Source organism: Streptomyces venezuelae, assembly GCF_008642375.1.
Classification (GTDB): domain Bacteria; phylum Actinomycetota; class Actinomycetes; order Streptomycetales; family Streptomycetaceae; genus Streptomyces; species Streptomyces venezuelae_G.
Genome location: NZ_CP029194.1, coordinates 2,902,752 through 2,957,673, shown reverse-complemented (window position 1 = coordinate 2,957,673; position 54,922 = coordinate 2,902,752). Strand labels below are relative to the sequence as shown.

At 71.3% G+C, this 54,922-nt stretch carries 54 protein-coding genes, 2 tRNA genes and 1 riboswitch (2 of these 57 only partly in view); of the genes, 30 read left to right on the top strand and 26 right to left on the bottom strand.

Annotation, left to right across the window (positions count from 1 at the left end):
• Positions 1-478 carry the 5' end (the start) of a TOMM precursor leader peptide-binding protein gene (locus tag DEJ46_RS13080; protein ID WP_150266276.1) on the bottom strand. Its footprint begins 773 nt before the window's first position, so only the first 478 of its 1,251 coding nucleotides appear in the window; it begins with the start codon at positions 476-478; the stop codon falls past the left edge of the window.
• A 214-nt stretch (positions 479-692) separates the two neighbouring features.
• On the opposite strand from DEJ46_RS13080, the gene DEJ46_RS13075 reads away from it, so the two are divergent.
• From DEJ46_RS13075 to DEJ46_RS13060, 4 genes are all read left to right on the top strand, one after another.
• A complete protein-coding gene (locus tag DEJ46_RS13075; RefSeq protein ID WP_150266274.1) occupies positions 693-1,268 on the top strand; it encodes a M48 family metallopeptidase in 576 nt (191 codons plus the stop codon).
• A gap of 131 nt (positions 1,269-1,399) precedes the next feature.
• Positions 1,400-3,052: a TerD family protein gene (locus tag DEJ46_RS13070; protein ID WP_150266272.1), complete on the top strand. Its 1,653-nt coding sequence runs from the start codon at positions 1,400-1,402 to the stop codon at positions 3,050-3,052.
• 14 nt (positions 3,053-3,066) lie between these two features.
• Positions 3,067-3,747: an AIM24 family protein gene (locus tag DEJ46_RS13065; protein ID WP_150266270.1), complete on the top strand. Its 681-nt coding sequence runs from the start codon at positions 3,067-3,069 to the stop codon at positions 3,745-3,747.
• Between the two features lie 19 nt (positions 3,748-3,766).
• Positions 3,767-4,522, top strand: a complete 756-nt coding sequence (locus DEJ46_RS13060; protein WP_150266268.1) for an AIM24 family protein — start codon at positions 3,767-3,769, stop codon at positions 4,520-4,522.
• Between the two features lie 54 nt (positions 4,523-4,576).
• Here the strand turns inward: DEJ46_RS13060 and DEJ46_RS13055 are convergent, their stop codons facing one another.
• Both DEJ46_RS13055 and DEJ46_RS13050 read right to left on the bottom strand, forming a co-directional pair.
• Positions 4,577-5,101: an NUDIX hydrolase gene (locus tag DEJ46_RS13055; protein WP_150266266.1), complete on the bottom strand. Its 525-nt coding sequence runs from the start codon at positions 5,099-5,101 to the stop codon at positions 4,577-4,579.
• A complete protein-coding gene (locus DEJ46_RS13050; RefSeq protein ID WP_150266264.1) occupies positions 5,098-6,516 on the bottom strand; it encodes a zinc-dependent metalloprotease in 1,419 nt (472 codons plus the stop codon). Before DEJ46_RS13050 ends, DEJ46_RS13055 begins: the two co-directional genes overlap by 4 nt.
• A gap of 214 nt (positions 6,517-6,730) precedes the next feature.
• Here DEJ46_RS13050 and DEJ46_RS13045 point away from each other — a divergent pair, with 214 nt between their 5' ends.
• The 4 genes from DEJ46_RS13045 (at position 6,731) to DEJ46_RS13030 (ending at position 9,969) form a co-directional block, all read left to right on the top strand.
• The gene (locus DEJ46_RS13045; protein WP_150266262.1) at positions 6,731-7,840 is read left to right on the top strand and encodes an SDR family oxidoreductase; all 1,110 of its coding nucleotides are present in this window, start codon (positions 6,731-6,733) and stop codon (positions 7,838-7,840) included.
• 129 nt (positions 7,841-7,969) lie between these two features.
• On the top strand, positions 7,970-8,431 hold the full coding sequence (locus DEJ46_RS13040) for a molybdenum cofactor biosynthesis protein MoaE (protein WP_150266260.1): 462 nt from the start codon (positions 7,970-7,972) through the stop codon (positions 8,429-8,431).
• A gap of 149 nt (positions 8,432-8,580) precedes the next feature.
• Entirely contained in the window at positions 8,581-8,808 is a 228-nt protein-coding gene (locus DEJ46_RS39855; RefSeq protein WP_150266258.1) for a hypothetical protein, read from the top strand.
• 72 nt (positions 8,809-8,880) lie between these two features.
• Entirely contained in the window at positions 8,881-9,969 is a 1,089-nt protein-coding gene (locus DEJ46_RS13030) for a PDZ domain-containing protein (RefSeq protein WP_150266257.1), read from the top strand.
• Between the two features lie 88 nt (positions 9,970-10,057).
• Here DEJ46_RS13030 and DEJ46_RS13025 read toward each other — a convergent pair whose 3' ends face one another.
• Positions 10,058-10,609: a PPA1309 family protein gene (locus DEJ46_RS13025; RefSeq protein WP_150266255.1), complete on the bottom strand. Its 552-nt coding sequence runs from the start codon at positions 10,607-10,609 to the stop codon at positions 10,058-10,060.
• A 135-nt stretch (positions 10,610-10,744) separates the two neighbouring features.
• Here DEJ46_RS13025 and DEJ46_RS13020 point away from each other — a divergent pair, with 135 nt between their 5' ends.
• From DEJ46_RS13020 to DEJ46_RS13005, 4 genes are all read left to right on the top strand, one after another.
• Complete coding sequence (locus DEJ46_RS13020; RefSeq protein ID WP_150274377.1) at positions 10,745-13,636, top strand: UPF0182 family protein; 2,892 nt, start codon at positions 10,745-10,747, stop codon at positions 13,634-13,636.
• Between the two features lie 45 nt (positions 13,637-13,681).
• A tRNA-Met gene (locus tag DEJ46_RS13015) sits at positions 13,682-13,755 on the top strand.
• Positions 13,756-13,957: 202 nt separating this feature from the next.
• Positions 13,958-15,943: a tetratricopeptide repeat protein gene (locus DEJ46_RS13010; RefSeq protein WP_150266253.1), complete on the top strand. Its 1,986-nt coding sequence runs from the start codon at positions 13,958-13,960 to the stop codon at positions 15,941-15,943.
• A 58-nt stretch (positions 15,944-16,001) separates the two neighbouring features.
• A tRNA-Met gene (locus tag DEJ46_RS13005) sits at positions 16,002-16,075 on the top strand.
• A 149-nt stretch (positions 16,076-16,224) separates the two neighbouring features.
• Here the strand turns inward: DEJ46_RS13005 and DEJ46_RS13000 are convergent.
• A complete protein-coding gene (locus DEJ46_RS13000) occupies positions 16,225-16,644 on the bottom strand; it encodes a Fur family transcriptional regulator (RefSeq protein ID WP_150266252.1) in 420 nt (139 codons plus the stop codon).
• Positions 16,645-16,794: 150 nt separating this feature from the next.
• Between DEJ46_RS13000 and DEJ46_RS12995 the strand changes: the two genes are divergently transcribed.
• Positions 16,795-18,264 (top strand): catalase, encoded by a 1,470-nt coding sequence (locus DEJ46_RS12995; RefSeq protein WP_150266250.1) that lies wholly within the window; start codon positions 16,795-16,797, stop codon positions 18,262-18,264.
• 62 nt (positions 18,265-18,326) lie between these two features.
• Here the strand turns inward: DEJ46_RS12995 and DEJ46_RS12990 are convergent, their stop codons facing one another.
• Positions 18,327-18,719: a cyclic nucleotide-binding/CBS domain-containing protein gene (locus tag DEJ46_RS12990; protein ID WP_055641419.1), complete on the bottom strand. Its 393-nt coding sequence runs from the start codon at positions 18,717-18,719 to the stop codon at positions 18,327-18,329.
• Between the two features lie 168 nt (positions 18,720-18,887).
• A complete protein-coding gene (gene hisN / locus DEJ46_RS12985) occupies positions 18,888-19,697 on the bottom strand; it encodes a histidinol-phosphatase (RefSeq protein WP_150266248.1) in 810 nt (269 codons plus the stop codon).
• 156 nt (positions 19,698-19,853) lie between these two features.
• On the opposite strand from hisN, the gene DEJ46_RS12980 reads away from it, so the two are divergent.
• The gene (locus tag DEJ46_RS12980; protein WP_150266247.1) at positions 19,854-20,489 is read left to right on the top strand and encodes a TetR/AcrR family transcriptional regulator; all 636 of its coding nucleotides are present in this window, start codon (positions 19,854-19,856) and stop codon (positions 20,487-20,489) included.
• On the opposite strand, the gene DEJ46_RS12975 is transcribed toward DEJ46_RS12980, so the two are convergent.
• From DEJ46_RS12975 to DEJ46_RS12960, 4 genes are all read right to left on the bottom strand, one after another.
• A complete protein-coding gene (locus DEJ46_RS12975) occupies positions 20,381-20,704 on the bottom strand; it encodes a DMT family transporter (protein ID WP_150266245.1) in 324 nt (107 codons plus the stop codon). The two genes, DEJ46_RS12980 and DEJ46_RS12975, sit on opposite strands and share 109 nt — an antisense overlap.
• Before the next feature lie 92 nt (positions 20,705-20,796).
• Positions 20,797-21,810, bottom strand: coding sequence for a ribosome small subunit-dependent GTPase A (rsgA, locus tag DEJ46_RS12970; protein WP_150266243.1), 1,014 nt, complete (start codon positions 21,808-21,810; stop codon positions 20,797-20,799).
• Between the two features lie 3 nt (positions 21,811-21,813).
• Complete coding sequence (aroA, locus tag DEJ46_RS12965) at positions 21,814-23,145, bottom strand: 3-phosphoshikimate 1-carboxyvinyltransferase (protein WP_150266241.1); 1,332 nt, start codon at positions 23,143-23,145, stop codon at positions 21,814-21,816.
• Between the two features lie 20 nt (positions 23,146-23,165).
• Positions 23,166-23,849: a M50 family metallopeptidase gene (locus tag DEJ46_RS12960; RefSeq protein WP_150266239.1), complete on the bottom strand. Its 684-nt coding sequence runs from the start codon at positions 23,847-23,849 to the stop codon at positions 23,166-23,168.
• 49 nt (positions 23,850-23,898) lie between these two features.
• Between DEJ46_RS12960 and DEJ46_RS12955 the strand changes: the two genes are divergently transcribed.
• From DEJ46_RS12955 to def, 8 genes are all read left to right on the top strand, one after another.
• Positions 23,899-24,714, top strand: a complete 816-nt coding sequence (locus DEJ46_RS12955; protein ID WP_150266237.1) for an SOS response-associated peptidase — start codon at positions 23,899-23,901, stop codon at positions 24,712-24,714.
• A 61-nt stretch (positions 24,715-24,775) separates the two neighbouring features.
• Positions 24,776-25,408 carry an alpha/beta family hydrolase gene (locus tag DEJ46_RS12950; RefSeq protein WP_411757820.1) on the top strand — a complete coding sequence of 211 codons (633 nt, stop codon included), beginning with the start codon at positions 24,776-24,778 and terminating at the stop codon, positions 25,406-25,408.
• Between the two features lie 252 nt (positions 25,409-25,660).
• The gene (locus tag DEJ46_RS12945) at positions 25,661-26,317 is read left to right on the top strand and encodes a sigma-70 family RNA polymerase sigma factor (RefSeq protein WP_055641410.1); all 657 of its coding nucleotides are present in this window, start codon (positions 25,661-25,663) and stop codon (positions 26,315-26,317) included.
• The gene (rsrA, locus tag DEJ46_RS12940; protein ID WP_150266234.1) at positions 26,314-26,655 is read left to right on the top strand and encodes a mycothiol system anti-sigma-R factor; all 342 of its coding nucleotides are present in this window, start codon (positions 26,314-26,316) and stop codon (positions 26,653-26,655) included. The genes DEJ46_RS12945 and rsrA overlap by 4 nt, the downstream gene beginning before the upstream one ends.
• Before the next feature lie 138 nt (positions 26,656-26,793).
• Complete coding sequence (locus tag DEJ46_RS12935; RefSeq protein ID WP_150274373.1) at positions 26,794-28,239, top strand: HD-GYP domain-containing protein; 1,446 nt, start codon at positions 26,794-26,796, stop codon at positions 28,237-28,239.
• Positions 28,236-29,492: an HD-GYP domain-containing protein gene (locus tag DEJ46_RS12930; protein WP_150266232.1), complete on the top strand. Its 1,257-nt coding sequence runs from the start codon at positions 28,236-28,238 to the stop codon at positions 29,490-29,492. Before DEJ46_RS12935 ends, DEJ46_RS12930 begins: the two co-directional genes overlap by 4 nt.
• An 80-nt stretch (positions 29,493-29,572) precedes the next feature.
• A complete protein-coding gene (locus DEJ46_RS12925; RefSeq protein WP_150266230.1) occupies positions 29,573-30,553 on the top strand; it encodes a tetratricopeptide repeat protein in 981 nt (326 codons plus the stop codon).
• A 60-nt stretch (positions 30,554-30,613) separates the two neighbouring features.
• Positions 30,614-31,252: a peptide deformylase gene (gene def / locus DEJ46_RS12920; RefSeq protein WP_150266228.1), complete on the top strand. Its 639-nt coding sequence runs from the start codon at positions 30,614-30,616 to the stop codon at positions 31,250-31,252.
• 81 nt (positions 31,253-31,333) lie between these two features.
• Here def and DEJ46_RS12915 read toward each other — a convergent pair whose 3' ends face one another.
• From DEJ46_RS12915 to DEJ46_RS12890, 6 genes are all read right to left on the bottom strand, one after another.
• Positions 31,334-32,350 (bottom strand): ribonucleotide-diphosphate reductase subunit beta, encoded by a 1,017-nt coding sequence (locus DEJ46_RS12915; protein ID WP_055641405.1) that lies wholly within the window; start codon positions 32,348-32,350, stop codon positions 31,334-31,336.
• Entirely contained in the window at positions 32,350-34,716 is a 2,367-nt protein-coding gene (locus DEJ46_RS12910) for a ribonucleoside-diphosphate reductase subunit alpha (RefSeq protein WP_150266226.1), read from the bottom strand. Before DEJ46_RS12910 ends, DEJ46_RS12915 begins: the two co-directional genes overlap by 1 nt.
• A gap of 131 nt (positions 34,717-34,847) precedes the next feature.
• Positions 34,848-35,006, bottom strand: a riboswitch (cobalamin riboswitch).
• A gap of 48 nt (positions 35,007-35,054) precedes the next feature.
• Positions 35,055-35,555 carry a GNAT family N-acetyltransferase gene (locus tag DEJ46_RS12905; RefSeq protein ID WP_150266224.1) on the bottom strand — a complete coding sequence of 167 codons (501 nt, stop codon included), beginning with the start codon at positions 35,553-35,555 and terminating at the stop codon, positions 35,055-35,057.
• Positions 35,556-35,671: 116 nt separating this feature from the next.
• Positions 35,672-37,297: a monocarboxylate uptake permease MctP gene (gene mctP / locus DEJ46_RS12900; RefSeq protein ID WP_150266222.1), complete on the bottom strand. Its 1,626-nt coding sequence runs from the start codon at positions 37,295-37,297 to the stop codon at positions 35,672-35,674.
• Positions 37,294-37,569, bottom strand: a complete 276-nt coding sequence (locus tag DEJ46_RS12895; RefSeq protein ID WP_150274371.1) for a DUF3311 domain-containing protein — start codon at positions 37,567-37,569, stop codon at positions 37,294-37,296. The genes mctP and DEJ46_RS12895 overlap by 4 nt, the downstream gene beginning before the upstream one ends.
• Positions 37,570-37,741: 172 nt before the next feature.
• Entirely contained in the window at positions 37,742-38,506 is a 765-nt protein-coding gene (locus DEJ46_RS12890) for a GntR family transcriptional regulator (RefSeq protein WP_150274369.1), read from the bottom strand.
• A gap of 285 nt (positions 38,507-38,791) precedes the next feature.
• On the opposite strand from DEJ46_RS12890, the gene DEJ46_RS12885 reads away from it, so the two are divergent.
• The 4 genes from DEJ46_RS12885 to DEJ46_RS12870 all read left to right on the top strand — a co-directional run bounded on the left by DEJ46_RS12885 (position 38,792) and on the right by DEJ46_RS12870 (position 43,663).
• The gene (locus DEJ46_RS12885; RefSeq protein ID WP_150266219.1) at positions 38,792-40,087 is read left to right on the top strand and encodes an extracellular solute-binding protein; all 1,296 of its coding nucleotides are present in this window, start codon (positions 38,792-38,794) and stop codon (positions 40,085-40,087) included.
• Positions 40,088-40,245: 158 nt separating this feature from the next.
• The gene (locus DEJ46_RS12880) at positions 40,246-41,268 is read left to right on the top strand and encodes a carbohydrate ABC transporter permease (RefSeq protein ID WP_150266217.1); all 1,023 of its coding nucleotides are present in this window, start codon (positions 40,246-40,248) and stop codon (positions 41,266-41,268) included.
• Positions 41,265-42,131 carry a carbohydrate ABC transporter permease gene (locus tag DEJ46_RS12875; protein WP_411757747.1) on the top strand — a complete coding sequence of 289 codons (867 nt, stop codon included), beginning with the start codon at positions 41,265-41,267 and terminating at the stop codon, positions 42,129-42,131. The genes DEJ46_RS12880 and DEJ46_RS12875 overlap by 4 nt, the downstream gene beginning before the upstream one ends.
• An 8-nt stretch (positions 42,132-42,139) precedes the next feature.
• Positions 42,140-43,663, top strand: coding sequence for a glycoside hydrolase family 3 protein (locus DEJ46_RS12870; protein ID WP_150266215.1), 1,524 nt, complete (start codon positions 42,140-42,142; stop codon positions 43,661-43,663).
• 79 nt (positions 43,664-43,742) lie between these two features.
• Here the strand turns inward: DEJ46_RS12870 and nagB are convergent, their stop codons facing one another.
• A complete protein-coding gene (gene nagB / locus DEJ46_RS12865) occupies positions 43,743-44,528 on the bottom strand; it encodes a glucosamine-6-phosphate deaminase (RefSeq protein WP_150274365.1) in 786 nt (261 codons plus the stop codon).
• 184 nt (positions 44,529-44,712) lie between these two features.
• Entirely contained in the window at positions 44,713-45,474 is a 762-nt protein-coding gene (locus tag DEJ46_RS12860) for an SDR family oxidoreductase (protein WP_150266213.1), read from the bottom strand.
• A gap of 84 nt (positions 45,475-45,558) precedes the next feature.
• Between DEJ46_RS12860 and DEJ46_RS12855 the strand changes: the two genes are divergently transcribed.
• Together DEJ46_RS12855 and DEJ46_RS12850 are read left to right on the top strand one after the other, a co-directional pair.
• Positions 45,559-46,254: a TetR/AcrR family transcriptional regulator gene (locus DEJ46_RS12855; RefSeq protein WP_150266211.1), complete on the top strand. Its 696-nt coding sequence runs from the start codon at positions 45,559-45,561 to the stop codon at positions 46,252-46,254.
• A gap of 293 nt (positions 46,255-46,547) precedes the next feature.
• Positions 46,548-48,014 (top strand): sensor histidine kinase, encoded by a 1,467-nt coding sequence (locus DEJ46_RS12850; RefSeq protein WP_150266209.1) that lies wholly within the window; start codon positions 46,548-46,550, stop codon positions 48,012-48,014.
• 152 nt (positions 48,015-48,166) lie between these two features.
• Here the strand turns inward: DEJ46_RS12850 and DEJ46_RS12845 are convergent, their stop codons facing one another.
• Positions 48,167-48,424, bottom strand: coding sequence for a WhiB family transcriptional regulator (locus DEJ46_RS12845; protein ID WP_003953983.1), 258 nt, complete (start codon positions 48,422-48,424; stop codon positions 48,167-48,169).
• Between the two features lie 319 nt (positions 48,425-48,743).
• A complete protein-coding gene (locus tag DEJ46_RS12840; RefSeq protein WP_150266207.1) occupies positions 48,744-49,712 on the bottom strand; it encodes a diacylglycerol/lipid kinase family protein in 969 nt (322 codons plus the stop codon).
• Between the two features lie 122 nt (positions 49,713-49,834).
• Between DEJ46_RS12840 and DEJ46_RS12835 the strand changes: the two genes are divergently transcribed.
• Entirely contained in the window at positions 49,835-50,260 is a 426-nt protein-coding gene (locus tag DEJ46_RS12835; RefSeq protein WP_150266205.1) for a hypothetical protein, read from the top strand.
• A 5-nt stretch (positions 50,261-50,265) separates the two neighbouring features.
• On the opposite strand, the gene DEJ46_RS12830 is transcribed toward DEJ46_RS12835, so the two are convergent.
• From DEJ46_RS12830 to DEJ46_RS12820, 3 genes are all read right to left on the bottom strand, one after another.
• The gene (locus DEJ46_RS12830) at positions 50,266-51,321 is read right to left on the bottom strand and encodes an RNA polymerase sigma factor SigF (RefSeq protein WP_150266203.1); all 1,056 of its coding nucleotides are present in this window, start codon (positions 51,319-51,321) and stop codon (positions 50,266-50,268) included.
• The gene (locus DEJ46_RS12825) at positions 51,318-51,731 is read right to left on the bottom strand and encodes an anti-sigma regulatory factor (protein WP_024761155.1); all 414 of its coding nucleotides are present in this window, start codon (positions 51,729-51,731) and stop codon (positions 51,318-51,320) included. Before DEJ46_RS12825 ends, DEJ46_RS12830 begins: the two co-directional genes overlap by 4 nt.
• A 271-nt stretch (positions 51,732-52,002) precedes the next feature.
• Complete coding sequence (locus tag DEJ46_RS12820) at positions 52,003-52,263, bottom strand: UBP-type zinc finger domain-containing protein (protein WP_150266202.1); 261 nt, start codon at positions 52,261-52,263, stop codon at positions 52,003-52,005.
• Positions 52,264-52,302: 39 nt separating this feature from the next.
• On the opposite strand from DEJ46_RS12820, the gene DEJ46_RS12815 reads away from it, so the two are divergent.
• A complete protein-coding gene (locus tag DEJ46_RS12815; RefSeq protein ID WP_150266200.1) occupies positions 52,303-53,901 on the top strand; it encodes a Na+/H+ antiporter in 1,599 nt (532 codons plus the stop codon).
• On the opposite strand, the gene DEJ46_RS12810 is transcribed toward DEJ46_RS12815, so the two are convergent.
• Together DEJ46_RS12810 and DEJ46_RS12805 are read right to left on the bottom strand one after the other, a co-directional pair.
• On the bottom strand, positions 53,898-54,812 hold the full coding sequence (locus DEJ46_RS12810; protein WP_150266198.1) for a 1-aminocyclopropane-1-carboxylate deaminase/D-cysteine desulfhydrase: 915 nt from the start codon (positions 54,810-54,812) through the stop codon (positions 53,898-53,900). The two genes, DEJ46_RS12815 and DEJ46_RS12810, sit on opposite strands and share 4 nt — an antisense overlap.
• 24 nt (positions 54,813-54,836) lie before the next feature.
• Positions 54,837-54,922 carry the final stretch of an N-acetylmuramoyl-L-alanine amidase gene (locus DEJ46_RS12805; RefSeq protein ID WP_150266196.1) on the bottom strand. Its footprint extends 505 nt past the window's final position, so only the last 86 of its 591 coding nucleotides appear in the window; its start codon lies off the right edge, out of view — the gene reads right to left on this strand; the stop codon is at positions 54,837-54,839.

Below are 54,922 nucleotides of genomic sequence, written 5' to 3'. Positions count from 1 at the left end.
GCAGGGCTCGCCGGGCGGCCAGTGCCCGCACCGCCCGGTCGGGCTCGCGGTGGACGACGGAGAGCGAGGCCAGGTCGGCACGGAGCGGATCGGGCGCCGTGTCCCGCGCCCCGGCACGCAAACCGGCACCCGAGCGGGAACCGCCACCCGCAACCGAACCGCCACCCGCAACCGAACCGGCACCCGCCCCAGGGGCCGCCCCGGCCTTCCCGGGCCGTCCGGCCGAGGCGTCCGCGAGGAGACCGGCCGCCGCCAACCGGCCGAGGAGCGCCTCCAGATGCCCGTCCGGCAGACCGAGCGCCCGCGCCTCGGCCCGCAGCAGCTCCGTCCCCCGGGTGCCGTCGAGCAGCGCGAGGAGCTCACCCGTCCCCGTGTCGACCGGGCTCAGCACCACCGCGTGCGCAGGGGTGATCCCGAACTGGACGCACCGCAGACTCCGCCAGGCGCGCCGCAGCGCCGGTTTCACCATCGGATGCATTTCCCCGCCCCCTCCCGCCCGTGACCGCATTCAAGATCGACAACGGCTCTTCCGTCGTCCTGAAGCGAGAATGCCCCGCCGTCGCGAACGCCGCCGAAAGTTGTCCACAGGCCGTGGCATTAGTCATTCAAATGGTGCGCGGTGGGGTCGGAACCTTCCCGAAACCCCTCCGGAGGGAGGACTTCCCCCACGGTCAGCGGGTAACGTCGGGGCCGTGCCCGCCGACCCACAGCGCAGCGTGACCAGCAAGCCGCCCCGCGGCTCGGGGACGAGTGCGGTCGAGGTCCGCAGAAGCGCGCGACGGAGCAGAACGGTCTCGGCCTACCGCGAGGGCGACCGGACCATCGTGCTCATCCCCGCCCGCATGTCGGAGGCGGAGGAGCAGCGCTGGGTCACCGTCATGCTGGACAAACTCGCCGCCCAGGAGAGCCGGAGCGTCCTCGGCGACCGCGAGCTCACCGAGCGGGCGCTGCGCCTGTCCGAGCAGTACTACGGCGGCCGGGCCCGCCCCGGCTCCGTCCGCTGGGTCACCAACCAGAACACCCGCTGGGGCTCCTGCACCCCCTCCGAGGGCAGCATCCGCCTCTCCCACCGGCTCCAGGGCATGCCCGAGTACGTCGTCGACTACGTCCTCCTGCACGAGCTGGCCCACCTCCTCGTCCCGGGCCACGGCCCCGGCTTCTGGCGGCTGCTGGAGGCGTACCCCCGCACCGAGCGGGCCCGCGGGTACCTGGAGGGCGTGGTCGCCGCCGACCGCCTCCCGCACCTCCCGGGTGCTCGCGAGGAGTGACGCCGCCGGTACCGGCAGCGCGCGTCTTTCCCGATTCCGTACCGAAAACGACCTGGCCTGTCTCAATGTCGCCGCCAGCCGTTAGCCTGGCGCGAGCATTCGCCATTCGGGATGGGGGACGGTCGTTACGCATGGCCAGGGAATTCCAACGCGGCCACAAGGCCAAGATCAGTGATCTGACCGCGGGAACCGATCTGTACGTGGGCGTGCAGATCGCGGCTCCCGGACTCACCTTCGACATCAGCTGCTTCGGACTCGACGCGGACGAGCGGCTCTCCGACGACCGCTACTTCGTCTTCTTCAACCAGCCGAAGTCGCCGGAGGAGTCCATCCAGCTGCTCGGGGCCCAGTCCGGTGACACCGAGTCGTTCCGCGTCACCCTCGACCGCATCCCCGCGAACATCCACAAGCTGTCGTTCACCGCGACGATCGACGGCGCCGGCCAGATGTCCCAGGTCGGCCCCGGCCACCTGCGGATCGTGGCGGGCGGCGAGGAGGTCGCCCGGTACTCCTTCACCGGCGCGGAGTTCTCCACCGAGCGCGCGGTGATGCTCGGCGACTTCTACCTCAAGGACGTCTGGCGGTTCGCCGCCGTCGGCCAGGGCTTCGACGGAGGCCTTGAGGCGCTCCTGCGGAACTTCGGCGGCGAGGTCGCCGAGGAGGAGCCCGCGGCGCCGCAGGCCCCGGCCCCGGCACCCGGCTTCGCCCCGCCGCAGCAGGCGGCGGCGCCCCCGGCCTTCGGCGCGCCCGCCCCGGCCGCGCCCCAGCCGCCCGCCCCGGCGCCCGCGTTCGGTGCCCCGCCGGCCCCGCCCGCGCCCGCCGCGCCCGCGCAGCCGGTCCACACGGCGCCGACGATGGTGGCGCCCATGGCGCCCGCCCAGGTCCCGCCGCCCGCGCCGGCCCCCGCTCCGTACGGACAGCCGCCGCAGCCCCCGCAGTACGGCCAGGTCCCGGGCCAGCCCCCGGGGCAGTACCCCGGCCAGGCCCCCGGACAGTTCCCCGGCGGCCCGGGCCAGCCGCCGCAGCAGCCTCCGTACGGACAGGCGGCCCCCGCCCCGTACGGGCAGCAGCCGCAGTTCGGGCAGCAGCCCGCGGGCGTCCCGCAGGGCGTCCCCGCCGCCGGCGCGGGGCTCGCCGCCGCGCTCGCGCCGTACAAGGAGACCGCCACCGGCGCCCGGTGGACCCCGCAGAACCAGCAGCTCATGCGGGTCGACCTGGCCATGGGCGGCGTCCCCGTCCTCGCCCGGCAGGGCTCCATGGTCATGTACCAGGGCAAGGTCGACTTCTCCCACAAGGGCGCGGGCTTCGCCGGCCGGATCGTCGGCAACGCCACCGGCCAGGAGATGCAGCTGATGCGGTGCACCGGCCGCGGCCAGGTGTTCCTCGCCGAGGAAGGCGCCCATCTCCACCCGATCGAGCTCCAGGGCGACGGCATCTGCGTCTCCGCGGAGAACGTCCTCGCGTTCGACGAGTCCCTCCAGTACGAGGTCCGCCGCATCGAGGGCCACGGCATCCCCGGCGGAGCCCTGTTCACCATGCAGTTCCAGGGCACCGGCACCGTCGTCGTGAAGACCCGCGGCATCCCCGTGGTCCTGCCGGTCACGCCGACCACCTTCGCCGACTGCAATGCCGTCGTCGCCTGGTCGTCCGCGTCCCAGGTCATCCTCTCCAGCCAGGTGCGGCTCCGCCGCAACGCCTACCCGGGCCACAGCGGAGAGACCGTGAACCTCCAGTTCCGGGGCGCCCCCGGCAACTTCATCGTCGTCCAGCCCTACGAGGTCTGAGGGAGCCCGAAGTCATGAACCAGCAACTCGCGGGCTACGCCCCGACCCCCGTCGCGGCCCGGATGGAGAACCACGGCCGGACCATGCTGAAGGTCGCCATGGCCTCCGGCCAGGACCTGTACGCCCGGACCGGCTCGATGGTCGCCTACGAGGGCTTCATCACCTACGAGCCCAACCCGCCCGCCGTCCGCCAGGTCGCCAAGGACTGGGCCACGGGCGAGGGCGCGCCGATCATGAAGGCCTCCGGCGACGGACTGCTCTACCTCGCCGACTACGGCGCCGACGTCGTCGTGATCAACCTCCAGAACGACTCCCTGTCCGTCAACGGCACCAACCTCCTCGCCTTCGACGCGCACCTCCAGTGGGGCGTCGAGCGGGTCAAGGGACTCGCCAAGTTCGCCGGCCAGGGCCTGTTCAACGTGGAGATCGCCGGCACCGGCTGGGTCGCGCTCACCTCGCGCGGCACGCCGATCGTCGTCGACTGCGGCCGTGGCGAGGACGAGACCTATGTCGACCCCGACGCGCTCGTCGCCTGGTCGCCGTCGCTCAAGGTCAAGGGCAAGCGCAGCTTCAAGGCCTCCTCCCTCATCGGGCGGGGCAGCGGCGAGGCCATGCAGATGGCCTTCTCCGGCCAGGGCATCGTCGTCGTACAACCGAGCGAGGACAGCACCGACCGCCTGCGGATCCGGGGCTGAGGGGGAGCGAGAACACACCATGCAGAGCCCGCTTTTCAACCACGCCGAACAGCAGAGCCAGGAGCGGTACGTCATCCAGAACCCGCAGCTCCTGCGGGTCAGCCTGACCGGGCAGGACGACATCCTCGCCCGCAAGGGCGCCATGGTCGCGTACCAGGGGCTCGTCGACTTCGACGGCGAGTACCAGACCCCGAACCAGCGCCGGGCCCGCGCCCGCACCGGCGAGGGTCTCGACCTCATGCGCTGCTCCGGACAGGGCACGGTCTACTTCGCCAACCTCGCGCAGAACGTGCACGTCGTGGAGGTCGACCAGGAAGGCCTGACCGTCGACAGCTCCTACGTCCTGGCCCTCGACTCGACCCTCCACACCGAGGTCATCGCCGTCGACAGCCAGTACGGCATCTCCGGCTCCGGCAAGTACCAGCTCAACATCTCCGGCCGCGGCAAGGTCGCCCTCATGACCTCCGGCCAGCCGCTGATGATGCAGGTCACGCCCGAGAAGTACGTCAACGTCGACGCGGACGCGATCGTCGCCTGGTCCACCGGGCTGCGCGTCCAGATGCAGGCCCAGACGACCAACTCCAGCGTCCGCCGCCGCCGCGGCGACACGGGCGAGGGCTGGGAGCTGAGCTTCCTCGGCCAGGGCTTCGCGCTCGTCCAGCCCAGCGAGGTCATGCCCCCGCAGCACGCGGCCATCGGCCAGGGCATCGCCGCCCAGTTCGGCGCCGGCCAGCAGGGCGCCCACGCGCAGAACCAGAACAACGCCTGGAACTGAGCACGGCACACACGTTAGGGGCGGCCTCCCATGGAGGCCGCCCCTTACGCGTACTCAGGCGAGCCGCGACAGCGTGCCCTTCAGCAGCTCGACCACCGACGTGTCCGCCACGCCCGCCACGTCCTCGTACGCGAACCAGCGCAGGTCCAGCGACTCCTCGCTGATCTCCGCCTCCGCGCCGGCCGGGGCCAGCGCCGCGTACTGCACGTCCAGGTGCCAGTGGCACGGCGCCGGGATCGGATGCCGGTCGAGCCGCACGGGACCGCCCGGCAGCAGGGTCAGCCCCGCGATCCCGGACTCCTCCGTCGCCTCCCGCAGCGCCGCGGCCTCGACCGTCGCGTCGCCCTCCTCGCAGTGGCCGCCCATCTGCAGCCACATGCCCAGCTTCTTGTGCAGCGTCAGCAGCACCCGCTCCCGCGCAGGGTCGATCACCAGCGCGCTGGACGTCAGATGCCCGGCCCCGCAGGGCTTGTACATGCCGTCCGGGTGCTCCGCGAGATGGCCCAGATAGACATCACGCAGCTCCGGCTGGTCCTCGTACCCGCTCAGCACGAGGACCGCGTCGTCGTACAGGCTCACTTCTTGTCGTCGCCCTCGTCCTCGGTGCGGCCCTGCGCCGCCTCGCCCAGCATCTTGTCCAGCTCCGAGAAGTCGAGGTGCTCCCGGTGGACGAAGCCGTCCGGGTCGTCCAGGTCCGTCGCCGTCGGCAGCATGTCCGGGTGCTCCCACAGACCGTCCCGGCCGTCGACCCCGCGCGCGTCCGTGAGGGAGGCCCACAGGCGCGCCGCGTCCCGCAGGCGCCGCGGGCGCAGCTCGAGACCGATCAGCGTCGCGAAGGTCTGCTCGGCCGGACCGCCCGAGGCCCGGCGCCGGCGCAGCGTCTCGCGCAGCGCGTCGGCCGAGGTCAGCCGCGACTTCGCGGCCTCGTGGACCACCGCGTCCACCCAGCCCTCGACCAGCGCGAGCGCCGTCTCGAGCCGGGCCAGGGCCGCCTTCTGCTCCGGGGTGTCCTGCGGCTGGAACATGCCCTGCTGGAGGGCCTCCTGCAGCTGCTCCGGGTGCGTCGGGTCGAGCTGGCCGACCGCCTCCTCCAGCTTCGAGGTGTCGACCTTGATCCCGCGCGCGTACCCCTCGACCGCGCCGAACAGATGCGCCCGCAGCCACGGCACGTGTGCGAAGAGCCGCTGGTGGGCCGCCTCACGCAGGGCCAGGTAGAGCCGCACCTCGTCCGAGGGCACGCCCAGGTCCTTGCCGAAGGCCTCGATGTTCAGCGGGAGCAGCGCCGCCCGCCCGGCCGGGCCGAGCGGCAGACCGACATCGGTCGAGCCGACGACCTCACCGGCGAGCGCGCCGACGGCCTGCCCGATCTGCTGGCCGAACATGGCGCCGCCCATGGAGCGCATCATGCCGATCAGCGGGCCGGCCATGGCCTGCATCTCCTCCGGCAGGACGTCGCCCATCGCCGCGCCGACCCGCTCGGCGACCGGGTCCACGAGCTGCTGCCACGCCGGCAGCGTCGCCTCGACCCACTCCGCGCGGCTCCACGCCACGGCCGTGCTCGCGCCCGAGGGCAGCGAGGTCACGCCGTCCAGCCACAGGTCGGCGAGGCGCACGGCCTCCTCCACCGCGGACTTGTCCGCGGGGCCCACGCTGGCGTCCTTGGTGCCGTCGGACGTGCCCTGGGCGACCACCTGGCGGGCGATCTGCTTGGCCATGTCCCAGTTCACGGGACCGCCCTCGTAGCTCAGCATCTGCCCGAGCTGCTGGAAGGCCGCGCCCAGATCGTTGGGGTTCAGCGAGCCGAACATCGCAGCGAAGGGGTTGTCCGCACCGCCCTGACCGCCCATGCCGGGCAGCCCGCCGAAACCGAACGGGTTCGCCCCGAACGGGTTGCCGGACCCCTGGCCACCTCCGGCAGGGTCCTTCTTCTTGCCCTCGTCGCCGTTCTCCGGCTCCTCCGGCGGAAGGCCGAATCCGAATGGGGTGTCACTCACAGGTTTCCTCGGCTCGTAGGGCCGCCGGCCTCCTGCCGACGGCGACTGCCCGACCAGGGCCTGTCCAGACAGGCCCCGCACACCACCAGCGTAGACATCCGGGCCGGAAATGGGCTCGGTGCTCCGCCGGGCCGTGCCCTGCGGCAGGATGGACGCCACCTGGTCCGTACGCGTCATGCGTGTACGTACTGAAGACAACCGCTGGAGACGCCCGGTGAGTTCCCCAGATCCTCAGGTTCGCGCAGCGCGAAACCACTCAACCCGGTCCGCCGCGCGCGGACCCGTCGTCGCGGTCACCGGTGCCGCTTCCGGCGTAGGCGACCTGCTGACCAGGCGCCTCGCCGAGTCCGACGAGATCAAGCAGGTCGTCGCGATCGACGAGCGCCGGGGCGAGGTCGCCGAGGCGAAGTGGCACATCCTCGACGTGCGCGATCCGGCCATCGCCGAGAAACTGCGCGGCGCGGACGTCGTCGTGCACCTCGCCGTCGATCTCGACCTGGAGACCGACCCCGCCGCCCGAACGGCCTACAACGTGCGCGGCACGCAGACCGTCCTGACCGCCGCCGCGGCGGCCGGCGTGCACCGCGTGGTGCTCTGCACCTCCGCGATGGTCTACGGCGCCCTGCCCGACAACGACATCCCGCTCTCCGAGGACGCCGAGCTCAGGGCGACGGCCGAGGCCACCGGCGTCGGCGACATGCTGGAGATCGAGCGCCTGGGCCGCCGGGCTCCCCGAGCGCACCCCGGCCTCAACGTCACCGTCGTCCGCCCGGCCGTCCTCGTCGGCGGTACGGACACGGCGCTGACCCGCTACTTCGAGTCGCCCCGGCTGCTCGTCGTCGCCGGCTCCCGGCCCACCTGGCAGTTCTGCCATGTCGACGACCTGGTGAGCGCGCTGGAGTACGCGGCCCTGGAGAAGGTCGACGGAGAGTTCGCGGTCGGCTGCGAGGGCTGGCTGGAGCAGGAGGAGGTCGAGGAGCTCTCAGGGATCCGCCGCATGGAGCTCCCCTCCGCCGTCGCCCTCGGGGCGGCGGCCCGCCTCCACCGGATCGGGCTCACCCCGTCCCCGGCGGGTGACCTCGCCTACACCATGCACCCCTGGGTGGTCAGCGTCGGACGGCTGCACGACGCCGGCTGGCGGCCGAAGTGGACGAACGAGGAGGTCCTCACCGCGCTCCTTGAGGAGGTCGAGGGCCGCCACACGGTCGCCGGCCGCCGCCTGGGCCGCAAGGACGCGACGGCGGCGGGCGCGGCCGGCGCGACGGTGGCGCTGCTCGGCACGGCGGCACTCGTCCGGCAGATGCGGAAGCGGCGCGGGATCTGACCCCCGCCGGGGCCGGCCCCGGCGGGCGGTCCGTGGAACCCGGTCTGTAGAACCCTCCTACGGAGGGTTCCGACCACCGGTCGAAACCGCAATTCCGGGATGTCGGCGGCGTACGGCACCATGGAGCGCATGGCACGCACCCACGACCACCCGGGCGAGCAGGCCGCCGCCGACCCGATCAAGCTCCTCGCGATCCGGGAGACCACGCTCTCCGTGGACGAGGTCTTCCAGGCCGTCGGCGACGACGCCTCCGGAGGCACGACGCTCTTCGTCGGCACCGTGCGCAACCACGACGGAGGCGCGGACGTCGACGCCCTCGGCTACTCCTGCCACCCCACCGCCGAGGCGGAGATGCGCCGCGTCGCCGAGAAGGTCGTCGCCGACTACCCCGTCCGCGCGCTGGCCGCGGTCCACCGCGTCGGCGACCTCCGGATCGGCGACATCGCGGTCGTCGTCGCCGTCTCCTGCCCCCACCGCGGCGAGGCCTTCGAGGCCTGCCGCAAGCTGATCGACGACCTCAAGCACGAGGTGCCGATCTGGAAGCACCAGACCTTCTCCGACGGCACCGAGGAGTGGGTCGGGGCCTGCTGAGGCCCGGCAGGGAGCGGTCGCGGCCCGCAAGGCGACGCGCCGACAGCGCGTAGCCGAACGCCCGATTTGCGTAACCGGCCCCCAGGCAGCAGCGTTGATGCCACAGATGAACAGTCTGCTGATCAACTCACTGGGGATGGGAGGCCGGGATGGCAGCGCTGGCCTGGTTGCTGATTCCGCTTTTCGCAGTCGTCGGCGCGGCGATATGGGGAAGCTGGGCTTCGAGGAACAAGACGATAGGTGACGTGGCCGAGCTCGCGGGCTACGCACGATTCCGGGACGCGATGGAGCGGTCCCACACCACGACCGCCGGCTCCGTCGTCCAGGAGCGCGAGACGGCCACGACGGTGGCTCCCGTGTCCACACCGTCCAGCTGACGCGGCCCGCCGGCCGCCCCGTACGGACCGCCCCACGGGTGCGCGCACAGGCGAGTCCCGTACTGTCGTTCCATGCCACGCCGCACCGCGACGATGCTCGCCTCCACCCTGGTGTTGATCTGTCTGCTCATCGCAGGCGTCCTGATCCCGGTGCCGTACGCGGAGATGAGCCCCGGTCCCACGGTCAACACCCTGGGAGAGGCCAGGGGAGAGCCCGTCCTCTCGATCTCCGGACGCAAGACCTACCCGACCGACGGCCACCTCAACATGACGACGGTCCGTGTCACCAGCGCGGACTACAAGATGAACGCCGTCGAGGCCGTCTACGGCTGGCTCGCCCATGACAACGTGGTGGTGCCGCACGACACGCTCTACCCGGACGGAAAGACCGAGGAGCAGTCGAGCCAGGAGAACGCCGAGGAGTTCAGCCAGTCCCAGGAGAGCGCCAAGGTGGCGGCCCTCGGGGAGCTGGGCATCCCGGTCACCAGCCGCGTCATCGTCGCCACCGTCGTCAAGGACTCCCCGGCGGAGGGCAAGCTGCACGCCGGTGACGTCATCAGGGCCGTCGACGGTGTGAAGGTCACCGAGCCCGGCGATGTCGCCGAGCAGGTCACCAAGCGCAAGCCCGGCCAGGACGTCGAGTTCACGGTCGTCCCCGCCAAGGAGGCCGCCGAGGCCGAGAAGGCCCGCAAGGAGCCCACCGTCACCCGGAAGGTGGTCATCAGGACCGCCACCTCGAAGGAGGGCGACCGGGCCGTCGTCGGCATCCAGGCCGGAACCGACCACGTCTTCCCGTTCACCATCGACATCAACCTCGCCGACGTCGGCGGCCCCAGCGCCGGCCTGATGTTCGCCCTCGGCATCGTCGACAAGCTCACCCCCGAGAGCCTCACCGACGGCAAGTTCATCGCCGGCACGGGCACCATCGACGACAAGGGCAAGGTCGGCCCCATCGGCGGCATCGACATGAAGCTCGTCGGCGCGCGCAAGGCGGGCGCGGAGTACTTCCTCACCCCCGCCGACAACTGCGCGTCCGCCGTCTCCGACACGCCCGACGGTCTGACCCTGATCAAGGTGGACACCATCGACGACGCCACCAAGTCGCTGGAGAAGCTCCGCAAGGGCGACACGGCGAACCTGCCGCGCTGCACCACGGGCTGACCCGGCCACCACGGACGAGGGGCGCCCGGTCGGCCGACCGGGCGCCCCCTCTTCGTACCGCCGCCGTGGACCGGTGCGGCTCCCGGGGCTACGACTCGAAGGTCGCCGACAGCGCCTCGGCGAGCCCCGGCACCAGGTCGGGGCCGGTCAGGACCTCGGTCGTCGAGTCCTTCTCGCGCAGCCGGATCGCCGCCTCACGGGCGCCGCCGCGCAGCACCGCCACGGTCATCCGGACCTCCTGGCGGTCCGGGTGCGCGGCGACCCACTTGGCGAGCTGCTTCTCGCTCAGCCCCTGCGGCACCTGGGACTCCGCCGACGGCGGCAGCATCAGCCGCTCCACGGTCAGGGCGCAGCCCGCCACGGAGGAGGGCCAGGCGATCGTGCCGAGGAACTCGTCGAGCGGCTTCCCGCGCGGCAGCTTGTCCTGCTCGATGGGAGTGAAGGCGGTGGCGTCGTCGCCCAGGCCGAGCTGGGAGGCGAGCGCGGGCTCCTTGGCGCGGAGCCGTGCGGTGTCGACGAGGGCGAACAGACGGGCCGGCTGGTCCCAGCCGAGACCCGACGCGTACTCGTCGATCTCGAGTACTGCGCGGGTGAGGGGGCTCGCGGCCATCGCCGGGCCTGAGGGGGAAACGTTGGACATGACCAATATCCTGCCTCGTCTTGCCCCGAAGACGGGAACTAGGTAAAGCCTCAGTAAGTTGCACCATTGGGCTCTACGATCGCGGGGCCTGCTTTCAGACGCATCAACATCGAGGGGCGCACGTTGGCTTTCCAGATGCCGGACCGCGGCGGCAGCCCGTCCGGACCGAGGGTGAGAGTCGGCCGGCCGTCCCGGCGGGCCCGCACCCTGCTCATGACACTCGGGGTGCTGGCCGTCCTGGCCATGGCGTTCGTGATGTTCGCCGGGTTCTGGACGGACTGGCTCTGGTACCGATCCGTCAAGTACTCGTCCGTGTTCACGACCACTCTGTGGACCAAGATCGGCCTCTTCGCCGTCTTCGGTCTCCTCATGGGGCTCGCCGTCGGCCTCAACATCTGGCTGGCGTACCGGCTGCGTCCGCCGCTCAGCGCGATGTCGCTGGAGCAGCAGAGCCTCGACCGGTACCGGATGGGGGTCGCGCCCTTCAAGAAGTGGGTGCTGCTCGCGGTGACGGTCCTGGTGGGGCTGATCGCCGGCGCCTCCGCCTCCGGCCAGTGGCGCACCTGGCTCATGTGGGTCAACGGCGTGAAGTTCGGCCAGAAGGACCCGCAGTTCGGTCTCGACGTGGCGTTCTACGCCTTCGACCTGCCCTGGTACCGCTTCCTCCTGGCCTTCGGCTTCGCCGCCGCCGTCCTGTCGCTGATCGCCGCAGCGCTCACGCACTACCTGTACGGCGGACTGCGGATCACCAGCCCGGGCGCCCGCGCGACCGCCGCCGCCACGGGGCACCTCTCGGTGCTGCTCGGCGTCTTCGTCTCGCTCAAGGCCATCGCGTACTGGCTCGACCGGTACGGCCTGGCGGTGAAGTCCAGCGACTTCAAGGCCACCGGCAACTGGACGGGCCTGCGGTACGTCGACGCCAACGCGTACCTGCCGGCGAAGACCATCCTGTTCTGCATCGCCGCGATCTGCGCCGTGCTGTTCTTCGCGACGCTCTGGCGCCGCACCTGGCAGCTGCCGGTGATCGGCTTCGGTCTGATGGTGCTCTCGGCGGTCCTGATCGGCGGCCTGTACCCGGCCATCGTGCAGAAGTTCCAGGTCCAGCCGAACGAGCAGGCCAAGGAAGCGCCGTACATCCAGAAGAACATCGACGCGACCCGCAAGGCGTACGCGATCGACTCGACGAAGCCCGAGAACTACTCGGGCAAGTCGACGGTCAAGGCCAAGGACCAGCTCCGCACGGACGCCGACTCGGCGGCCAGCTACCGCGTCCTCGACCCGAACATCGTCTCGCCGACGTTCCAGCAGCTGGAGCAGAAGCGGAAGTACTACCAGTTCCCGACGACCCTGGACGTGGACCGCTACAAGGGCAAGGACACGGTCATCGGCCTGCGGGAGCTCAACATCAAGGGCATCCCGAAGCGGAACTGGATCAACGACCACTTCACCTACACCCACGGCTACGGCGCGATCATGGCCATGGGCACGCAGACGGACGCCAACGGCTCCCCGGTCTTCACCGAGTCCGGGCTGCCGACGACCGGTGACGTCGGCACGTACCAGCAGCGGATCTACTACGGCGAGAAGACCGACCAGTACTCGATCGTGGGCGGCCCGCAGAAGGAGCTGGACTACGAGGAGAACGGCGAGAAGACCACCAGCTACAAGGAGAAGAGCGGCGTAAGCCTCTCCGGCGCGTTCAACCGTGCCGCCTACGCGGTGGCCTTCAGCGAGCCGCAGATCCTCTACTCGGGGGCCATCGGCGAGGGCTCGCGGATCCTCTACAACCGCACCCCCAAGGAGCGCGTCGAGGCCGTCGCGCCCTGGCTGACCATCGACGGCGACGCCTACCCGGCGGTCGTCGACGGGCGGATCCAGTGGATCGTCGACGCCTACACGACGACCAACGGCTACCCGTACGCCTCGCGGACCACGCTCGGCGACACCACGGCCGACTCCCTGACCGTCGGCAACCAGCAGCGCACGGTCGTCGCCCAGCAGAACCAGGTCAACTACATCCGCAACTCGGTGAAGGCCACCGTCGACGCCTACGACGGCACGGTGAACCTCTACCAGTGGGACACGCAGGACCCGGTCCTCAAGACCTGGATGAAGGCCTTCCCGGGCACGGTCAAGGCGAAGTCCGCGATCGACGGCGACCTGATGGAGCACCTGCGCTACCCGCAGGACATGTTCAAGGTCCAGCGCGAGCTGCTGACCCGCTACCACGTCACCGACCCCGCGCAGTTCTACAGCGGCTCGGACGCCTGGCAGGTGCCGGACGACCCGACCAACAAGGACGGCAACGCGGTCCCGCCGTACTACCTGAGCATGAAGATGCCCGGGGACACGGCGCAGCGCTTCTCGCTGACGACGACGTTCACGCCGAACGGGCGGCCCAACCTGGGCGGCTTCATGGCGGTCGACGCCGACGCCACGAGCAAGGAGTACGGCCGGCTGAGACTGCTGCGGGTCACCGAGGACGTGCCGGGCCCGGCCCAGGTGCAGAGCAAGCTCAACGGTCTCCCGGACGTCGCCCAGTTCGTCCGGGACATGAAGGGCGCCGACTCCGACATCCAGTACGGCAACCTGCTGACCGTGCCGCTCGACGGCGGGTTCCTGTACGTGGAGCCGGTGTACGCCCAGGGACGGAACGCCCTGTACCCGCTCCTGAAGAAGGTCGCGGTGTCCTATGTGGACGCGGACCAGCCGGACGGTGACACGACCAAGGACACCACCGTGTTCGAGGACAACCTCACCAACGCGCTGAACGCGGTCTTCGGGGTGGACGCACCGACCCCGCCGACGACCCCGCCGCCGGGCACCACGCCCCCGCCGCCGACGTCCAACGACGCCGCGCTGAAGGCGGCCATCGCCGACGCCCAGAAGGCGTACGACGCGGGCGAGGCGGCGCTGCAGAAGGGCGACTGGACGGCGTACGGCAAGGCGCAGGAGGACCTCCAGGATGCCCTCCAGCGCGCGGCGGACGCCGGAGCGAAGCTCAAGAGCACGGGTACAGGCGGCTGACCTGAGGTTTTCCGTCCCCGCGTCGTGATACTGTGGTTTCACCGACGCGGGGTGGAGCAGCTCGGTAGCTCGCTGGGCTCATAACCCAGAGGTCGCAGGTTCAAATCCTGTCCCCGCTACTCAGAACGAGGGCCCGGATCCATAAGGATCCGGGCCTTCGTCGTGTGTCGACGTGACGGAGGGCACCGAAGGGCGGTACGGAGGGGGCGAGTTGGTGTGAGGCGTGTTTGACTTGTCTCTCTGTGGGCATGTCGACAAAACGCTGAGTGACCTCACTGGCTGCGGTATACCAGGTGTGCTCGGGTTGCGGGTGGTGCGACGATGGTATTTATGGGGGACAGGGCAACTCTGTTGGAGACAGGGCGGTTTGTGCAGCGGCACGCCAGAAACGCCGCGGACGAGATCATCGAGGCAGTGGGGGCCGTCGATGCGGCCGTCGACACCACCGCCGAGACCGACACCGACACCGAGAACGAGACGGAAACCGAGAGCGAGGCGCGTCACCGGCGCGCGGCCGAGCGCGGAGACCTCGCCTCGGTGAGCGCGCTCGGCGCGCTGCTGCTGCGCCGTGGTGACCTCGACGGCGCCGAGCCCTTCCTGCGCGGCGCCACCGCCGAGGGGGACCGGGCCGCCGCGAACAACCTGGGCGTCCTGCTCCACCAGCGGGGATACGCCGACGAGGCCGCCGGCTGGTGGCGGGTCGCCGCCGTCGCCGGCTCCGCGCCCGCCGCCCACGCCCTCGGCCGCCACCACCGCGAGCGCGGGGACGAGCCGGCCGCCGAGTACTGGCTGCGCCAGGCCGCCGAGCAGGGCCACGCCCTCGGCGCCTACGCCCTCGCCGACCTCCTGGAGCACCGCAGCGACGTCGGCGCCGAGCGCTGGCTGCGCGCCGCCGCCGAGCAGGGCCACCGCGAGGCCGCCTACCGCCTGGCCCTGGCCCTGGAGCGCCGCGTCACCGAACCGGCCCGCGGCCCGCACGAGGGCGGGCGCGGACCCCACGACACCGGCTCCCGGCTCCGCGTGCCCGCCGGCCCGGGCGCGGCCCCTCCGGCCGGCGCGGCACCCGGCGGTGTCGCCGACCCCGCCCCGCCGAAGAGCGAGCTCACCGAGGCCGAGCAGTGGTTCCGGCAGGCCGCCGCCCGCGGGCACCGGCGCGCCGCCCTGCACCTCGGCGCGATCCTGGAGAAGCGCGGCGACCTCAAGGAGGCCGGCCGCTGGTACCTCAGCTCCGCCAAGGAGGGTGAGGCCAAGGCCGCCTGCGCCCTCGGCTTCCTCCTCCGTGACGCGGGCGACCAGGAGAGCGCCGCCGTGTGGTGGCTGCGCGCCGCCCAGGACGGCGACGGCAACGCCGCCAACGCCCTCGGGGCGCTGCACGCGGCCCGGGGCGAGCAGCAGACCGCCGAGCGCTGGTACCGCGCCGCCATGGACGCGGGCGACGTGAACGGGGCGTACAACCTCGGGCTGCTCTGTGCCGCCCAGGACCGGATCCCGCAGGCCGAGCAGTGGTACCGCCGCGCCGCCTACGCGGGCCACCGCGAGGCCGCCAACGCGCTCGCCGTGCTGCTCCTCCAGGCCGGCGACGCGAACGGCGCCGAGCCGTGGTTCTCCAAGGCGGCCGAGGCCGGCAGTGTGGACGCCGCCTTCAACCTGGGCATTCTCCACGCGGGCCGCGACGACGACCGTACGGCCCTCGTCTGGTACGAGCGGGCCGCCGCCGCCGGGCACACCGAGGCCGCCCTCCAGGTCGGCATCGCCGCCCTGCGCGACGGCGACGAGCGGACCGCCGAGCGGCACCTGCGGTGCGCGGCCGGCGGCGGCAGCGCCGAGGCCGCCTTCCGGCTGGCCACGGTCCTCGACGCGCGCCGCCCCGAGCCCGGCCCCGCCGTGCTCGGTGCGCCCCGGGAGGAGAAGACCGAGTGCGAGGAGTGGTACGAGCGGGCCGCCCAGCAGGGGCACCGGCGTGCGCAGGTGCGCGTCGGGATGCTCGCGGCGGGCCGCGGCGACCTCGCCGAGGCCGACCGCTGGTACCGCGAGGCGGCCGAGGCGGGCAGCCGCAACGGCGCCTTCAACCTCGGGCTGCTCCTCGCCCGCGAGGGCAGCGAGCGCGAGGCCGCCCTCTGGTGGACCCGGGCCGCCCGGGCCGGCCACGGCCGCGCCGCGCTCCGGCTCGCGCTGCTCGCGGCGCGCCGGGGCGAGCTCACCGAGGGGCGGCACTGGTGCGCCCGTGCGGTGGAGCTGGGACCGGCGGAGGTCGCCGAGCGCGCGGCCCGGCTGAGCGAGGCGCTGCACCAGGAGCTCACCGCGTAGGGCCCGCTTAACGGATTTGCGCTGGTCGAGGGGCGTCCCGTAGAGTCGTGTTTACCGACGCGGGGTGGAGCAGCTCGGTAGCTCGCTGGGCTCATAACCCAGAGGTCGCAGGTTCAAATCCTGTCCCCGCTACTCAGTAGCAACGAAGGCCCGGATCCGGTTTCGATCGGATCCGGGCCTTCGTCGTCTGCGCATCGCGTACGCGCCGTATGTGCGTGGTATGCGCGCCGGAACAGGAAAATGCCCCCGCCGTGGCGGGGGCATGTCGCGTCGGGCCGTCGTCAGGCCGTCGTGGCGCAGCTCGGGCAGATGCCTCGGTACGTGACCTCGACGTTCGAGATCGTGAAGCCGAAGCGCTCCGTGTCCGGCAGGTCCGCCATCGGGTCGCCCGCCGGGTGGACGTCACGGATGGCGCCGCAGCGGCCGCAGACCAGGTGCTGGTGCGGGCGGTGGGCGTTGGGGTCGTACCGCTTGGCGCGGCCGTCCGTGGCGACCTCGATGACCTCGCCGAGGGTGACCATCTCGCCCAGCGTGTTGTACACGGTCGCGCGCGAGATCTCGGGCAGCCGCGTCACGGCACGGGCGTGGACCTCGTCGGCGGTCAGGTGCACATGATCCCCGTCGAGCACTTCGGCCACGACGCGCCGCTGCGCGGTCATCCGCCAGCCGCGGCCGCGCAGTCGTTCCAACAGGTCACTCATGGGCTCAGCGTAACAGTCGGGGGAACCGGTTCCCGAACTGGTGTGACTTTGGAAGCTCACTTGACTTAGACAATGTCCATTGTAGGATCGAACCCGGCATTGGCCGAGGTCCGTCATCGGGCCGCGGCCGAGGGACAGGACACGCAGGACATGACGCAGGAGGCGCACGTGACGCAGGGACCGCTCACCACGGAGGCCGGCGCGCCGGTCGCCGACAACCAGAACAGCGAGACGGCGGGCGTCGGCGGACCGGTCCTCGTGCAGGACCAGCTCCTCCTGGAGAAGCTCGCCCACTTCAACCGGGAGCGCATCCCGGAGCGCGTGGTCCACGCGCGCGGTGCGGGTGCCTACGGCACCTTCACCCTCACCCGTGACGTCTCGCAGTGGACGCGTGCCGCGTTCCTCTCCGAGGTCGGCAAGGAGACCGAGACGTTCCTGCGCTTCTCCACCGTCGCGGGCAACCTCGGCGCGGCCGACGCGGTCCGCGACCCCCGCGGCTGGGCGCTGAAGTTCTACACCGAAGAGGGCAACTACGACCTCGTCGGCAACAACACCCCGGTGTTCTTCATCAAGGACGCCATCAAGTTCCCCGACTTCATCCACACCCAGAAGCGCGACCCGTACACGGGCTCGCAGGAGGCGGACAACGTCTGGGACTTCTGGAGCCTCTCCCCGGAGTCGACCCACCAGGTCACCTGGCTCTTCGGCGACCGCGGCATCCCCGCCTCGTACCGCCACATGAACGGCTACGGCTCGCACACCTTCCAGTGGAACAACGAGGCCGGCGAGGTCTTCTGGGTCAAGTACCACTTCAAGACCGACCAGGGGATCAAGAACCTCACCCAGGCCGAGGCCAACCGCCTCGCCGGCGAGGACCCGGACTCGCACCAGCGCGACCTGCGCGAGTCCATCGAGCGCGGCGACTTCCCGACCTGGACCGTGCAGGTCCAGATCATGCCCGCGGCCGAGGCGGCCGAGTACCGCTTCAACCCGTTCGACCTCACCAAGGTGTGGCCGCACGAGGACTACCCGCCGATCGAGATCGGCAAGCTGGAGCTCAACCGCAACCCGGAGAACGTCTTCGCCGAGGTCGAGCAGTCGATCTTCAGCCCGGCGCACTTCGTGCCCGGCATCGGCCCGTCCCCGGACAAGATGCTCCAGGGTCGCCTCTTCGCCTATGGCGACGCCCACCGCTACCGCGTCGGCATCAACGCCGACCACCTGCCGGTGAACCGTCCGCACGCCACCGAGGCGCGGACCAACTCCCGTGACGGCCACCTCTACGACGGCCGCCACAAGGGCTCGAAGAACTACGAGCCGAACAGCTTCGGCGGCCCGCAGCAGACGGACCGGCCGCTGTGGCAGCCGCTCCCCGTCACCGGCCTCACCGGTGACCACGCGGCCCCCTCGCACTCCGAGGACAGCGACTTCGTCCAGGCGGGCGACCTCTACCGCCTGATGTCGGAGGACGAGAAGGGCCGTCTCGTCGAGAACCTGGCGGGCTTTATCGCCAAGGTCTCCCGGGACGACATCGCCGAGCGGGCGATCGACAACTTCCGCAAGGCGGACGGTGACTTCGGCAAGCGGCTCGACGCCGCGGTCCAGGCCCTGCGTGGCTGAGGGCGCTTGCCGTAGGTAAGGACCGGGCCGGACTCCGTACAGGAGTCCGGCCCGGTCTCGTCTCATCGGCCGGCGACGCTGTGCACCGGGATCCAGCAGCGGATGATGTCGCGTACGGAGACGATGCCGACGGGTCCCCGGTCGTCGAGGACGACGAGGTGGCGGAAGCCGCCGTGCGTCATCGCCTCGGCCGCCTCCGCCAGGGTCCAGGTGGGCGCGGCGAAGACGACGTCGTGGGTGGTGTGGGAGCCCGCGGTCTCCACGTCGGGGTCCTGGTCCCGGGCGAGGGAGTTGAGGATGTCGCGCTCGGTGAGGATGCCGAGGCCGCCGGCGTCGGAATCGAGGACGACGGCCGCGCCGACGCGGCGCGCCGACATCAGCCGGGCCGCCTGTCGGAGGGTGTGTGCGGGGCCGATGGTGAGGACCACGGTGCTCATGGCGTCACGGACGAGCATGGACGGAGCCACCTCCTTCGTGAACCGTTCCCGCCTTCAACGAGAACCGATTCACAAGTTCACAAGTGGGGGGACTCTCAGAGTGACATCGGGGGAGGGACCCGACAAGGGGGCGCGCGAGGCGCCCCCGGGGAGTGACGGCGGCGCCCGGCCCAAGGGCGCCCGGGCCTAGGCCTCCGGGCTCTCCTGGTTCAGGTAGCTCAGCAGTTCGCCGTGGAGCAGGCCGTTGGACGCGGCCGCGTTGCCGCTGTGCGGGCCGTGCCGGCCGTCGAGGCCGGTGTACGTGCCGCCCGCCTCCTGGACGACGATCGCCACCGCCGCCATGTCCCACAGCGACAGCTCCGGCTCGGCGCAGATGTCCACGGAACCCTCGGCGACCATCATGTACGGCCAGAAGTCGCCGTACGCGCGGGTCCGCCAGCACGCGCGCGTGAGGTCGAGGAAGCCGTCGAGCCGCCCCTGCTCCTCCCAGCCGCTCAGCGAGGAGTACGCGAAGGAGGCGTCCTCCAGCGAGGACACCTGCGAGACCCCGAGCCGGGTCGCCGAGGCCAGGCTGCGGCCCGTGTACGCGCCCAGGCCCTTCGCCGCCCACCAGCGGCGGCCGAGCGCCGGGGCCGACACCACGCCCACCACCGGCTGGAAACCGGTCTCGCCGGCCTCCATCAGCGCGATCAGGGTCGCCCAGACAGGCACCCCGCGCACGTAGTTCTTGGTGCCGTCGATCGGGTCGATCACCCAGCGGCGCGGGCCCGAGCCCTCCACGCCGTACTCCTCGCCCAGGATCGCGTCACGCGGCCTGGCGCGCTGGAGCTGGCCGCGGATCAACTCCTCCGCGGCCTTGTCGGCCTCGCTCACCGGGGTCATGTCCGGCTTCGTCTCGACCTTGAGGTCGAGCGCCTGGAATCGGTCCATGGTGGCCGCGTCGGCGGCATCCGCGAGGACGTGGGCGAGACGCAGATCATCGTGGTAATCGGCCATGGTCGGCACTCTATCCCCGCGTGATCCCCGCGCGGAGAACCGTCCACCGGAGCTCCCCGAACCGCCCGAAGTCCCGCGAAACCCCTCGAAGTCCCTTGACAGGGTGCGGGCACCTGTCGACGCTGAGCGCAGAACCGTTCCCTCCAGGAGGTGGCGATGGCGCATGCCCGCGAGGCCCTGCTCGACGCCGCGCTCGCCGCGCTCACGCACCGGTCCTGGTCCGCCGTACGGATGGCCGACCTCGCCGTCGACGCCCGGGTCTCCCGGCAGACCCTCTACAACGAGTTCGGCAGCAAGGAGGGCCTCGCCCGCGCGCTCGTCCGGCGCGAGGCCGACGCCTACCTCCAAGGGGTACGGCGGCTGCTCGCCGAACCGGCCCCGCCCGAGCGGAACCTGGTCGCCGTCGCCGAGTGGACCGTCGTCCGGGCGGCCGCCCGCCCGATACTGCGGGCCCTGCTCACCGGCGCCTGGAACGAACGGCTGCCCGTGCCCAGGCCCGCCCGGCCGGGCGCCCGCCCCGCCCCCGTACCCGCCCAGCGGCGTGCCGACGAAGGGCCGCCCGCGCCGGGCGAGCTGGTCGCGGCGACCGCCGCCTGCGCCGGCGAGGAATGGGCGGCCGGCTGCGAGCTCGCCGTCCGGCTCGCCCTCAGCCACGTCGTCGCGCCAGCCCCGCCGGTGCTAGCTCAGTGCGAGGAGCCGGAGAGCTGGAGTCCGATGACGCCCACGACGACCAGGCTGATCGAGACGATCTTGAGGGTGGAGACGACGTCCCCGAGGAAGATCATTCCGTAGATCGCCGTCCCGGCCGCGCCGATCCCCGTCCACACCGCGTACGCCGGACCCACGTCCAGCTTCCGCAGCGCGAGGGTGAGCAGTCCGAAGCTGCCCAGGGCGAAGGCCGCGAAGGCGATCGTCGGCCAGAGCCGGGTGAACCCGTGCGAGAGCTTCAGGCAGACCGCGAAACCGGTCTCCAGGAGACCGGCCACCACCACCAGCAGCCACGCCATCGTCAGTGCCTCCCACGCCCTCGGTGACTGCTTCGTCGCACTTGGTGCGATTATGCACTTACCGGTAGCAGTCGTCCGCAAACGCCGACGGGTCAGTCACCCTCGCGTCGCTCGCGCGTCGCGAGCAGCCGTCGCAGCGAGTAGAGCCGCGCGGGGTCCGCGTGACCCTCCGCGACGAAGGCGTCGAGCGCGCAGTCCTGCTCGTCGTGGCTGCACGCGCGCGGGCAGTTCTCCGTCCCCGGCACGAGATCGGGGAAGGCGAGGATCACCCGGGACGGGTCCACGTGGTGCAGCCCGAAGGAACGCACGCCGGGCGTGTCGATGACCCAGCCGCCCTGCTTGTCGTCGAGCGGCAGGGCGAGCGCCGAGGTCGTCGTGTGCCTGCCGCGGCCCGTGACCGCGTTGACCACACCCGTGGTCCGCCGCCGGTCGGGCGGGACCAGGGCGTTGACCAGCGTCGTCTTGCCGACGCCCGAGTGCCCGACGAAGGCGGTGGTGCGGCCCTTGAGGTGCTCGTGGACCCGGTCGGCGGCGACGCCGTCCACGAACTCGTCGCGGGTGGTGACCACGTAGGGGACGCCGAGCGCCCCGTACATCTCCAGGAGGGCGTCCGGCGACGCCAGGTCCGACTTGGTCAGCACGAGCAGCGGGGAGAGCCCGCCGTCGTAGGCGGCGACCAGACAGCGGTCGATCAGTCGCGGGCGCGGCTCGGGGTCGGCGAGCGCGGTGACGATCGCGAGCTGGTCCGCGTTGGCGACGACCACCCGCTCGTACGGGTCGTCGTCGTCCGCCGTGCGCCGGAGCACCGAGCTGCGCTCGCCGATCCGGACGATCCGGGCCAGCGTGTCCTTCTCGCCGGACAGGTCACCCACGATCTGGACCCGGTCGCCGACCACGGCGGCCTTGCGGCCCAGCTCGCGCGCCTTCATCGCGGTGATGATCCGGTCGTCGACCAGACACGTCAGCCGGCCCCGGTCGACGGTGAGGACCATGCCCTCCACCGCGTCCTCGTGCTTGGGGCGGATGGACGTACGGGGGCGGGTGCCCTTGCGGTTGGGCCGCTGGCGGATGTCGTCCTCGTCGGTGTGCTTGCCGTAACGCCGCATGACTCAGACCCCGAGCATTTCGGTCCACATCCCCGGGAAGTCCGGCAAGGTCTTCGCCGTCGTCGCCACGTCCTCGATCTCCACGCCCTCGACCGCGAGGCCGATGATCGCGCCCGCCGTCGCCATGCGGTGGTCGTGGTACGTGTGGAAGACGCCGCCGTGCAGAGGACGCGGGTTGATGCGCAGACCGTCCTCGGTCTCCGTCACGTCGCCGCCCAGCCCGTTGATCTCCTTGGTGAGGGCCGCCAGGCGGTCCGTCTCGTGGAGCCGCAGATGGGCCACACCACGCAGCGTCGAGGGGGAGTCGGCGAGCGCCGCGACCGCCGCGATGCCGGGCGTCAGCTCGCCGACCTCGCTCAGGTCCACGTCGATGCCGTGGATCCGGCCCGTACCGGTGAAGGTCAGGCCCTTGTCGGTGAGCTCGCAGGAGCCGCCCATCTCGGTGAAGATCCGGCGCAGCTCGTCGCCCGGCTGGGTGGTTCGCTCCGGCCAGTCGGGGACCGTCACCCGGCCTCCGGTCACCAGTGCCGCCGCAAGGAACGGCTGTGCGTTCGACAGGTCGGGCTCGACGACGAGGTCCCGGCCGCGCAGCGCGGAGGGCGCCACCCGCCACACGTTCGGCTCGCCGCCGTGCTCCGGCTCGTCGACCTGGGCGCCGACCGCGCGCAGCATGTCGACCGTCATCCGGATGTGCGGCAGCGAGGGCAGCTTCGCGCCCACGTGCCGGACCTCGACGCCCTGGTTGAAGCGGGGCGCGGAGAGCAGCAGGGCGCTGACGAACTGGGACGACGAGGAGGCGTCGATCTCGACCGTGCCGCCGTCCAGGCCCCCGGCGCCGTGCACGGTCATGGGCAGCGCGCCCCGGCCGTCGTCGTCGATCCGGGCGCCGAGCGCGCGCAGCGCGTCGATCACACCGTGCAGCGGACGCTCGTGGGAGCGGGGGTCGCCGTCGAAGCGGACGGGTCCGTCGGCGAGCGCCGCGACGGGGGGCAGGAAGCGCATGACCGTGCCCGCGTTGCCGACGTCGACCGTGGCCGGGCCGCGCAGCGGGGCCGGGATGATCCGCCAGGCCTCGCCGGTGCCGTCGGGCCCGACGCCCTCCTCGATCTTCACGCCGAGGGTACGCAGCGCCTCGGCCATCAGGAGGGAGTCGCGGGAGCGCAGCGGGCGGCGCAGCCAGCCGGGCTCGGCGGCCAGCGCGGCGAGGACCAGACCGCGGTTGGTGACCGACTTCGATCCGGGCACGGTGACGGTCGCGTCGACGGCGCCGCGGGCGTACGGGGCGGGCCAGAGGTCGGTGGACGGGTCGGGGCGCACGGAAGCTGCTGCGGTCATGGAATCACTGTACGGGTGAGTCAGAAGCCCAGGAGCCAGCGCCCGCCGCCGATCAGGGAGCAGATCGAGACGGCGTGGAAGAAGAACAGCCACACCCCCGGGTGCACGTGGGTGAGGCGCGCGAGCTGGTCCGCGTCCGAGTCGGGGGCGCCGCCGTGGCGCCGCTTCGACTGGAGCTCGAAGGCCGGCCGGACCCCGCCGAGGAGCAGGAACCACACCACCGCGTAGGCGAAGAGCGACTGGATGTCGGGGCCGGTCAGCCAGGAGACCAGGAGGAAGGCGGCGCCCGTCAGGAGGACGGTGAGGATCCCGTACGCGTTGCGGACCATGACCAGCATGGCGAGCAGGAGGCCGGTCGCGATCCAGAGCAGCAGGGTGACCAGGCCCGCGCCGAGCAGGGCGGCGCCGCCGAGGCCGAGCAGCGGGGCGGCGGTGTACCCGGCGGCCAGGGTGAGGACCACGCCTATGCCGGTCGGGCGGCCCCGGGTCACGGTCAGGCCGCTGGTGTCCGAGTGCAGCCGGATCGCTTCGAGGCGGCGGCCGGTCGCGAGGGCGACGAGCCCGTGACCGCCCTCGTGGGCGATGGTGATCGCGTTCCGGGCGAGGAGCCAGACGCGGCGGGGCACGGTGACGGCGAGGGCGGCGACCGCGGTGGCGATTACCAGCCACTCGGCCGGGGCGGCCTGGGGGCTGAAGAGGTCCATCGTTCGGGCCGCTCCTCGGGAGGTCGGGGATCGTGGCAGTGTGGCACGTATGTGCGGACGGTATGCAGCGAGTCGGCGGCCCGAGGATCTCGTCGAGACCTTCGGGGTCGAGAAGTGGGAGCCGGAGGAGACTCTGGCCCCCGACTGGAACGTGGCCCCCACCAAAGAGGTCTGGGCCGTTCTGGAGCGTCCTCTGAAAGACGCCGAATCGCGGCGGCCGGTTCGCCAGCTGCGCGCGCTGAAGTGGGGCCTCGTCCCGTCCTGGGCGAAGACGCCCGAGGGCGCCGCCCGGATGATCAACGCGCGCGCGGAGACCCTGCACGAGAAGCCCTCCTTCAAGCGCGCGTTCGCGGCCCGCCGCTGCATCCTCCCCGCCGACGGCTACTACGAATGGGTGACCGGCGCGGGGGAGCGGGACCTGGAGGTCGAGGGGAAGCGGAAACGGCCGCGGAAGCAGCCGTACTTCGTGACCCCGGCGGACGGCTCGGTCTTCGCGATGGCCGGGCTCTACGAGTTCTGGCGCGACCGCACCCTGTCCGACGACCACCCCTCCGCGTGGTGGGTGACCTGCTCGGTCGTCACCACCGAGGCGGAGACGGGCCCGCTGGGTGTGGCACCCGCCGAGGGCCCGCGCTCGCTCGCCGACATCCACCCCCGGATGCCGCTGATGCTGACGGAGGACCGGTGGGACGCCTGGCTCGACCCGGCGCGCACCGGCGAGGACGAGCTGCGCGGGCTGCTCACCGCGCCGCCGGAGGGGCTGATGCGGGCCTACCCGGTGTCGACGGCGGTCAGCAACGTCCGCAACAACGGCCCCGAACTGCTGACGGAGCTGGAGGGCCCGGAGGAGGGCACGCTCTTCTGAGCCGGAGGGAGGCGCGCCCTTCCGGGGAAGCCCGCGGGGGATGATGGAGGGCGTGACCGACCTGACACAGTACGAGACGGTTTCCACCGACGCCGGTGAGGCGCGCATCACCTGGCACGCCGCTGCGGAGCCATGGGCCGTCCTCGCCCTCGGCCACGGCGCCGGCGGCGGGATCGAGGCCCGCGACCTCCAGGCCCTGGCCCGCGCCCTGCCCGCCCACGGCGTGACCACGGCCCTCGTCGAGCAGCCCTGGCGGGTCGCCGGCAAGAAGGTCGCGCCCGCGCCGAAGACCCTCGACACCGGTTGGCGCGGCCTCTGGCCGGCCCTCGCGAAGCCCGGACCGCCCGTGATCGCGGGCGGCCGCAGCGCCGGCGCCCGGGTCGCCTGCCGGACCGGACGGGAGCTGGGCGCACGCGCGGTCCTCGCGCTGAGCTTCCCCCTCCACCCGCCGGGGAAGCCCGAGCGCTCCCGCGCCGACGAGCTCCTCGGCACGGACCTGCCCACCCTCGTCGTACAGGGCGGCAACGATCCCTTCGGGCACCCCGAGGAGTTCCCGGAGGGCCCGCACACCCTCGTCGAGGTGCCGTACGGCGACCACGGTTTCGCCGTGCCCAAGCGCGCGCCGCTCACCCAGGACGAAGCCCTCCGCACGCTCGTGGACGGCGTCACCGAGTGGCTCGTCACACTGCGCTGACATCCGTGCCCGTACCGGGAATGTCCGGCCGGGCACCTCTGTTGTGGAGAGCGTCGGTGTGAGAGCAAGGAAGAGGGAGTCCGTCGCATGGGTTCGACCATCTGCCCCGAGCGCGCGCAGGCCGCTGACCTCGACTGGACAGTGCTGCCCGCTCCCAAGGTCGCCCCTATTCGGGCGGCGGGCGGAGCGGTTCCTCGTCTATCCTCCGAAACGAGTGGGTCCACCTTCGGGCTCGCCACCACGCTGGAGGAGGTGGGTCCGGTCACTGGGACCGACACAGGGACCGACGACGGCCCCGAGGAGACGACCGCCGAGCGCAACGCGCGCTTCGAGCGTGACGCCCTCGGATTCCTCGACCAGATGTACTCCGCCGCGCTGCGCATGACGCGCAACCCCGCGGACGCGGAGGACCTGGTGCAGGAGACCTACGCCAAGGCGTACGGATCCTTCCACCAGTTCCGCGAGGGCACGAACCTCAAGGCGTGGCTGTACCGGATCCTCACGAACACCTTCATCAACTCGTACCGCAAGAAGCAGCGTGAGCCCCAGCGCAGCGCCGCCGAGGAGATCGAGGACTGGCAGCTCGCCCGCGCCGAGTCGCACATGTCGACCGGTCTGCGCTCCGCAGAGTCGCAGGCGCTCGACCACCTGCCCGACTCCGACGTGAAGGAAGCGCTGCAGGCGATCCCCGAGGAGTTCCGCATCGCCGTCTATCTGGCGGATGTCGAGGGCTTTGCGTACAAGGAGATCGCGGACATCATGGGGACACCCATCGGTACGGTGATGTCCCGACTGCACCGGGGCCGCCGCCAGCTGCGCGGCATGCTCGAGGACTACGCCCGCGACCGCGGGCTGGTACCCGCGGGCGCCGGAGAGTCGTCGAACGATCTGAAAGGCTCGGGCTCATGAGCTGCGGAGAGCCGCACGAGACGGATTGCTCAGAGGTCCTGGATCATCTCTACGAGTTCCTCGACAAAGAGATGCCCGACAGTGACTGCACCAAGTTCGAGGTGCACTTCGAGGAGTGCTCCCCGTGCCTGGAGAAGTACGGCCTGGAGCAGGCGGTGAAGAAGCTCGTCAAGCGCTGCTGCGGCAGTGACGACGTCCCCACCGACCTGCGGTCCAAGGTCATGGGCCGGATCGACCTGATCCGCTCGGGTCAGCTGGTGCCCGAGCAGGACATCACCGCGGTCGCCCCGGCGACGCACACGCCCACACCGACGGCCACTCCTGCTCCGCAGGAGTAGGCGAGCGGTCCGGGGACCGAGGCCGCCGCGAAGCGATCGCGGCGGCCCCACGCATATATCAGCTTGTATCACCCGATGGTGCGAATCGGCCGCAGCGCGACGACTCCGACCGCCCGACTCGCTAGCGTGACGGGTGTGATGGGCGAGAGGGGCATTCCGAGGGCGGCCGCCGTGTACATCGGCTGCGCCCTGCTCGCCGCCGCGGCCTGCCTCCTGCCCGCGGTGCGTCCCGGCGCGGCCACCCCCTGGGGCACCGTCGCACTCCTCGCCGCCCTGTACGCGCTCTGCGAGCTGCCGGCCCGCTGCCCGTTCCTCGGCCGAGCCCTCGGCGGCTCCGTCCCCATGGGCACCGGCTCCTTCTTCCCCGTCCTGCTCGCCTCCGCGCTGCTCCTGCCGCCCGCCGCCGCCGCGCTCACCGCGCTGCCCGGCAGCCTCCTCGCCCGCGTCGAGGAACCGCCCGCCGGACCGCGCCGCGCCTGGCGGGCCGCCGCCACGGCCCTCGCCGTCTGGGCCGCCGCCCTCGCCGCCGGCGCCCTGGGCGGCTCCACCGCCCTCGGAAACGGCCCGGACGCACCCGACTTCCCGTACGCCCTGCTGCCCGCGGGCGCCGCCGCGCTCACCTTCTGCCTGGTCCTGACCGCCCTCGACGGCGGCATCCGGGCCACCGCCGAAGGGCTCCCGGCCGGCGCGGCCTGGCGCGGACTCCTGGGGCGGGCCCTCGCCCCGCACGCCGTGCACGGCCTCGCCGGGCTGATGATGGCCGTGCTCTGGCGCAGCTCGTACGGACCGGCCGCCGCCCTCTTCGTCCTGCTGCCGATGTACATCTCCTGCTGGGTCTTCGCCCAGTACCACCGCGAGCGCGCCGCCCACCAGGCCACCATCCGCGCCCTCGTCCAGGCCGTCGACATCAAGGACCGGTACACCCGCGGCCACAGCGAACGGGTCGGCCACGCCTCCGTCCTGATCGCCCGTGAGCTCGGCATGGCGGAGGACCGGCTCGACGTCGTGCGGTTCGCCGGGATCCTCCACGACGTCGGGAAGCTGGGCGTGCCCACGCGCGTGCTCCGCAAGGACGGGCCGCTGACCCCGGAGGAGCGCCGGGTCATCGAACTGCACCCGGAGTACGGACACGAGATGGTCCGCGGCATCGGCTTCCTCGGCGAGGCCAGGGGCGCGATCCTGCACCACCACGAGCGCATGGACGGCAGCGGTTACCCGTACGGGCTCCACGGCGAGCAGATCCCCGAGTTCGCCCGGGTGGTCGCCGTCGCCGACGCCTTCGACGCCATGACCTCCACCCGCTCCTACAGCCGGGCCCGCCCGGTCCCGACCGCCGTCGCCGAGCTGGAGCGGTGCGCGGGCCGCCAGTTCGACCCCCGCATGGTCGCCGCCCTGGTCCGGGCCCTCGACCGGCACGGCTGGCAGACCGGCGTCACCGCCGACGAGACGCCCCAGGGACTCCCGCCGCTCCCGGCACCGCGGCCGACCGACCCCCCGGCGGGCGACTCCCCGGCCGGTGAGGACGTGCCCCCGCCGCGTGCGCCGGACACCCCCCTGACCGCCCGGCCGAAGGAGCGCGCATGAGGCCAGGGGCCCTCACCGTCGGAACCGTGAACGGCGCGGCCCTGCTGCTGAGCCTCGCCGGATTCGGCGCCACCTTCTGGTACGGCGTCGACGAGCCCGGCAACGCCCTCGCCTTCGGCGCGCTCATCGCCCTCGGCGAGCTCGCCCGCTGGGGCGCCGCCCCCGGCGAGAGGGAGCCCGCACCTCTCGCCGCCGCGGGAGCCCTCGCGTACGCCCTGCTCGGGAACGACGCCGGCACCGCCACCACCCACGGCGTCCTCCAGATCGTCGCCGTCGTCGTCGCCGGCGGCCTCGCCGGGATCGTCCCCCACCTGGCCAGGGGAGACGGCCCCGACACCGACCACCTCGCCCGCCGGGTCCTCACCGTCGCCTTCGCCGCCCTCTGCTTCCAGCCCCTCTACAACTCCGGCGCCGTCGTCGAGCACCTCGGCCAGGGCCCGTCGTACGCCTTCTTCCTGCTGCTCCTGCTCGTCCTGACCGCCCTCTGCGACGCCGTGCTCGCCGCCGTCCTGCTCCGCGCCCGCACCGGATTCCCGTTCGGCCCCCTCCTCCGCGACGAGCTGCGCGCCCTCCTCGGCATCGGATCGGCCGTCTGCGCCACGGGCGCCGTCATGGCGCTCGCCGTGGCCGCCGCCGGGCTGTGGGCGCTGCCCGTGCTCGCCGTACCGCTCCTGCTCACCCAGGTCTCCTTCCGGCGGTACGCGGCCGTGCGGACCGTCAACCGGCAGACCATCGCCTCACTGGCCCGGGCCACCGAGATCGCCGGCTGCACCCCGCCCGGCCACGCCCACCGGGTCGCCGCGCTCAGCGCGGCCGTCGGGCGCGAGCTGGGGCTCTCCGGGGCCGAGCTGACCGTCCTGGAGTACGCGGCGCTCATGCACGACATCGGACAGCTCTCCCTCGTCGACCCGGTCGAGGGCGGCGCCACCGCCCTCCTCCCGGTCGAGGAGCAGCGCCGTATCGCCCTCCTCGGCGGCGAGGTCGTCCGCAGGACCGGGGCCCCCGCGGCCGTCGCCCTGGTCGTCGAGCGGCAGGCCGATCCGTACCGCGAGCAGCCTCTGGCGGCCCGGATCGTCCGGACCGTGAACGCCTACGACGACCTCGCGGGCGACGGGGCGGGCGCCGCCCTGGAAGCCCTGGAGCGGCTCCGCCTGGGCACCGCGCGCGACTACCATCCGGACGTCGTGGAGTCCCTGGCCAGGGTCCTGGCGCGGGGCGGAGCGCCTGGGGTGACCTCGGCCGTCGCTGGGTAACCCATGGGTAATGAGCGCGCGTCCGACCGGGCATGGTTGGATGCGAACAAGAGGGTGAAAGCGACCGGCAGGCGGGAATCGTGAGGATCTTCGGGAAGGTACGGCATCGGCCCTCCGCCTCGTGGCGGCAGGCCACCGACCGCGCGTTCACGCTGATCGGCGACGGCCGGTACGAGGACGCCGGCGCGCTGCTGACACGTGCGGCGGATCTGGAGCCCTGGCTCTCGGAGTCCTGGTTCAACCTGGCCCTGCTGCACAAGTTCCGGCACGACTGGGAACAGGCCCGGGCCGCCGGCCTGCGCGCGGTCGCGCTGCTCGACAAGGAGACCGGCGCCCCCGACTGGTGGAACGTCGGCATCGCGGCGACCGCGCTCCAGGACTGGCCGCTGGCCCGCCGCGCCTGGCAGGCGTACGGCCTGAAGGTGCCCGGCGCCGCCGCGGGCACCGGCGAGCCCGCCGGCATGGAGCTGGGCAGCGCCGCCGTCCGCCTCTCGCCCGAGGGCGAGGCCGAGGTCGTCTGGGGCCGCAGGCTGGACCCGGCCCGCATGGAGGTCCTCTCCATCCCGCTGCCGTCCTCGGGGCGCCGCTGGGGCGAGGTCGTCCTCCACGACGGCGTGCCGAACGGCGAGCGCACCACCACCGCAGGCCCGTCCTACCCGGTCTTCGACGAGATCGAGCTGTGGGCGCCGTCGCCCGTCCCCACCTGGGTGGTCCTCCTGGAGGCCGCCACCGAGGACGACCGGGACGCCCTGGAGCAGCTCGCCGCCGAGGCCGGCTTCGCCGCCGAGGACTGGTCGTCCTCCGTGCGGCTGCTCTGCCGCGCCTGCTCGGAGTCGACGATGCCGAGCGCCGAGGGCGAGGGCGAGCACTCCGACCCGCACGACCACAGCGAGCCGGGGCACCCCGGGCCGCTCGGCCACCGCTCGCCCGGCGAGCTCTGGGTCCCGGAGCGGGAGTGCGGCATCGCGGCCCCGGCGGGCCTGGTGCGCGGACTCCTCGACGGGTGGGTGGCGGACAGCCCCGACAGCCGTGAGTGGCGGGATCTGGAAGAGGTCTGCTGACGCTGCCCGTAGGCTGTACGGGATCGTTTACTGAGGTTCCGAGGAAGGCACGCGCCGGACATGACGCAGCAGGACACTGACGAGCAGATCAACGACGTGAACGACGGCTTCGTCGTGGACACGGAGGACTGCGAGGCGCGTGAGCTCGCCTACCGCGAGCGCGGCACGGCCCGCCCGATCACCGTCGTCGGCAACCCCGTGCTCCACAAGGAGTGCAAGGACGTCACGGAGTTCGACGAGAAGCTCGCGGCGCTGATCGACGACATGTTCGCCAGCCAGAAGGCCGCCGAGGGCGTGGGCCTGGCCGCGAACCAGATCGGTGTCGACCTCAAGGTCTTCGTCTACGACTGCCCCGACGACGAGGGCGTCCGGCACACCGGTGTCGTCGTCAACCCGGTCCTGGAGGAGCTCCCGGCCGACCAGCGCCACCTGGACGAGTCCAACGAGGGCTGCCTGTCCGTGCCGACCGCCTACGCCGAGCTGGGCCGCCCCGACTACGCGGTGGTCAGCGGCCAGGACGCCCAGGGCAACCCGATCAAGGTGCGCGGCACCGGCTACTTCGCCCGCTGCCTCCAGCACGAGACGGACCACCTGTACGGCTACCTGTACATCGACCGCCTCTCCAAGCGCGACCGCAAGGACGCCCTGCGCCAGATGGAAGAGGGCACCCCGCGCTACGAGACGGTGCCGAACGCCTGATCGCCGGTACGCGTACGGAGAAGGGCCCCGCACTCACTCGGAGTGCGGGGCCCTTCCTCGTACAGCCGGACCGGCCGGGTCCTAGAAGTCCTCGTCCAGGTCCACCGAGCCCTCGACGGCCACCTGGTAGGCGGACGGGCGGCGCTCGAAGAAGTTGGTCAGTTCCTGGACGCCCTGGAGCTCCATGAACGCGAAGGGGTTCTCGGAGCCGTAGACCGGGGGGAAGCCGAGACGGACCAGGCGCTGGTCGGCGACGCACTGGAGGTACTCGCGCATCGACTCGGTGTTCATGCCGGGCAGGCCGTCGCCGCACAGGTCGCGGCCGAACTGCAGCTCCGCCTCGACGGCCTCCCTGAGCATGTCGGTGACCTGCTGCTGGAGGGCGTCGTCGAAGAGCTCCGGCTCCTCCTTGCGGACGGTGTCCACGACCTCGAAGGCGAAGTTCATGTGCATCGTCTCGTCGCGGAAGACCCAGTTGGTGCCCGTGGCCAGGCCGTGCAGCAGGCCGCGGGACCGGAACCAGTACACGTACGCGAAGGCGCCGTAGAAGAACAGGCCCTCGATGCACGCCGCGAAGCAGATCAGGTTCAGCAGGAAGCGGCGGCGGTCGGCGGCCGTCTCCAGCTTCTCGATCTTCTCCACCGAGTCCATCCAGCGGAAGCAGAACTGCGCCTTCTCGCGGATGGAGGGGATCTCCTCGACCGCGTCGAACGCGGCGGCGCGGTCGTCCGGGTCGGGCAGGTAGGTGTCGAGCAGCGTCAGATAGAACTGGACGTGCACGGCCTCCTCGAACAGCTGGCGCGAGAGGTACAGGCGCGCCTCGGGGGAGTTGATGTGCTTGTACAGCGTCAGCACGAGGTTGTTCGACACGATCGAGTCGCCGGTCGCGAAGAACGCGACGAGCCGGCCGATCATGTGCTGCTCACCGGGGGTGAGCTTGGCGAGGTCGGCGACGTCCGAGTGGAGGTCGACCTCCTCCACCGTCCACGTGTTCTTGATCGCGTCGCGGTAGCGCTCGTAGAAGTCCGGGTAGCGCATCGGACGCAGCGTCAGCTCGAAGCCCGGGTCCAGGAGGTTCTTGTTCTCGATGGTGCTCATTACTGGCAGGCCTCGCAGGACTCGGGGTTCTCAAGGGAGCAGGCGAGGGCGTCCGCGTCGGAGGCCGCCTGCTGGACGGGGATCGGGACGGCGGCGGGCGCCGACGCCTGGGCGGCGCGGGCGATGCGGGTCGCCGGGCGCGAGCGCAGGTAGTACGTCGTCTTCAGCCCCTGCTTCCAGGCGTACGCGTACATCGACGACAGCTTGCCGATCGTCGGCGTCTCCATGAACAGGTTCAGGGACTGCGACTGGTCGAGGAACGGGGTGCGCGCGGCGGCCATGTCGATCAGCCCGCGCTGCGGGATCTCCCAGGCCGTGCGGTACAGCTCGCGCACCTCGGCCGGGATCCAGCTGAAGCCCGCGACCGAGCCGCTCGCGTCGCGCAGCGCGTCCCGGGTCTGGGCGTCCCACACGCCGAGCCGCTTCAGCTCGTCGACGAGGTACGAGTTGACCTGGAGGAACTCGCCCGACAGCGTCTCGCGCTTGAAGAGGTTCGAGACCTGCGGCTCGATGCACTCGTAGACGCCGGCGATCGAGGCGATCGTCGCCGTCGGCGCGATGGCCAGGAGCAGGCTGTTGCGCATGCCGACCGTGGCGATCCGCTCGCGCAGGGCGGCCCAGCGCTCGGGCCAGTTGAGCTCGACGTCGTAGTGGTCGGGGTGCAGGACACCGCGGGCGGTGCGGGTCTGCTCCCAGGCCGGGAGCGGGCCGCTGCGCTCGGCGAGATCGGCGGAGGCCTCGTACGCCGCCAGCATGATCCGCTCGGAGATCTTCGTCGACAGGGCGCGCGCCTCCGCCGAGTCGAAGGGCAGCTTCAGCTGGAAGAAGACGTCCTGGAGGCCCATCGCGCCCAGGCCGACCGGCCGCCAGCGGGCGTTGGAACGCCCGGCCTGCTCGGTCGGGTAGAAGTTGATGTCGACGACCCGGTCGAGGAAGGTGACGGCCGTACGGACGGTCTCGTCGAGCCGCTCCCAGTCGATGTCCCCGCCGGCCACGAACGAACCCAGGTTCACCGAACCGAGGTTGCAGACGGCCGTCTCGCCGTCGTTCGTGACCTCGATGATCTCGGTGCAGAGGTTCGAGGAGTGGACGACCGTGCCGGGCTCGGCCGTCTGGTTGGCCGTCCGGTTCGAGGCGTCCTTGAAGGTCATCCAGCCGTTGCCGGTCTGGGCCAGGGTCCGCATCATCCGGCCGTACAGGTCGCGGGCCGGCATCGTCTTGCGGGCCAGGCCCTTCGCCTCGGCGGCGCGGTAGGCGGCGTCGAACTCCTCGCCGTACAGGTCGACGAGCTCGGGCACGTCCGCCGGGGAGAAGAGCGACCACTCGGCGTCGGCGTTGACCCGGCGCATGAACTCGTCCGGGATCCAGTGCGCCAGGTTCAGGTTGTGCGTACGGCGCTGGTCCTCGCCCGTGTTGTCGCGGAGCTCCAGGAACTCCTCGATGTCCGCGTGCCAGGTCTCCAGGTAGACGGCCGCGGCGCCCTTGCGACGGCCGCCCTGGTTCACGGCGGCGACGGAGGCGTCGAGGGTCTTGAGGAACGGGACGATGCCGTTGGAGTGCCCGTTGGTGCCGCGGATGAGGGAACCGCGGGCGCGGATGCGGGAGTAGGAGAGGCCGATGCCGCCGGCGTGCTTCGAGAGGCGGGCGACCTGGTGGTAGCGGTCGTAGATGGAGTCCAGCTCGTCCTGCGGGGAGTCCAGGAGGTAGCAGGAGGACATCTGCGGGTGGCGCGTACCCGAGTTGAAGAGCGTGGGGGAGGAGGGGAGGTAGTCCAGACGGCTCATCAGGCCGTACAGCGCGGCGACCTCGTCCAGCGCGCGGACGCTCTCGTCCTCGGCGAGGCCGCAGGCCACGCGGAGCATGAAGTGCTGCGGGGTCTCGATGACCTTGCGGGTGATCGGGTGACGCAGCAGGTAGCGCGAGTAGAGGGTGCGCAGACCGAAGTAGCCGAAGCGGTCGTCGCCGGCGCCGTCGATCGTGGCGTCGAGGCGGTCGGCGTGGAGCGTCACGAAGTCGGCGGTGCGGTCGGCGATGAGGCCCTCGCGGTGACCGACGGCGACGGAGGCCGAGAAGGTGACGGCGCCCTGGGAGGCGGCCTCGTCGGCGATGGTGATCGTCAGGAGCCGGGCGGCGAGCCGGGAGTAGGCCGGGTCCTCGGAGATCAGGCCGGCGGCCGCCTCGGTGGCCAGCTCGCGCAGTTCCGCCTCGTCCGACGCGGCGCTGCGGCCGCGGAGGGCGGCGGCGGCGACCTTGCCGGGGTCCGTGTCGGGCAGGTCGGCGGTGAGATCGGTCAGGGTCCGCAGCAGCACGGTGCCGGGTCCGTCGCTCTCGATCGCCGTGGCCGGATCGGCGGGCGCGATGGTCACGTGGGGCTCTCCCTCGCTCGGCTCTGGGCCGCGGCGGGGGGAAGGCGGGCAGGCGGGCATCCGTACGCCGGATGCGCCGCGTCCACCGGCCCACTCCGCGAGGCCCGGACGTCAGTGACACCCGGAACGGAAGAACCGGGTGGGCTGTCGGCAGGTCCTCGGACTCGCCTCGTACATGCACCTGGGTGCGAACACATGGGTACAAGGCACACCGTTGCGGGACAGTTCCGGATTCGCGCCGGATTTCCCTGCGTCGACAGCGAGGACGAGCATACATGTGGGGGGCTCCGCTCGCGGAACCCCCCACATGTTGTGTCGCCTTGGCTCGTCTCCGGGTCTCAGAACTCCATGGAATAGGTCCGCAGCCGATGGCCGGGGACGGGCTCCCAGTCCCGCTCGGGGGTGCGGACGAAGCCCATGCGCTCGTAGATCCGGTGCGCCGAGACCATCTTCGCGTCCGTGGAGAGCACCAGCCGCGCGCACTCCGGCACGGCCCGCGCGCGGTCCGCGCAGGCCCGTACGAGGGCCTCGCCGACCCCCCGGCCGCGGGCCTCACGGGAGACCACCAGCATCCGGAACTCGGCCTCGCCGGTGACGGCGATGTCCGCCCACGGGGTGGAGCCGGGAGCGAAGGTGACCCCGCCGATGATCCGGTCGTCCGCGTCGACGGCCACGAGCACCTCGGCCTCGCGCGCCCGGCGCGCCGTGTCCTTCAGCACGTCCAGGTAGAAGTCGTCCGCCCCGTACAGCAGCAGCCCGTCGTCCAGGTAGGTCTGCCCGGTGAGTTCCCCGAGCTCCTCGTACTCCTCGGGCCGTACCGCCCTGATCGTGAAGTCCATGACGCCAGTCTGCCCCGGGGGCACGCGAAGGGGCCCGGGATTTCCTGGCGGAGATCCCGGGCCCCTTCCCGCAGGTCGTGCGGTCGCCGTACGGCCGTCGCGCGGCCGTCGTGCGGTCAGTGCACCCCGGCGTCGACCTTCGCGGCCGCCTTGCGGGCCGGCGCGTCGCCGGCGTCGGCCGTGTAGTCCGACGGGGAGGTCTCGTCGATGCCGTCGGGGGCCTTCAGCGCCCTGAGGACGAAGGTCAGGACGACCGTGACGACGACGTTGAGGACGAAGGCGGTGAGGCCGATGTAGCCGATCTCGCCGATGCCCGGGATCTCGGCGGACGAGCCGCCGAAGTGCTTCTGCGTCGGGCTGGCCACGCCGTACGCGGCGGCCGTGCCGTAGACCATGCCCACGGCCCAGCCGGCGAGCAGCGCCCAGCGGTGGAACCAGCGGGTGAAGAGGCCGCCGACCAGTGCCGGGAAGGTCTGGAGGATCCAGATGCCGCCGAGCAGCTGGAAGTTGATCGCGACCGTCTTGTCCATGGTGAGGACGAAGGCCAGTGCGCCGACCTTCACCAGGAGCGAGACGATCTTGGAGACCTTGGTCTCCTGCGCCGGGGTCGCGTCCTTCTTGATGAAGTCCTTGTAGATGTTCCTCGTGAAGAGGTTGGCCGCGGCGATCGACATGATCGCGGCCGGGACGAGCGCGCCGATGCCGATCGCGGCGAAGGCGACACCCGCGAACCAGTCAGGGAACATGGTCTCGAAGAGCTGCGGGATGGCGAGCTGGCCGTTCTTGACCTGGATCCCGGCGGCGATCGCCATGAAGCCGAGCAGCGCGAGCAGGCCCAGCATCAGCGAGTACAGCGGCAGGATCGTGGTGTTGCGGCGGATGACCTCACGGCTCCGGGACGACAGCGTCGCCGTGATGGAGTGCGGGTACATGAAGAGCGCGAGCGCCGAGCCGAGCGCCAGCGTCGCGTACGTCCACTGGCCGGCCTCGCCGGGGACGAGCGCGCCGCGCGGCTTGTCGGTCGCCGGGTTGATCTGCGAGTACGCCTCGCCGGCCTTGGCGAAGATCTCGTCGAAGCCGCCGAGCTTGATCGGGATGTAGATGATCGCCACGGCGATGACGATGTAGATCAGGGTGTCCTTGACGAAGGCGATGAGCGCGGGCGCGCGCAGCCCCGAGGAGTACGTGTACGCCGCGAGGACGCCGAAGGCGATGAGCAGCGGCAGGTCCTTGATGAACCAGTGGGTGTTCTCGCCGCCGCCGACGCCCATGACGTCCAGGACGGCCTGGATGCCGACGAGCTGGAGCGCGATGTACGGCATGGTCGCGAGGATGCCGGTGACGGCGACCGCGAGGGAGAGGCCCTTGGAGCCGAAGCGGCCGCGCACGAAGTCGGAGGTGGTGACGTATCCGTGCTTGTGCGAGACCGACCAGAGGCGCGGGAGGAAGGTGAAGATCAGCGGGTACACCAGGATCGTGTACGGGACGGCGAAGAAGCCGGCCGCGCCCGCCGCGTAGATGGCCGCGGGGACCGCGACGAAGGTGTAGGCCGTGTAGAGGTCGCCGCCGAGGAGGAACCAGGTCACCCAGGTGCCGAACGACCGGCCGCCGAGACCCCATTCGTCGAGGCTGTTCTCGTTCTCGGCCTTGCGCCAGCGCGAGGCCAGGAAGCCCATGACCGTGACGGCCAGGAAGAAGAAGATGAACACGGCGAGCGCCACGCCGTTCACGCCGTCCTTCATCGCGCGTCACCTCCCTTGCGGGCACGCTGGTCCAGCTGCCACAGCTTGTACGCGACCATGGTGAGTGCCGTGGAGATCAGCACCCAGAGCATCTGGTACCAGTAGAAGAACGGGATGCCCGCGAAGAGCGGTTCGGCCTTCGCGTACGAGCTCACCCAGAGCATCGCCACGAACGGCGCGAACAGGCAGAGCGCGATCACCACCCGCATCGGGGTGATGGTGGGTTGTTGTTTCCCTTGTGTCGTTTCCGGTGCTTCTGCCGCCTCTGACATGGCGATTCCCGTCCCCTCGCTGATCACCTCGGTAATGCTGGGGAAATCTAGGGGACGCTTACGCTCCATGGAACCCCTGTCCGCATAACGGATGTGAATCCCCCGGGAACGCGAAAACGAGGGGGGCCGCCGGGACTTCGGCGACCCCCCTCGTCGGATGTTGCGGATCCGGTCAGTCGGTGGGGCGCTTGAGACGCGCCACGAACTTGTAGCGGTCGCCGCGGTAGACGGACCGCACCCACTCGACCGGCTCCCCCTGGGCGTCCAGGGAGTGGCGGGAAAGCATCAGCATCGGCAGGCCCACGTCCGTACCGAGCAGACCGGCCTCGCGCGGGGTGGCGAGAGAGGTCTCGATGGTCTCCTCGGCCTCGGCGAGGCGGACGTCGTAGACCTCGGCCAGCGCCGTGTACAGCGAGGTGTACTTCACCAGCGAGCGGCGCAGCGCGGGGAAGCGCTTGGCCGAAAGGTGGGTGGTCTCGATCGCCATCGGCTCGCCGCTCGCCAGGCGCAGCCGCTCGATGCGCAGCACCCGGCCGCCGGCCGAGATGTCGAGCAGTCCGGCGAGCGTGTCGTCGGCGGTGACGTACCCGATGTCGAGGAGCTGCGAGGTGGGCTCCAGGCCCTGTGCGCGCATGTCCTCCGTGTACGAGGTGAGCTGCAGGGCCTGCGAGACCTTGGGCTTCGCCACGAAGGTGCCCTTGCCCTGGATGCGCTCCAGGCGGCCCTCGACGACCAGCTCCTGGAGTGCCTGGCGCACGGTGGTGCGCGAGGTGTCGAACTCGGCGGCGAGTGTCCGCTCCGGCGGGACCGGCGTGCCGGGCGGCAGGGTCTCCGTCATGTCGAGCAAGTGCCGCTTCAGTCGGTAGTACTTGGGCACGCGAGCGGTGCGGGTGGTGACCCCGCCCTCCGGTTCCGTGCTGCCCGCGTCCCTGGCCATGGCCTGCCTTCCCGACTCCTGTGCTGCTGCCGTCACCGGCTCCTCCGTCTGTAGCGGCTCACATGGTGGCACGGACCGGTCACGGGTCGTCGCCCTACCTCAGGTGTCGGTCCGATAACGGACGCGACTGCCCTTCTTATACACCCTTGACACCCCTAAAGGTCTAGGCCAAGCTCCGGGTACTGGTCTAAACCATTAAAGACCAGGTCCCAGCCCCACGAGCACTACCTGACGTATGTCTTCGCGCGGTGGGCAGGGGTTGCAGGCATCCCTGAGGAGGGTGGCGTGAAGCGCAAGCTCATCGCGGCGATCGGCGTCGCGGGCATGATGGTCTCTATCGCTGCATGTGGTTCGGACAGCGACACGGGCAAGGACGGCGCGAAGCCGTCCGCCGGCGGCGACAAGAGCCTGACCGTCTGGGTCATGGACGGGTCCGCTCCGGACGCGTGGATGGCCGAGGTGAACAAGGCGTTCGAGGCCAAGCACCCCGGCGTCAAGGTCAAGGTCGAGAAGCAGGTCTGGAACGGCATCCAGGAGAAGGTCACCACCGCCCTCTCCGAGGACACCCCGCCGGACGTCCTGGAGCTCGGCAACACCCAGACCGCCGGTTACGCGGTCACCGGCGGCCTCGCCGACCTGACGGGCGACAAGGCCAAGCTCGGCTACGACGCCTGGAACAAGGGCATGGTCGCCTCCAACGAGCTGGACGGCAAGCTCTACTCCGCCCCGTGGTACGCCGCGAGCCGCGTCGTCATCTACGACAAGGCCGCCTACAAGAAGGCCGGCGTCACCCCGCCGAAGACCCGCGCCGAGTGGATCGCGGGCCTGAAGAAGCTCAAGGCCGCCGACCCGAAGTCGCAGGCGATCTACCTGCCGGGCCAGTCCTGGTACGTCCTCGCCGGCCTCGTCTGGGACGAGGGCAGCGACCTCGCGGTCAAGGACGGCGACAAGTGGAAGGGCAACCTGTCCTCCCCCGAGGCCGTCGCCGCAGTGAACTTCTACAAGGAGCTGGCGTCCTACTCCACCGCTCCGAAGGACAAGGACGAGGCGACCCCGCAGCAGTCCACCGACGTCGTCCCCAAGGGCGGCGTGGCGTCCTGGATCGGTCTCGGCTGGGAGGCCGGCGGCGCGATCGACGCCATGAAGAAGGCCGGCAAGACCGCCGACTTCGGCTACTTCCCGATCCCGGGCAAGACCGCTGACAAGCCGGGCTCCGTCTTCCTCGGCGGCTCGAACCTCGCCATCGCCGAGCGCTCCCAGAACAAGGAGCTCGCGAAGGAGTGGCTGGCCCTCGCCGCCGGCAAGGAGCACATGACCACCTACGCGAAGGCCACCGAGGGCGCGCTGCTCCCGAACCAGGACGGCGCGCAGTTCAAGCCGGCCGCGGGCTCCTTCGCCGAGGCCATGGCGGCCTCGTCGGTCTCCGGCAAGGTCACCCCGGTGACGCCGGGCTGGGCGCAGGTCGAGACCGCGCCGAACCCGATCAAGGACTTCATGACCAAGGTCCTGAAGGGCGAGGACGCCAAGGCGGCCGGCGAGGCGGCCGACAAGGTCATCAACGAGCGCATCAACCAGCAGTAATCCGTAGCCAGGTGGTGCGGCCGGTGTCGCACCGGCCGCACCACCGGCGCTTGCAGTGACGCTTTGCATTGACGCATCGCATGCAGTGATCAGCGGCCCGCTCCCCCGGGCCGCGCCCCGGTGGGCGCGGGAGCCCCAGAACCGCGAGGAATAAGACCATGACCGTGGACTCCCAGGGGACGGCCAGCGCCGCTCCTCAGGACGCGCCCGGGAGGGCGGCAGGGAAGTCTCAGACTCCGCCATCCCCTTCCGGCTCGAAGGAAGTCCTTCAGCCCTCGCGCGGCAGACGCTCGCTGCCGAGTGGGCTGCTGCCCTATCTGCTCGTCGCGCCCGCCCTGCTGTCCATGGCGGTGCTCCTGCTCTACCCGCTGATCCGCAACGTGATGCTCTCCTTCCAGCAGCTCAACCGGAAAGAGTTCATCACCCGCGAGACGGTCTGGATCGGCGTCGACAACTACACGGATCTGCTGAGCGACTCGCAGTTCTGGACGGTCGTCGTCCGAAGCGTCGTCTTCACCGCCGTCAACGTCGCCCTGATCATGGCCATCGGCACGGGCGTCGGCCTGCTGCTGAACCGCCTGGGCAAGAAGATGCGACTGGTCCTCTCGCTGTCCCTGATGCTCGCCTGGGCCATGCCGATCATCGCCTCCGTCACCGTCTTCCGCTGGCTCTTCGACGAGCAGTTCGGTGTCGTCAACTGGCTCATGCGCACGCTCGGCTTCTCGGGCTACGAGCAGCACAACTGGTTCGAGACGGGCTTCTCCACCCTCGTCATCATCCTGATCCTGCTCGTCTGGGGCTCCGTCCCCTTCGTCGCCCTCAACATGTACGCCGCCCTGACCACGGTCGGGTCCGAGCTGTACGAGGCCGCCAAGATGGACGGGGCGAGCGGCTGGCGCACCTTCTGGTCCGTGGTCTTCCCGAACCTCAAGTCCTTCTTCATGATCACGACGTTCCTGGAGATCATCTGGATCTTCAAGGCGTTCGCCCAGGTCTACGCCATGAACCAGGGCGGCCCCGACCGAGGCTCCGAGACGCTCCCCGTCTTCGCCTACATCGAGGGCGTCGGCCAGTTCCACTACGGCGTCGCCGCCGCCATCTCCGTCCTGACGATCGTGATGCTCATCGCGGTCATGTCCTTCTACTTCCGCCTGATCCTGAAGCAGGAGGAGGAGCTGTGAGCACCACCACTGAGACTCCGCAGAAGCTGCGCACCAGGAAGCCGCTGACGGCCGGCGTCATCGCCAAGAACCTCACCGCCCTCGTCCTCGCCGTGGTGTTCGTCTTCCCCGTCTACTGGATGTTCTCGTCCTCGCTGAAGCCGCAGCACGAGATCATGACGAAGGACCCGGTCTTCGTCTTCACGCCGACCTTCGAGAACTACACCACCGCGACGGGCGTCGACCTCTTCTGGACGTACGTGCAGAACAGCCTTGCCGTCACCCTCGGCGCCGTGCTGCTCGCCCTCCTCGTGGCCCTGGCCGCGAGCTTCGCGATCGCCCGCATGAAGTTCAAGGGACGCAAGGGCATCGTCCTCGTCGTGATGCTGGCGCAGATGGCCCCCTGGGAGGTCATGGTCATCGCGATGTACATGATCTCCCGTGAGAACGACATGCTGAACAGCATCCCGATGCTCACGCTGATCTACTTCGTGATGGTCCTCCCCTTCACCATCTGGACCCTGCGCGGCTTCATCGCCGCCGTCCCGGTGGAGCTGGAGGAGGCCGCGCAGATCGACGGCTGCACCCGCGGTCAGGCCTTCCGCAAGGTGATCTTCCCGCTGCTCGCTCCCGGCCTCATGTCGACCTCGCTCTTCGGCTTCATCACCGCCTGGAACGAGTTCGCCATGGTCCTCATGCTCAACAAGGACCGGGAGTCGCAGACCCTGACGCGCTGGCTGACCGAGTTCCAGACCGCGTTCGGCAGCGACTGGGGCGCCACCATGGCCGCCTCCACGCTCTTCTCTCTCCCCGTGCTCATCGTGTTCCTCTTCCTCCAGCGCAAGGCCGTCGGCGGCATGACCGCCGGCGCGGTGAAGGGATAACGGCTCCCATGACGACTCTCGTACACGCCTCGGACACCCTGACCCGTGACGCGCTCACGGTGCTCCAGCCCGGCTTCGTCGGCACCACCGCCCCCGACTGGCTGCGCCGCCACGTCGGCGAGGGCCTGTCCTCGGTCGGCCTCTTCGGCCGGAACATCGTCAGCCCCGAACAGCTCGCCGCGCTCACCGCGCAGCTGCGCGCCGAGCGGGACGACGTCCTCGTCGCCATCGACGAGGAGGGCGGGGACGTCACCCGCCTCGAGGTCAAGCAGGGCTCGTCCTTCCCCGGCAGCTACGCCCTGGGCAGCGTGGACGACGTCGAGCTCACCCGGGCCGTCGCCCGCGAGCTCGGCCGCCGCCTCGCGCAGTGCGGCGTCGACCTCAACTGGGCGCCCTCGGCGGACGTCAACTCCAACGCCGAGAACCCGGTCATCGGCGTCCGGTCCTTCGGGCCGGACCCGGACCTGGTCGCCCGGCACACCGTGGCGTACGTCGACGGCCTCCAGGGCGTCGGGGTCGCGGCCTGCACGAAGCACTTCCCGGGACACGGCGACACCAACGTCGACTCGCACGACGCGCTGCCCCGGATCGATGTGGACCTCGCCACACTGCACGCCCGTGAGCTGGTACCTTTCCGCGCCGCCATCGCCGCGGGTACCAAAGCCGTCATGAGCGCGCATATTCTTCTCTCCGCGCTCGACCCGCACCGTCCGGCCACCCTGAGCCCGCAGATCCTCACCGGTCTGCTGCGCCAGGAGCTGGGCTTCGAGGGGCTGATCGTCACCGACGGCATGGAGATGCAGGCCGTCGCGGCGACGTACGGCATCGAGCGCGGGTCCGTCCTCGCGATCGCCGCGGGCGCCGACGCCATCTGTGTCGGCGGCGGGCTGTGCGACGAGGACACCGTACTGCGGCTGCGCGACGCGCTGGTCGATGCGGTACGGACCGGTGAACTGCCCGAGGAGCGGCTGGCCGACGCCGCGGCGCGCGTGCGCGCCCTGGCGGCCTGGACCCAGTCGCACCGGGCCAGGGGGGCTGAGTCGGTGCCGGGCGCGGCAGTGCAGGAGGGGACCGCGCCCGGCGCCGACATCGGACTCGTCGCCGCCCGCCGGGCCCTGAAGGTGACCCGCGGGGAGCGGCCGTACACCCCGGTGACCAGCGCTCCCTATGTGGCCTCCTTCACCCCGGTCGCGAACTTCGCGGTCGGCGACGAGACGCCCTGGGGCATCGCGGCGGAGCTGGAGCGCCTGCTGCCCGGCACGGAGACCGGCTCGTACGCCGAGGCCTCCGTGGACGCGATCCTCGCCGCCGCGGGGGAGCGCCGGATCGTCGCGGTCGTCCGCGACGCCCACCGCCACCCGTGGATGACCGAGGCCCTGGACGGTCTGCTCGCGGCCCGTCCCGACACCGTCGTGGTCGAGATGGGCCTCAACGAGGCGGAGCCCCGCGGGGCCCTGCACATCGCCACGCACGGCGCGGCCCGTGTCTGCGGCCGCGCGGCCGCCGAGGCCGTGGTCGGCACCGGCGCCTGAGCGCCGCCCGTACGCGAAGGGGCCCGGCACCTGGATCAGGTGCCGGGCCCCTTCGTCGTGCCCCTGGACGTGTCCGGCCCTAGATGCCCTGCCAGGCGGGCTTGTTCGCGAAGGTGTGGCGGAAGTAGTCCGCGAGCTTCAGCTTGGAAGCCGCGGCCTCGTCCACGACGATCGTGGCGTGCGGGTGCAGCTGGAGCGCGGAGGCCGGCACGAGCGCGGCGACCGGGCCCTCGACGGTCTGCGCCACGGCCTCGGCCTTGCCCTCGCCGGTGGCGAGCAGCACCAGGTGCCGGGCCTCCAGGATGGTGCCGATGCCCTGGGTGATGACGTGGTGCGGCACCTGCTCGATGTCGTTGTCGAAGAAGCGGGCGTTGTCCACGCGGGTCTGCTCGGTGAGCGTCTTGATCCGGGTGCGCGAGGCGAGCGAGGAGCACGGCTCGTTGAAGCCGATGTGCCCGTCGGTGCCGATGCCCAGGATCTGCAGGTCCACACCGCCGGCCTCGGCCAGCGCCTTGTCGTACGCCTCGCACGCCGCCTGGACGTCCTCGGCGGAGCCGTCGGGGCCCATGAAGGCCTCCTGGGAGAGCCCGAGCGGCTCGACGACCTGGCGGAGCACGGTGGAGCGGTACGACTCGGGGTGCCCGGCCGGCAGGCCGACGTACTCGTCGAGCTGGGCGATCCGGGCCCGGGAGGCGTCCACGGAGCCGGCCGCGACCTGGGCGGTCAGGGCGTCGTAGATGGGGATCGGAGTCGAACCCGTGGCCACGCCGAGCAGCGCGTCGGGCTTGCGGCGCAGGAGGTCGGCGATGCCGTCCGCGATGAGCTCGCCGCCTGCCTTGGCGTCCTTGACGATGACAACTTCCACGCTGTGCCTGCCGATCTGGTGGAGGGGCTGGGGAGGGGCCATGTGGTATAGACCAATCAAAGCCAAATCTAGCAGAGGGGAGGCCGTCTCCTCATGCCGTTCCGACGTGCGGACGGCACCGCCACCATCGTCTGCCGCCCCCGTCCCTCCAGCCACTTGAGCCTCACCGGGCCCCCGGGTCGGCTCAGGTCAGTGAGCCGCCCGTGGCATCCATCCAGTGGCCCGTCACCCAGCGCGCGTCGTCGGAGGCCAGGAAGGCCACCACGTCCGCTATGTCCGCCGGGGTGCCGACCCTGCCGAGCGCCGACAGCCCGGCCGCCCCCGCCCAGGCCTGCTCGTCGCCCCGCAGCCAGCCGGCGTTGATGTCCGTGTCCACGACCCCCGGCGCCACCGAGTTGACCGTGATCCCCCGCGGTCCGAGGACCTTCGCCAAGTCCCGGGTGAACACGTCGAGCGCGGCCTTCGACATCGAGTACGCGATCAGGTCCGGCATGACCGCCGTCTTCGTCAGGCCCGTCGAGACGTTGATGATCCGGCCGCCGTCCCGGAGCCGCTCGGTGCCCAGCTGTGCGAGGAAGAACGGCGCCTTGGCGTTGATGCCGAAGATCCGGTCGTACTCCTCCTCGCCGAGCGTCGCGAACGGCGCCGTCGCCGAGATCCCCGCGTTGTTCACCAGGATGTCCAGCCCGCCGTCGCCGCCGGCGGCCGCGTCGAACGCCTCCCACAGGGCCGCCGCGTCCCCCGGAACCCCCAGCTCCTGGCCGATCGCGAAGGCCTCGCCGCCCGCGGCCTCGATCGCCGCGACCGTCTCCTTCGCCGCCGTCTCGTTGCTCCCGTAGTGCACCGCGACCCGCGCGCCCTCGCGGCCGAGCCGCTCCGCGATCCCGCGCCCGATGCCCCGGCTGCCGCCCGTGACCAGTGCCGTCTTGCCTGCGAGCACGCCCATGGTGACGCCCCCCTTGTTTGTGTAGTGGTCGTTACGAAAAGACCGTACCCCACTTTTGCTAGCGCGCGCTATAGAATTCACTCCATGGTGACGAGACAGCGCGGCCGCCCCCGCTCCTTCGACCGGCTCACGGCCCTGGAGCAGGCCACGATGGCCTTCTGGGAGCACGGTTACGAGACGACCTCCGTCGCCGACCTCACCCGCGTCATGGGCATCAGCGCGCCCAGCCTCTACTCGGCCTTCGGTGACAAGCGGACGCTCTTCGAGGAGGTCGTCGAGACGTACGCCGGGTCGTACGGGTCGTACGGCGGACGCGCCTTCACCGAGGAGCCGACGGCCCGCGCCGCCATCGGGCGCATCCTGCGGGAGTCGGCGGAGCTCTACACGGAGCCGGGTCACCCGCGCGGCTGTCTGATGATCTCCGCCGCGGTCAACTGCTCGACCCCCGAGGTCGAGGAGGCCCTGCGGGCGCGCCGGGAGGCCAACCTCACCTCCTTCGAGGCCCGGATCCGCCAGGGCGTCGAGTCGGGGGAGCTGGCACCCGGCACCGACGCCCGCGCACTCGCCCGCTTCAGCGGCGCCGTACTCCAGGGCATGTCCCAGCAGGCCCGCGACGGGGCGACGCGGGAGGATCTCGCGGCGGTGGCGGAGTGGGCGATGAGGTCCTGGCCGGCAGCGGCCCCGGGGGATACCCGGGAAGACGCCCCGGGGAATGCCGGGGAACACGCCCCGGAAGCCCCGGAAAAGGCCCCGGAAACACCCGCGGGCCGCGGCGCCTGACGGGACCCTCAACCCGTCCGGCACCGCAGCCCGGAGTTGCTCGGCCGGGGGTGTGCGGTCCCGCGGCCGTGTGGGAGGTCTCGACGCAGTCAGGGCAGAGAGCGTCGGGTACCTCGTTCCATCCTCCTGTGCGGGGAGGATGGAGGCTTGTTGCATTCATTGTGGACTAGACCATTCTTGTCTGTCCATCCACAGGAACGCGGCTCTTCCCGGCCCATCCTCCAACACGGACGCCCGGAGATCCAGGTTCACCGCCCCTGCAATTCCGCAGGTACCCTCGCAGCGTGCCCTCCATGAACGACCTCGTGCGCCAGCACACCGCCCTGAGCGACTCCGACCTCGAGTGGCTCCACCTGCTGGTGTCGGAGTGGCAGCTGCTCTCCGACCTCTCCTTCGCCGACCTCGTCCTGTGGGTTCCGACCCTCGACGGCACGCGATACGTCTCCGTCGCGCAGATGCGGCCCAACACCGGCCCCACCTCCTACCAGGACGACATGGTCGGCCACCTGGTGCCGCGCGGCCGCCGCCCCCTGCTCGACGCCGCCCTCGACGAGGGCCGGATCGTCCGCGAGGGCGACCCCGAGTGGCGGGAGGAGGTCCCGGTGCGGGTCGAGTCCATCCCCGTGCGCCGCGAGGGCCGGGTCCTCGGCGTCATCGCCCGCAACACCAACCTGCTCACCGTCCGCACGCCCTCCCGGCTGGAGCTCACCTATCTCCAGTCGGCGTCCGACCTCGCCCAGATGATCGCCGCCGGATCGTTTCCCTTCCCCGGCGAGCAGGTCGACATGGACTCCTCGCCCCGGGCCGGCGACGGCCTCGTCCGCCTGGACGCGGACGGCATCGTCCAGTACGCCTCGCCCAACGCCCTCTCCGCCTACCACCGGCTCGGGCTCGCGGCCGACCTCGTCGGCCAGCACCTCGGCCAGATCACCGCGGAGCTCGCCCCCTCCCGCGGCCCGGTGGACGAGGCCCTGGTCAAGCTGGCCTCCGGCTACGCGCCGCGCGAGTTCGAGGTCGAGGGCAACGGCGGAGTGATCCAGCTGCGGGCGATCCCGCTCAAGCCCAAGGGCACCCGGATCGGTTCGCTCGTCCTCCTCCGTGACGTCACCGAACTGCGCCGCCGCGAGCGCGAGTTGATCACCAAGGACGCCACCATCCGGGAGATCCACCACCGGGTGAAGAACAACCTCCAGACCGTGGCCGCCCTGTTGCGCCTCCAGGCCCGCCGGATGGACTCCGACCGGGGCCGCGAGGCGCTCAACGAGGCCGTGCGGCGCGTCGGTTCGATCGCGATCGTCCATGAGACGCTGTCCCAGAACCTGGATGAGCGCGTCGAGTTCGACGAGATCGCCGACCGGGTCATCGCGATGGTCGCCGAGATCTCCCCGGGCAAGGTCACCTGCCGGCGCAACGGCCGCTTCGGCATTCTCGACGCCGAGGTCGCGACCCCGCTCTCCATGGTCCTCACGGAGATCCTCCAGAACGCCCTGGAACACGCCTTCGCCCAGGGTGAGCAGGGCACGGTCGAGGTCACTGCCGTGCGCGGCGAGCCCCGCGCCGACGCCCGGCTCCTGATCACGGTCAAGGACGACGGCCGCGGACTGCCCGAGGGCTTCGACCCGCAGCGGGCCGGCAACCTCGGGCTCCAGATCGTACGGACGCTGGTGGAAGGGGAGTTGGGCGGAACGTTCGACATGGTCCCCGGCGCCGAGCGCGGCACGAAGGTGCTCCTCGACATCCCCGTACAGCCGCAGAAGTGACCCGCTGACACGGCCGGCAACAGCAGCGAGCCCCGGACCGAGAAGAACGGTCCGGGGCTCGAATGCTGTGGGTTACTGCTGCGCGCTGCGACTCGAGGGCGGTGATTGCATACGCGATGTATGCGCCGCTGGCCTCAGGCTTCGGTGGGGCGTCAGGCGCTGGCGTTACGCGCCCGGTTGCGAGCGGCACGGCGCTTCATCGCGCGGCGCTCGTCCTCGCTGAGGCCACCCCAGACGCCGGAGTCCTGGCCGGACTCGAGCGCCCACTGCAGGCACTGCTCCATGACGGGGCAGCGGCGGCAGACGGCCTTGGCTTCCTCGATCTGCAGCAGCGCAGGACCGGTGTTGCCGATGGGGAAGAAAAGCTCCGGGTCTTCCTCACGACAAACGGCGTTGTGACGCCAGTCCATGGCTGCTACCTCTCTCAGTGTTACGTGCGAGTTGCTTGTGAATGTGAACGCTTTCACGAATCCCCCCGCAAGGGAAGGGCCGACTGCCAGCTGAACTGGTGTGGTCCATGTTCTTTGGGGAGGGGTTCTGGCTCTCAGTGGAGGCCGGTCTTGCGGGCCGTCCCGATCGCCAAGAAGAGACTCCCAAACCCCAGCAACGGATACAACCCCTTCCGGAAAGTTTTTTTTGATTCCTCGGTGTCGGCTAGGTCACAGCCGTACTTCTAAGGGGTGGATGCGCGCCTAAACGTTCGAGTGAAAGGACTTTGGGCCCTTCCACTCACACAATCACACGCAGTGCACGGCGTACGCCTGTGAACGTCACGCTCGTACGCAGTCCCAGGTGGTCTCCGTCCATCTGCAGGGGGAGGGGGACCTTCGAATGCAAGGTGAAGTCGGTCAGGTCGTGCAGAGTCACAGCGTGCTTGCCCCGCGGGCCCCGCTCCGGGGTCGAGGTGAGCAGCTGAGTGGCGTACCGGGCCACGGCCGGGGTGGAAAGACGGCTCAGTCCGAGCACGTCGAGAGCGGTCTCGAAGGACGCCTCCGGGGACGCGTACACCGGACGATTGCCCAGGTAGGTCCAGGGGGAGGTGTTGCAGATTATGGAGAGGACGAGGTCCTCGACCGGCTCGGAGCCGGGGCGCTCCAGGGTGATCGTGCCGTGCCGCCGGTGCGGCTCGTCCAGGAACTGGCGGAGCACCTGGCGGAGATAGAGGGCGTGCGTGGACCGCTTCCCGCGTTCCCTCTGCTGTTCGACCCGGCCGATGACGCTCGCGTCGAATCCGAGGCCGGCGCAGAAGGTGAACCAGCGCGAGGGCACCGCCTCGTCCTCGGTGCCGGGCGTCCCGGCCGCGAGCCCGAGGCTCACTGTCCGTGTTCGCCGTTCACGCAAAGCGTCGAGCAGGGCGCCGGTCGCCTCGACGGCGTCGTTCGGCAGTCCGAGCGCGCGGGCGAAGACATTGGTCGAGCCGCCGGGGACGACCGCGAGCCCCGGAAGCCGGTCCGGGTCGGGCCCGCCGTGCAGCAGTCCGTTGACGACCTCGTTGACCGTGCCGTCGCCACCGAGGGCCACGACGAGGTCGATGTTGCCCGAGTCGACGGCCCGTCGTCCCAGGTCGCGCGCGTGCCCGCGGTACTCGGTGGTGACCGCCTCCAGCTTCATCTCGCTCGCCAGCGCGTGGATGAGCACGTCACGGGTGCGGGCACTGGTGGTGGTGGCTGCCGGATTGACCACGAGAAGTGCGCGCATGAGCGCCAGGGTACCTACCCGGCGGTACCGGGCGCAGTGCAGGCCCATCCGTCGGACACCCCGCGGGGGCTCCGGACGGGGACCCCGGCGGGCTCCCGGGGGGCCCGGTTACCCTGCCCTGTATGAGCAGCAGCAGTACGGAGCAGACCTCCCGCCCCAACCGTCTCGCCGCAGCGGCGGCCGTGGCCGGTGTCGAGGCCCTCGGGCTCCTCGCCGGCGGCGTGTACATGCTGGTGAAGGCGCTGACGGACGGGACCGGTGACCTCACCGGAGCCCTGACCGGCGCCGTGACGCTCGTCGCACTCGGCCTGATCCCGCTCGCCGCCGCCCGCGGCCTCTGGCTGCGCCGCTCCTGGAGCCGGGGCCCGGCCGTCATCACCCAGATCCTGGCCCTGCCGGTCGCCTGGCAGATGCTCCAGGCGAACAGCACGATGATCCCGGCCGGCATCGTCCTCGGCGTCCTCGCCGTCACCGGGCTCGTCCTCCTGGTGAACCCGGCCACGACCGAGGCGCTCGGCATCCGGCGCCCCGGCCAGGACACTCCGTAGGGTCTTCACTCCTCCACGAGGAGCTTCTCCCGCAGCTGGGCCAGGGTCCGGGCCAGCAGTCGAGAAACGTGCATCTGGGAGATGCCGACCTCCTGCGCGATCTGCGACTGGGTCATGTTCCCGAAGAAACGCAGCAGCAGGATCCGCTTCTCCCGGGGCGGCAGGTCCTCCAGGAGCGGCTTGAGCGACTCGCGGTACTCGACCCCCTCCAGGGCCTCGTCCTCCGCGCCCAGCGTGTCCGCGACGGCCGGCGACTCGTCGTCCGTGTCCGGGACGTCCAGGGAGAGCGTCGAGTAGGCGTTCGCCGACTCAAGACCCTCCAGGACCTCCTCCTCCGAGATCCCGAGCCGCTCGGCCAGCTCGTGCACCGTCGGTGAGCGGCCGTGCTGCTGGGAGAGCTCCGCCGTCGCCGTGGTCAGCGAGAGCCGCAGCTCCTGGAGGCGGCGCGGCACGCGGACCGCCCACCCCTTGTCACGGAAGTGGCGCTTGATCTCGCCGACGACCGTCGGGGTCGCGTACGTCGAGAACTCGACCCCGCGCTCCGGGTCGAACCGGTCCACCGACTTGATCAGGCCGATCGTCGCCACCTGCGTCAGGTCGTCCAGCGGCTCGCCGCGGTTGCGGAAGCGCCGGGCCAGGTGCTCCACCAGCGGGAGGTGCATCCGGACCAGCCGGTTGCGCAGCTCCGCCTTCTCCGGGGAGCCCTCCGGCAGCCCGCGCAGCTCGACGAAGAGGGCGCGCGCACCGCTCCGGTCGTTCGGCGCGGGGACGGCGGGAGTCTCCTCCGGGGCCTCGCCGGCCTCGGAACCCTCGCCGGCCCGGGCCGCCTCCGCAGCCTTCGCCGCGGCCGCCTTCATGTCGTCTTCGGTGCTCGGCATGCCCGAAGAGGCTCCGGTGGCCTCGGAGCCGTCGGAGACCCCGGCGGCCCCAGGGAGGCCGGGTGTCTCGGGAACCTGGTGGTGCTGCTCGTGCTCGCTCATCTGGTCCGCCTGCTCCGTAGCGACCTCATGCGGCCGCGCCTGCTGCTCAGGGATGCCGGCCGTCGCGTCCCCGCTCCTCACGCCGGGCCTGGCCCCGCGCCGCGCTGTTTGTACAGGCTGATCGAGACCGTACGGTCATCGGCCACCGACGACTCCACCTTCCCGGCCAGTGCCGACAGCACCGTCCAGGCGAAGGTGTCCCGCTCCGGCGCCCGACCGTCGGTCGTCGGGGCGGAGACCGTCACGTCCAGCGAGTCGTCGACCAGCCGGAAGACACAGCTGAGGACGGACCCCGGCACGGCCTGCTGGAGCAGGATCGCGCAGGCCTCGTCGACGGCGATCCGCAAGTCCTCGATCTCGTCGAGGGTGAAGTCCAAGCGCGCCGCGAGGCCGGCCGTGGCCGTACGCAGCACGGACAGATAGGCACCCGCAGCGGGCAGCCGGACTTCCACGAAGTCCTGGGTCCCGGGCTCGCCTGTGATCTGGGACACCCTCACCTCCAAGGTGGCACAAGCTCATTCGGGGTCCGGGGGGAGAGGCCCCGGACCGGGCGGTGCGCAGGGGGCTGCGCAGTCCGCCGTGACGCTATCGCGATCCGTCCCGCCGTGTCGCCGTGAGCCCCCCGGCCCCCGATCACGCTCGTCACCCATGGTAGGCCCATGGGTGCGGACGGTGGGTAGAGGTGTGCGGGGGGCGAAAACGAGCGACCGGCGGAGGGATGACGTACCCAACCGCGAGGCGGTCGAACCGCCCCTCCGGCCCTCAGACGATCGAACTGTCCACGAAGCACCAGCGCCAGGCCTCGCCCGGCTCGAACGTCCGCATCACCGGGTGCCCGGTGGAGGAGAAGTGCCCCGTCGCGTGCCGCCCCGCCGACGAGTCGCAGCAGCCGACGTGCCCGCAGCTCAGACAGATCCTCAGCTGCACCGGGTGCGTCCCGTCCGCCAGGCACTCCGGGCAGGTGTCGGCCAGCGGCGCCGGTTCGGGGCGCGGCATTTCGGCAACGTGCGGGCACTCGCTCATGATGGCCAGGTTACGTTGCGGCACGAGACGGGGACGGGCATGGACGCACTGCAGCTGGTGGCGCTGGTGGCGGCGAGCGCCGCGATCGCGGGGTTCGCGCGCAGGACCCCGGTACCGGCCCCGCTGCTCCTGGTCGCCGTCGGCCTCGCCGCCTCGTACGTACCCGGGGTCCCCGACTACACGCTCGACCCGCACATCGTGCTGCCGCTGATCCTGCCCCCGCTCCTCTACACGGCGGCCCTCGACTCCTCCTACCTCGACCTGCGGGCCAACATCCGCCCCGTCGCCCTGCTCTCCGTCGGCTATGTCCTCTTCGCCACCGTGGCCGTGGGCTGGCTCGCGTACGTCCTCGTCCCCGACCTGCCGCTCACGGCCGCGCTCGTGCTCGGCGCGGTGATCGCCCCGCCGGACGCGGTCGCCGCCACGGCCATCGCCCGCAAGCTCGGCCTGCCCCACCGGATCACCACGATCCTCCAGGGCGAGTCCCTGGTGAACGACGCCACCGCCATCACCGCCTACAAGGTCGCCCTCGCGGCGGCGGTCGGCGAGGGCGTCAGCTGGGCCGGCGGCATCGGGGAGTTCGCGCTCGCCGCCGTCGGCGGGATCGGCGTCGGCCTGCTCCTCATGGTCCCCATCCACTGGCTGCGCCGGGGCCTCGGCGACTCCCTCCTCCAGAACACCCTCTCCCTCCTCATCCCCTTCGTCGCCTACGCGGCGGCCGAGGAGGTCCACGCCTCCGGTGTCCTCGCGGTCGTCGTGGTCGGCCTCTTCCTCGGCCACCGTGCCTGGCAGGTCGACTTCGCGACCCGGCTCCAGGAGGAGGCCGTCTGGAAGATGGTCGCCTTCATCCTGGAGTCCGCCGTCTTCGCCCTGATCGGCCTCCAGCTGCCGTACGTCGTCGAGGGCCTCGGCCAGTACGGCATCGGAGAGGCTGCCTGGTACGCGGTCGGGGTCTTCGTGGCGGTCGTCGTCGTGCGGTTCGTCTGGGTCTACCCGGCGACGTTCCTGCCCCGATGGCTCTCCGCGCGCGTGCGCGAGCGCGAGCCGGGAGTGGACTGGAGAGCCCCGCTCGTCGTCGGCTGGGCCGGCATGCGCGGGGTCGTCTCCCTCGCCATCGCCTTCTCCATCCCCGTCGTCACGGACGGCGTCGAGTTCCCCGCCCGCAACCTCGTCCTCTTCCTCACCTTCACCACCGTCATCGGCACGCTCGTGGTGCAGGGCCTCACCCTGCCCCCGCTCATCCGGCTCCTGAAGCTCCCGGGACGCGACCGGTACGCCGAGACCCTCGCCGAGGCACAGGCCCAGAGCGAGGCCTCCCGGGCCGCCGAGGAACGTCTCGACGCGCTCCTCGCCGACGAGCGCAACGCCCTGCCCCAGCCCCTCGCCGACCGGCTGCGCACGGTCCTGGAACGGCGCAGGAACTCCGTGTGGGAGCGGCTCGGGGCGGTCAACGAAGCCACCGGGGAGACGGCGGACGACACCTACCGGCGGCTCTCGCGCGAGATGATCGAAGCCGAGCGCGAGGTCTTCGTGCAGCTGCGGGACGCGCGCCGGATCGACGACGAGATGATGCGTACGCTGCTCCGCCGCCTCGACCTGGAGGAGGCCGCCGCGTACCGCGAGGAGGTGGCGGACTAGCTTCCGTCGGGGCTCGTCGGCTCCGGGGCGCCCGTCACCACCGCCGCGAGCCGGGTACCCGCCGGGAACGCGCCCTCCTCCGCGAGAGTCACCAGCCCGTGGAGCATTTTGGCGACATACAGCCGCTCGATGGCGAGTCCGTGCCGCGCCTCGAAGTCCCGTGCGAACGACTCCAGGACCGGTCCCGTACGGGCGTAACCGCCGCAGTGGAACCGCTCGTCGAGGGCCCAGTCGCCCCGCGCCCCGCCGAACGCGGCCTCCTGGAGGGCGCGGACCTCCGTACCCAGGAACCCGCCCTTGAGGACCGGGATCCCCAGGGCCCTCTGCCCGGGGGAGAGCCCGGCCGCGAGGCCCGCGAGGGTGCCGCCCGTGCCGCAGGCGACGGCGACCACGTCGGCCGCTCCGGCGAGTTCGCGGCCGAGCTCCACGCACCCGCGCACGGCGAGCGCGTTGCTGCCGCCCTCCGGGACCACGTACGTCTCCGCCGGGGCCCGCTCGAGGAGCGCGGCGAGCGTGGCGGGATCGCCCTTCGCGCGGTACGTGGCCCGGTCCACGAACTCCAGCCGCATCCCGTCCGCCGCGCACCGCGCGAGGGACGGGTTGAGCGGCCGCCCGGCCAGCTCGTCGCCGCGGACGACACCGATCGTGGGGAAGCCCAGGAGCCGGCCGGCGGCGGCCGTGGCGCGCAGGTGGTTCGAGTACGCGCCGCCGAAGGTGAGCACGGGACGGCCGTCCGCCGCCCGCAGGTTGAGCGCGAGCTTGCGCCACTTGTTGCCCGGCAGGTCGGGGTGGATGAGGTCGTCGCGCTTGAGCAGCAGCGTGAGACCGCGCCGGGCGAAGCGCTCGTCCTCCACCGGCTCCAGGGGCGAGGGGAGCCGGGGCCGCAGGGGGGAGAGGTCGAACGCGTTCACCCGGCCATTGTCCAGGCCTTCCGGTCAGCGGAGCAGGTCGGCGACCCGTTCGCGCATCGAGGCCATCGTGAAGCCGCGCGGGTCCACCTTCCCCGGCTGCCATTCCCGGT

Bases quoted from the DNA above. Each gene is read 5' to 3' on its own strand.
- DEJ46_RS12995 (WP_150266250.1), top strand. From the start codon at position 16,795: ATGACGCAGGAGGCGCACGTGACGCAGGGACCGCTCACCACGGAGGCC.
- DEJ46_RS12895 (WP_150274371.1), bottom strand. From the start codon at position 37,569: ATGTCAGAGGCGGCAGAAGCACCGGAAACGACACAAGGGAAACAACAA.
- DEJ46_RS13060 (WP_150266268.1), top strand. From the start codon at position 3,767: ATGCAGAGCCCGCTTTTCAACCACGCCGAACAGCAGAGCCAGGAGCGG.
- rsrA (WP_150266234.1), top strand. From the start codon at position 26,314: ATGAGCTGCGGAGAGCCGCACGAGACGGATTGCTCAGAGGTCCTGGAT.
- DEJ46_RS13030 (WP_150266257.1), top strand. From the start codon at position 8,881: ATGCCACGCCGCACCGCGACGATGCTCGCCTCCACCCTGGTGTTGATC.
- hisN (WP_150266248.1), bottom strand. From the start codon at position 19,697: ATGGCCGATTACCACGATGATCTGCGTCTCGCCCACGTCCTCGCGGAT.
- DEJ46_RS12905 (WP_150266224.1), bottom strand. From the start codon at position 35,555: ATGGACTTCACGATCAGGGCGGTACGGCCCGAGGAGTACGAGGAGCTC.
- DEJ46_RS13010 (WP_150266253.1), top strand. From the start codon at position 13,958: ATGGTATTTATGGGGGACAGGGCAACTCTGTTGGAGACAGGGCGGTTT.
- DEJ46_RS12915 (WP_055641405.1), bottom strand. From the start codon at position 32,350: ATGAGCACCATCGAGAACAAGAACCTCCTGGACCCGGGCTTCGAGCTG.
- DEJ46_RS12855 (WP_150266211.1), top strand. From the start codon at position 45,559: ATGGTGACGAGACAGCGCGGCCGCCCCCGCTCCTTCGACCGGCTCACG.
- DEJ46_RS12935 (WP_150274373.1), top strand. From the start codon at position 26,794: ATGGGCGAGAGGGGCATTCCGAGGGCGGCCGCCGTGTACATCGGCTGC.
- DEJ46_RS12820 (WP_150266202.1), bottom strand. From the start codon at position 52,263: ATGAGCGAGTGCCCGCACGTTGCCGAAATGCCGCGCCCCGAACCGGCG.
- DEJ46_RS12960 (WP_150266239.1), bottom strand. From the start codon at position 23,849: ATGGACCTCTTCAGCCCCCAGGCCGCCCCGGCCGAGTGGCTGGTAATC.
- DEJ46_RS12990 (WP_055641419.1), bottom strand. From the start codon at position 18,719: ATGCTCGTCCGTGACGCCATGAGCACCGTGGTCCTCACCATCGGCCCC.
- def (WP_150266228.1), top strand. From the start codon at position 30,614: ATGACGCAGCAGGACACTGACGAGCAGATCAACGACGTGAACGACGGC.
- DEJ46_RS39855 (WP_150266258.1), top strand. From the start codon at position 8,581: ATGGCAGCGCTGGCCTGGTTGCTGATTCCGCTTTTCGCAGTCGTCGGC.
- DEJ46_RS12955 (WP_150266237.1), top strand. From the start codon at position 23,899: ATGTGCGGACGGTATGCAGCGAGTCGGCGGCCCGAGGATCTCGTCGAG.
- DEJ46_RS12880 (WP_150266217.1), top strand. From the start codon at position 40,246: ATGACCGTGGACTCCCAGGGGACGGCCAGCGCCGCTCCTCAGGACGCG.
- DEJ46_RS12860 (WP_150266213.1), bottom strand. From the start codon at position 45,474: ATGGGCGTGCTCGCAGGCAAGACGGCACTGGTCACGGGCGGCAGCCGG.
- DEJ46_RS12845 (WP_003953983.1), bottom strand. From the start codon at position 48,424: ATGGACTGGCGTCACAACGCCGTTTGTCGTGAGGAAGACCCGGAGCTT.
- DEJ46_RS12930 (WP_150266232.1), top strand. From the start codon at position 28,236: ATGAGGCCAGGGGCCCTCACCGTCGGAACCGTGAACGGCGCGGCCCTG.
- aroA (WP_150266241.1), bottom strand. From the start codon at position 23,145: ATGACCGCAGCAGCTTCCGTGCGCCCCGACCCGTCCACCGACCTCTGG.
- DEJ46_RS12850 (WP_150266209.1), top strand. From the start codon at position 46,548: ATGAACGACCTCGTGCGCCAGCACACCGCCCTGAGCGACTCCGACCTC.
- DEJ46_RS13070 (WP_150266272.1), top strand. From the start codon at position 1,400: ATGGCCAGGGAATTCCAACGCGGCCACAAGGCCAAGATCAGTGATCTG.
- DEJ46_RS13065 (WP_150266270.1), top strand. From the start codon at position 3,067: ATGAACCAGCAACTCGCGGGCTACGCCCCGACCCCCGTCGCGGCCCGG.
- DEJ46_RS13040 (WP_150266260.1), top strand. From the start codon at position 7,970: ATGGCACGCACCCACGACCACCCGGGCGAGCAGGCCGCCGCCGACCCG.
- DEJ46_RS12835 (WP_150266205.1), top strand. From the start codon at position 49,835: ATGAGCAGCAGCAGTACGGAGCAGACCTCCCGCCCCAACCGTCTCGCC.
- DEJ46_RS12975 (WP_150266245.1), bottom strand. From the start codon at position 20,704: ATGGCGTGGCTGCTGGTGGTGGTGGCCGGTCTCCTGGAGACCGGTTTC.
- DEJ46_RS12840 (WP_150266207.1), bottom strand. From the start codon at position 49,712: ATGCGCGCACTTCTCGTGGTCAATCCGGCAGCCACCACCACCAGTGCC.
- DEJ46_RS12870 (WP_150266215.1), top strand. From the start codon at position 42,140: ATGACGACTCTCGTACACGCCTCGGACACCCTGACCCGTGACGCGCTC.
- DEJ46_RS13025 (WP_150266255.1), bottom strand. From the start codon at position 10,609: ATGTCCAACGTTTCCCCCTCAGGCCCGGCGATGGCCGCGAGCCCCCTC.
- mctP (WP_150266222.1), bottom strand. From the start codon at position 37,297: ATGAAGGACGGCGTGAACGGCGTGGCGCTCGCCGTGTTCATCTTCTTC.
- DEJ46_RS12815 (WP_150266200.1), top strand. From the start codon at position 52,303: ATGGACGCACTGCAGCTGGTGGCGCTGGTGGCGGCGAGCGCCGCGATC.
- rsgA (WP_150266243.1), bottom strand. From the start codon at position 21,810: ATGCGGCGTTACGGCAAGCACACCGACGAGGACGACATCCGCCAGCGG.
- DEJ46_RS12890 (WP_150274369.1), bottom strand. From the start codon at position 38,506: ATGGCCAGGGACGCGGGCAGCACGGAACCGGAGGGCGGGGTCACCACC.
- DEJ46_RS13020 (WP_150274377.1), top strand. From the start codon at position 10,745: ATGCCGGACCGCGGCGGCAGCCCGTCCGGACCGAGGGTGAGAGTCGGC.
- DEJ46_RS13000 (WP_150266252.1), bottom strand. From the start codon at position 16,644: ATGAGTGACCTGTTGGAACGACTGCGCGGCCGCGGCTGGCGGATGACC.
- DEJ46_RS12980 (WP_150266247.1), top strand. From the start codon at position 19,854: ATGGCGCATGCCCGCGAGGCCCTGCTCGACGCCGCGCTCGCCGCGCTC.